49 protein-coding genes and 7 pseudogenes (1 of these 56 running past the window's edge) are annotated in these 57,671 nt (G+C 41.9%); 38 read left to right on the top strand and 18 right to left on the bottom strand.

The annotated features are described in order from the left end of the window. The 3 genes in view from ACEWB7_RS05010 to ACEWB7_RS05000 are tightly spaced (at most 58 nt apart) and all read left to right on the top strand, a layout consistent with a single transcriptional unit that may run on beyond the window. A protein-coding gene (locus tag ACEWB7_RS05010; RefSeq protein WP_411580475.1) for a UDP-N-acetylmuramoyl-tripeptide--D-alanyl-D-alanine ligase crosses the window boundary here: on the top strand, positions 1-767 show its 3' portion. It extends 637 nt beyond the left edge of the window; 767 of the gene's 1,404 nt are visible here — the last part of the coding sequence; its start codon lies off the left edge, out of view; it ends in the stop codon at positions 765-767. Continuing rightward, on the top strand, positions 768-1,886 hold the full coding sequence (mraY, locus tag ACEWB7_RS05005; protein WP_034702197.1) for a phospho-N-acetylmuramoyl-pentapeptide-transferase: 1,119 nt from the start codon (positions 768-770) through the stop codon (positions 1,884-1,886). A 58-nt stretch (positions 1,887-1,944) separates the two neighbouring features. Then, positions 1,945-2,748: a putative RNA methyltransferase gene (locus tag ACEWB7_RS05000; RefSeq protein WP_034702194.1), complete on the top strand. Its 804-nt coding sequence runs from the start codon at positions 1,945-1,947 to the stop codon at positions 2,746-2,748. A 58-nt stretch (positions 2,749-2,806) separates the two neighbouring features. On the opposite strand, the gene ponA is transcribed toward ACEWB7_RS05000, so the two are convergent. Then, the gene (gene ponA, locus ACEWB7_RS04995; protein ID WP_125278888.1) at positions 2,807-5,335 is read right to left on the bottom strand and encodes a penicillin-binding protein PBP1a; all 2,529 of its coding nucleotides are present in this window, start codon (positions 5,333-5,335) and stop codon (positions 2,807-2,809) included. A gap of 153 nt (positions 5,336-5,488) precedes the next feature. Between ponA and ACEWB7_RS04990 the strand changes: the two are divergent. The 14 genes and pseudogenes from ACEWB7_RS04990 to ACEWB7_RS04925 all read left to right on the top strand — a co-directional run bounded on the left by ACEWB7_RS04990 (position 5,489) and on the right by ACEWB7_RS04925 (position 22,440). Next, positions 5,489-6,546: pseudogene (locus tag ACEWB7_RS04990) on the top strand (pilus assembly protein PilM). Then, positions 6,546-7,184 (top strand): annotated as a pseudogene (locus tag ACEWB7_RS04985) (PilN domain-containing protein). The pseudogenes ACEWB7_RS04990 and ACEWB7_RS04985 overlap by 1 nt, the downstream one beginning before the upstream one ends. Further along, complete coding sequence (locus ACEWB7_RS04980) at positions 7,181-7,897, top strand: type 4a pilus biogenesis protein PilO (protein WP_034702183.1); 717 nt, start codon at positions 7,181-7,183, stop codon at positions 7,895-7,897. Before ACEWB7_RS04985 ends, ACEWB7_RS04980 begins: the two are co-directional and overlap by 4 nt. Next, complete coding sequence (locus ACEWB7_RS04975; RefSeq protein WP_034169727.1) at positions 7,897-8,424, top strand: pilus assembly protein PilP; 528 nt, start codon at positions 7,897-7,899, stop codon at positions 8,422-8,424. Before ACEWB7_RS04980 ends, ACEWB7_RS04975 begins: the two co-directional genes overlap by 1 nt. Positions 8,425-8,485: 61 nt before the next feature. Then, a pseudogene (gene pilQ, locus ACEWB7_RS04970) lies at positions 8,486-10,607 on the top strand (type IV pilus secretin PilQ). Between the two features lie 36 nt (positions 10,608-10,643). Next, entirely contained in the window at positions 10,644-11,180 is a 537-nt protein-coding gene (gene aroK, locus ACEWB7_RS04965) for a shikimate kinase AroK (protein WP_005233593.1), read from the top strand. Between the two features lie 28 nt (positions 11,181-11,208). Next, positions 11,209-12,288, top strand: coding sequence for a 3-dehydroquinate synthase (aroB, locus tag ACEWB7_RS04960; protein ID WP_166138593.1), 1,080 nt, complete (start codon positions 11,209-11,211; stop codon positions 12,286-12,288). Positions 12,289-12,299: 11 nt separating this feature from the next. After that, a complete protein-coding gene (locus ACEWB7_RS04955) occupies positions 12,300-13,151 on the top strand; it encodes a hypothetical protein (RefSeq protein ID WP_166138590.1) in 852 nt (283 codons plus the stop codon). 450 nt (positions 13,152-13,601) lie between these two features. Next, positions 13,602-18,077, top strand: a complete 4,476-nt coding sequence (gene gltB, locus ACEWB7_RS04950; RefSeq protein WP_262737950.1) for a glutamate synthase large subunit — start codon at positions 13,602-13,604, stop codon at positions 18,075-18,077. Between the two features lie 72 nt (positions 18,078-18,149). Beyond that, a complete protein-coding gene (locus ACEWB7_RS04945; RefSeq protein WP_034702172.1) occupies positions 18,150-19,571 on the top strand; it encodes an FAD-dependent oxidoreductase in 1,422 nt (473 codons plus the stop codon). Positions 19,572-19,841: 270 nt separating this feature from the next. After that, on the top strand, positions 19,842-20,435 hold the full coding sequence (locus ACEWB7_RS04940; protein ID WP_218945503.1) for a LemA family protein: 594 nt from the start codon (positions 19,842-19,844) through the stop codon (positions 20,433-20,435). A gap of 37 nt (positions 20,436-20,472) precedes the next feature. Further along, the gene (locus tag ACEWB7_RS04935) at positions 20,473-21,516 is read left to right on the top strand and encodes a TPM domain-containing protein (protein WP_166138587.1); all 1,044 of its coding nucleotides are present in this window, start codon (positions 20,473-20,475) and stop codon (positions 21,514-21,516) included. After that, positions 21,510-22,070 (top strand): TPM domain-containing protein, encoded by a 561-nt coding sequence (locus ACEWB7_RS04930; RefSeq protein WP_034702169.1) that lies wholly within the window; start codon positions 21,510-21,512, stop codon positions 22,068-22,070. The genes ACEWB7_RS04935 and ACEWB7_RS04930 overlap by 7 nt, the downstream gene beginning before the upstream one ends. A gap of 16 nt (positions 22,071-22,086) precedes the next feature. After that, a pseudogene (locus tag ACEWB7_RS04925) lies at positions 22,087-22,440 on the top strand (hypothetical protein). 36 nt (positions 22,441-22,476) lie between these two features. Here the strand turns inward: ACEWB7_RS04925 and ACEWB7_RS04920 are convergent. Then, on the bottom strand, positions 22,477-22,794 hold the full coding sequence (locus ACEWB7_RS04920; RefSeq protein ID WP_052026300.1) for a hypothetical protein: 318 nt from the start codon (positions 22,792-22,794) through the stop codon (positions 22,477-22,479). Between the two features lie 783 nt (positions 22,795-23,577). Here ACEWB7_RS04920 and ACEWB7_RS04915 point away from each other — a divergent pair. Further along, complete coding sequence (locus tag ACEWB7_RS04915) at positions 23,578-23,934, top strand: prepilin-type N-terminal cleavage/methylation domain-containing protein (protein WP_392390329.1); 357 nt, start codon at positions 23,578-23,580, stop codon at positions 23,932-23,934. 29 nt (positions 23,935-23,963) lie between these two features. Here ACEWB7_RS04915 and ACEWB7_RS04910 read toward each other — a convergent pair whose 3' ends face one another. The 4 genes and pseudogenes from ACEWB7_RS04910 to ACEWB7_RS04895 form a co-directional block, all read right to left on the bottom strand. After that, positions 23,964-24,320, bottom strand: coding sequence for a hypothetical protein (locus ACEWB7_RS04910; protein WP_262737948.1), 357 nt, complete (start codon positions 24,318-24,320; stop codon positions 23,964-23,966). 3 nt (positions 24,321-24,323) lie between these two features. Further along, a pseudogene (locus ACEWB7_RS04905) lies at positions 24,324-26,393 on the bottom strand (hypothetical protein). Next, complete coding sequence (locus tag ACEWB7_RS04900) at positions 26,390-28,327, bottom strand: hypothetical protein (RefSeq protein WP_262737947.1); 1,938 nt, start codon at positions 28,325-28,327, stop codon at positions 26,390-26,392. The pseudogene ACEWB7_RS04905 and the gene ACEWB7_RS04900 overlap by 4 nt, the downstream one beginning before the upstream one ends. Continuing rightward, positions 28,324-28,998 (bottom strand): annotated as a pseudogene (locus ACEWB7_RS04895) (site-specific integrase); the annotation flags it as partial. The gene ACEWB7_RS04900 and the pseudogene ACEWB7_RS04895, both read right to left, overlap by 4 nt. Positions 28,999-29,194: 196 nt before the next feature. Here ACEWB7_RS04895 and ACEWB7_RS04890 point away from each other — a divergent pair. From ACEWB7_RS04890 to ACEWB7_RS04880, 3 genes are all read left to right on the top strand, one after another. Continuing rightward, complete coding sequence (locus tag ACEWB7_RS04890; RefSeq protein ID WP_262737961.1) at positions 29,195-29,380, top strand: helix-turn-helix domain-containing protein; 186 nt, start codon at positions 29,195-29,197, stop codon at positions 29,378-29,380. 222 nt (positions 29,381-29,602) lie between these two features. Then, positions 29,603-29,959, top strand: a complete 357-nt coding sequence (locus ACEWB7_RS04885; RefSeq protein ID WP_166138018.1) for a helix-turn-helix transcriptional regulator — start codon at positions 29,603-29,605, stop codon at positions 29,957-29,959. 514 nt (positions 29,960-30,473) lie between these two features. After that, the gene (locus ACEWB7_RS04880) at positions 30,474-32,108 is read left to right on the top strand and encodes a PglL family O-oligosaccharyltransferase (RefSeq protein WP_262737946.1); all 1,635 of its coding nucleotides are present in this window, start codon (positions 30,474-30,476) and stop codon (positions 32,106-32,108) included. 54 nt (positions 32,109-32,162) lie between these two features. Here ACEWB7_RS04880 and bfr read toward each other — a convergent pair whose 3' ends face one another. From bfr to ACEWB7_RS04865, 3 genes are all read right to left on the bottom strand, one after another. Further along, positions 32,163-32,627 (bottom strand): bacterioferritin, encoded by a 465-nt coding sequence (bfr, locus tag ACEWB7_RS04875; protein WP_034705394.1) that lies wholly within the window; start codon positions 32,625-32,627, stop codon positions 32,163-32,165. Between the two features lie 226 nt (positions 32,628-32,853). Next, positions 32,854-33,048: a bacterioferritin-associated ferredoxin gene (locus ACEWB7_RS04870; protein WP_004787097.1), complete on the bottom strand. Its 195-nt coding sequence runs from the start codon at positions 33,046-33,048 to the stop codon at positions 32,854-32,856. A gap of 219 nt (positions 33,049-33,267) precedes the next feature. Beyond that, a complete protein-coding gene (locus ACEWB7_RS04865; protein WP_004787096.1) occupies positions 33,268-33,651 on the bottom strand; it encodes a RidA family protein in 384 nt (127 codons plus the stop codon). Between the two features lie 131 nt (positions 33,652-33,782). Here ACEWB7_RS04865 and ACEWB7_RS04860 point away from each other — a divergent pair, with 131 nt between their 5' ends. After that, positions 33,783-34,841, top strand: coding sequence for an RNA-guided endonuclease InsQ/TnpB family protein (locus ACEWB7_RS04860; protein ID WP_004787095.1), 1,059 nt, complete (start codon positions 33,783-33,785; stop codon positions 34,839-34,841). Between the two features lie 73 nt (positions 34,842-34,914). Here ACEWB7_RS04860 and ACEWB7_RS04855 read toward each other — a convergent pair whose 3' ends face one another. The 3 genes from ACEWB7_RS04855 to gmk all read right to left on the bottom strand — a co-directional run bounded on the left by ACEWB7_RS04855 (position 34,915) and on the right by gmk (position 38,220). Then, positions 34,915-37,020 (bottom strand): RelA/SpoT family protein, encoded by a 2,106-nt coding sequence (locus tag ACEWB7_RS04855; protein ID WP_034705391.1) that lies wholly within the window; start codon positions 37,018-37,020, stop codon positions 34,915-34,917. Positions 37,021-37,237: 217 nt separating this feature from the next. Continuing rightward, positions 37,238-37,519 carry a DNA-directed RNA polymerase subunit omega gene (rpoZ, locus tag ACEWB7_RS04850; RefSeq protein ID WP_004650579.1) on the bottom strand — a complete coding sequence of 94 codons (282 nt, stop codon included), beginning with the start codon at positions 37,517-37,519 and terminating at the stop codon, positions 37,238-37,240. Between the two features lie 77 nt (positions 37,520-37,596). Then, a complete protein-coding gene (gene gmk, locus ACEWB7_RS04845) occupies positions 37,597-38,220 on the bottom strand; it encodes a guanylate kinase (RefSeq protein WP_004787090.1) in 624 nt (207 codons plus the stop codon). A gap of 135 nt (positions 38,221-38,355) precedes the next feature. Here gmk and ispH point away from each other — a divergent pair, with 135 nt between their 5' ends. From ispH to rplS, 8 genes are all read left to right on the top strand, one after another. Then, positions 38,356-39,306, top strand: a complete 951-nt coding sequence (ispH, locus tag ACEWB7_RS04840; RefSeq protein WP_034705389.1) for a 4-hydroxy-3-methylbut-2-enyl diphosphate reductase — start codon at positions 38,356-38,358, stop codon at positions 39,304-39,306. A gap of 63 nt (positions 39,307-39,369) precedes the next feature. Next, on the top strand, positions 39,370-40,134 hold the full coding sequence (locus tag ACEWB7_RS04835) for a hypothetical protein (protein WP_034705386.1): 765 nt from the start codon (positions 39,370-39,372) through the stop codon (positions 40,132-40,134). Then, positions 40,134-40,541 carry a type IV pilin protein gene (locus ACEWB7_RS04830; protein WP_125279636.1) on the top strand — a complete coding sequence of 136 codons (408 nt, stop codon included), beginning with the start codon at positions 40,134-40,136 and terminating at the stop codon, positions 40,539-40,541. Before ACEWB7_RS04835 ends, ACEWB7_RS04830 begins: the two co-directional genes overlap by 1 nt. An 8-nt stretch (positions 40,542-40,549) precedes the next feature. Continuing rightward, positions 40,550-40,969, top strand: a complete 420-nt coding sequence (locus ACEWB7_RS04825) for a type IV pilin protein (RefSeq protein WP_166138009.1) — start codon at positions 40,550-40,552, stop codon at positions 40,967-40,969. Positions 40,970-41,107: 138 nt separating this feature from the next. Continuing rightward, a complete protein-coding gene (gene rpsP / locus ACEWB7_RS04820) occupies positions 41,108-41,365 on the top strand; it encodes a 30S ribosomal protein S16 (protein ID WP_004826436.1) in 258 nt (85 codons plus the stop codon). Between the two features lie 21 nt (positions 41,366-41,386). Continuing rightward, positions 41,387-41,935, top strand: a complete 549-nt coding sequence (gene rimM, locus ACEWB7_RS04815; RefSeq protein WP_004787070.1) for a ribosome maturation factor RimM — start codon at positions 41,387-41,389, stop codon at positions 41,933-41,935. A gap of 43 nt (positions 41,936-41,978) precedes the next feature. Further along, complete coding sequence (gene trmD, locus ACEWB7_RS04810) at positions 41,979-42,728, top strand: tRNA (guanosine(37)-N1)-methyltransferase TrmD (protein ID WP_034704491.1); 750 nt, start codon at positions 41,979-41,981, stop codon at positions 42,726-42,728. Between the two features lie 171 nt (positions 42,729-42,899). Then, a complete protein-coding gene (rplS, locus tag ACEWB7_RS04805; protein ID WP_004787066.1) occupies positions 42,900-43,271 on the top strand; it encodes a 50S ribosomal protein L19 in 372 nt (123 codons plus the stop codon). 523 nt (positions 43,272-43,794) lie between these two features. Here the strand turns inward: rplS and ACEWB7_RS04800 are convergent. From ACEWB7_RS04800 to ACEWB7_RS04790, 3 genes are all read right to left on the bottom strand, one after another. Continuing rightward, a complete protein-coding gene (locus ACEWB7_RS04800) occupies positions 43,795-44,763 on the bottom strand; it encodes a lipase family alpha/beta hydrolase (RefSeq protein ID WP_034704494.1) in 969 nt (322 codons plus the stop codon). Between the two features lie 169 nt (positions 44,764-44,932). After that, a complete protein-coding gene (locus ACEWB7_RS04795) occupies positions 44,933-45,943 on the bottom strand; it encodes an esterase/lipase family protein (protein ID WP_034704496.1) in 1,011 nt (336 codons plus the stop codon). Positions 45,944-46,448: 505 nt separating this feature from the next. After that, positions 46,449-47,477, bottom strand: coding sequence for a lipase secretion chaperone (locus tag ACEWB7_RS04790; protein ID WP_034704499.1), 1,029 nt, complete (start codon positions 47,475-47,477; stop codon positions 46,449-46,451). A 153-nt stretch (positions 47,478-47,630) separates the two neighbouring features. On the opposite strand from ACEWB7_RS04790, the gene truB reads away from it, so the two are divergent. The 3 genes from truB (at position 47,631) to ACEWB7_RS04775 (ending at position 49,914) form a co-directional block, all read left to right on the top strand. After that, on the top strand, positions 47,631-48,536 hold the full coding sequence (gene truB, locus ACEWB7_RS04785) for a tRNA pseudouridine(55) synthase TruB (protein WP_125279871.1): 906 nt from the start codon (positions 47,631-47,633) through the stop codon (positions 48,534-48,536). Positions 48,537-48,551: 15 nt separating this feature from the next. Next, positions 48,552-49,319, top strand: coding sequence for a sulfite exporter TauE/SafE family protein (locus ACEWB7_RS04780; RefSeq protein ID WP_166137997.1), 768 nt, complete (start codon positions 48,552-48,554; stop codon positions 49,317-49,319). Between the two features lie 127 nt (positions 49,320-49,446). Further along, on the top strand, positions 49,447-49,914 hold the full coding sequence (locus ACEWB7_RS04775; protein WP_262737944.1) for a hemerythrin domain-containing protein: 468 nt from the start codon (positions 49,447-49,449) through the stop codon (positions 49,912-49,914). Between the two features lie 72 nt (positions 49,915-49,986). On the opposite strand, the gene ACEWB7_RS04770 is transcribed toward ACEWB7_RS04775, so the two are convergent. Continuing rightward, the gene (locus tag ACEWB7_RS04770; protein ID WP_034704511.1) at positions 49,987-50,871 is read right to left on the bottom strand and encodes an EamA family transporter; all 885 of its coding nucleotides are present in this window, start codon (positions 50,869-50,871) and stop codon (positions 49,987-49,989) included. 332 nt (positions 50,872-51,203) lie between these two features. On the opposite strand from ACEWB7_RS04770, the gene ACEWB7_RS04765 reads away from it, so the two are divergent. Further along, complete coding sequence (locus ACEWB7_RS04765; RefSeq protein WP_411580472.1) at positions 51,204-52,334, top strand: hypothetical protein; 1,131 nt, start codon at positions 51,204-51,206, stop codon at positions 52,332-52,334. 45 nt (positions 52,335-52,379) lie between these two features. Here ACEWB7_RS04765 and ACEWB7_RS04760 read toward each other — a convergent pair whose 3' ends face one another. After that, positions 52,380-53,246, bottom strand: coding sequence for an EamA family transporter (locus ACEWB7_RS04760; RefSeq protein WP_262737942.1), 867 nt, complete (start codon positions 53,244-53,246; stop codon positions 52,380-52,382). 126 nt (positions 53,247-53,372) lie between these two features. Beyond that, positions 53,373-54,605 carry a phosphoglycerate dehydrogenase gene (gene serA / locus ACEWB7_RS04755; protein WP_005233651.1) on the bottom strand — a complete coding sequence of 411 codons (1,233 nt, stop codon included), beginning with the start codon at positions 54,603-54,605 and terminating at the stop codon, positions 53,373-53,375. 354 nt (positions 54,606-54,959) lie between these two features. On the opposite strand from serA, the gene ACEWB7_RS04750 reads away from it, so the two are divergent. The 4 genes and pseudogenes from ACEWB7_RS04750 to ACEWB7_RS04735 form a co-directional block, all read left to right on the top strand. Next, positions 54,960-56,369 carry an FAD-binding oxidoreductase gene (locus ACEWB7_RS04750; RefSeq protein ID WP_034704522.1) on the top strand — a complete coding sequence of 470 codons (1,410 nt, stop codon included), beginning with the start codon at positions 54,960-54,962 and terminating at the stop codon, positions 56,367-56,369. Between the two features lie 142 nt (positions 56,370-56,511). Beyond that, positions 56,512-56,889: a hypothetical protein gene (locus tag ACEWB7_RS04745; protein WP_004787040.1), complete on the top strand. Its 378-nt coding sequence runs from the start codon at positions 56,512-56,514 to the stop codon at positions 56,887-56,889. 79 nt (positions 56,890-56,968) lie between these two features. Beyond that, entirely contained in the window at positions 56,969-57,544 is a 576-nt protein-coding gene (locus ACEWB7_RS04740) for a hypothetical protein (protein ID WP_262737941.1), read from the top strand. Between the two features lie 42 nt (positions 57,545-57,586). Beyond that, positions 57,587-57,671: pseudogene (locus ACEWB7_RS04735) on the top strand (IS5/IS1182 family transposase); the annotation flags it as partial.

The following is a 57,671-nucleotide window of genomic DNA, read 5'->3' as shown; positions in this document are numbered from 1 at the left end:
GTCGCGCTAAATCTGAAATCTATTCACATATTTCTGAAACTTCGATTGTGCCTGCAGCGGATGATTATGCCGAGCAGATTCGTGCAGCCGTCAAAACCGAGAAGACTCTAAGTTTTGGTCAGGGCGGTGATGTCTATGCAACTGACGTAGAACTACATCCGCAATCTGCGACTTTCACGTTAAATACACCACAAGGCACTATAACTGTAAATCTGCCATTTGCTGGTGAACACAATGTGCAGAACGCAACTGCAGCAGTGGCTTTCTCTTTGGCGATTGGTATTAGTCTGGATGATATCGTGGCTGGCCTTGAACAGGCTGTTGGTGCCAAAGGTCGTTTGAACTTTATTCCGCACAAAGATTTTTTATTTATTGATGATACCTACAATGCCAATCCAAGCTCGATGCGTGCAGCGGCTGAAGTTTTAGCGCAGCAGCAGGGTATTCGAGTGATGGTGACCGGTGATATCGGTGAACTGGGTTCATCTACCGCGATCGAGCATTATAAACTTGGTCGGGATCTGGTATCGGTCAAAGGCATTAATTTTGTGGTGGCTGTGGGTGAATTTGCTCCAGCTGCACAAGAAGGTGCACGTAGTACGCAATATGGTAAGAAGATGCAGGCTTTCCTCAATCAGGAGCAGGCTTTACCATTTTTAATTGATTTGATTGAAACACATCATCCCCAGCCAATGTCTTTTCTATTTAAAGGGTCGCGTTTTGCCCATATGGAAACATTAATGGCTGCATTGATGGAGAAACTCTAAATGCTGTTATGGCTATTTGACCAGCTGGCGGGCTTTGATAGCACGTTTCAGGTGGTTCGTTATTTAACTTTACGTGCTTTGCTCAGCGTTTTGACTGCTATGACTATCGGTTTGGTCTTGGGTCCGATCATGATTCGCAAATTGCAGGCACTAAAATATGGTCAGGCAGTAAGTTCGTTTGCTCCTGAGAATCATGCCAAGAAAATGGGTACACCGACCATGGGTGGGGTATTAATCCTGCTCTCGATCGGGATCTCCACCTTACTGTGGGCGGACCTGACGAATCCTTATGTCTGGATTGTGCTCTCGGTAATGGTGATTTTCGGCGCCGTTGGCTGGGCGGATGACTGGATTAAAATCCGTTATAAAGACAATGCCGGTTTACCTGCACGCAAGAAATTCTTTTGGACGTCTGTAGGTTCAATCGGTGCTGGTATTGCACTGTATGTGATCGCACAGCAGCAACCGAATCCAGTTGTGACTGCCAACATGCTGGATGTGTTGATTCCATTCTTTAAGGATCACACCATTCCATTGTCCGTGATTCCGCTGGGAATTGGTTTCATTATTTTCACTTACTTCGTGATTAATGGCGCATCCAATGCCGTGAACCTGACCGATGGTCTGGATGGTCTGGCAATTATGCCAATTGTCCTGGTTGCAGCCGGTTTAGGGGTGTTTGCTTATCTGGCAGGCGATGTACGTTTCGCTAACTACTTACATATTCCTTATGTGAAATATTCTTCTGAACTGGTAGTCATCTGTGCTGCGATGATTGGTGCCGGTCTGGCATTCCTCTGGTATAACGCTCATCCAGCTCAAGTGTTTATGGGTGACGTGGGTGCATTATCTTTAGGTGCAATGCTGGGTACGATTGCCGTGATGGTACGTCAGGAAATCGTGTTTGCGATTATGGCAGGTGTATTCCTGGTGGAAGCAATTTCAGTCTTCCTGCAAATCGGTTCATTAAGAATGCGTAATAAACGCGTTTTCTTAATGGCACCGCTACACCACCATTATGAAAAGAAAGGTTGGCGTGAAACTCAAGTCGTCATCCGTTTCTGGATTATTACGATTATGCTAGTAGTTTTGGGCCTAATGACCTTAAAATTACGCTAAGAAATGCATTTGAAAAAGTCGGCGCATGCCGGCTTTTTTGTTTTGGAGAAATTAAAAAATGAACCTACTGATGTGTCCTGTTTGTCGTGAGCAGTTACGCTTAAATGAACGTACATGGCGCTGTGACAATCAGCATAGCTATGATGTAGCCAAGCAGGGTTATGTGAACCTGCATGTGGTGCAGCATAAACATAGTAAAAATCCAGGTGATACGCCTGAATCTGTGCAGGCACGCCGTGCATTTCTGAGTGCAGGTCACTATGCACCTCTGCAACAGGCTGTGGTTAAGAAAATCCGTGAGCTGCGGATTGAAAATCTGCTCGATATTGGTTGTGGCGAAGGCTATTACACCAATGCCATGCAGGCTGAAGTCATGCAATGTGTCGGCGTAGATATTGCCAAAAATGCAGTTCAGGTTGCAGCTAAACTGAATAAAGAAATTACCTGGGTGGTAGGGACAGGGGCAACCTTGCCGGTATTGGATCAATTCATTGATCTCTGTACCAGCTTATTTAGCCCGATTCCGAAACAGGAAATCTTGCGGGTATTAAAGCCAAAATCTTATTTGATGGTAGTGACGCCTGCACCACAACATTTGTACGCGATGCGTGAAGCCTTATTTGAGGAAGTGAAAGCACACGAGCCACAGAAATTTGTTGAGCAGTTGCAGGATGTATTTAATCTGGTAAGTGAACAGGTGATTGATGCGCCAATGACTTTGCCTCAAGCGGATTTAAAAAACCTGATTGCTATGACTCCCTATGCTTATAAAGCCAAACCTGAACGCCGTTTGGCACTTGAGCAGCAGGATCAATTCAATTTAATGGCCCAATTCCAGATTTATGTATTTCAGAAGAAGTAAATCGGTTATTTAGAAATAAAAAATCCCTCATTATTGAGGGATTTTTTATTGGTTCAGATTATTCAAGTTCTTCAATCAAGTTTTCCAAAGGATCCACCACCCGATTTGGTTGTAGTGGCTGGTCTCTTGGCGCCACTCTTTCATCATCCGGTATGTGGATTTCCTGATCAGGCAAATCTTCAAAATCATTGCTTTGTCGCTTAGGTGCTACAACCGGGGCAGGGCGATATAGAGGCGTCGCTAAAGGTGGAGAAGACGGATCATGCTGTTCCTGCTCACCTTGCACTACTTTATTACGGTTAATAGGTGCTTTAGCATTACGATCCAGGCGAACCCAAGCTTCTGGTGTACCTTTTAAGGCATTACCCATAAAGTCGGTCCAGATTGGTAAGGCTGCCACGCCACCGTATTCACGGCGACCTAAAGTTTTTGGCTGGTCGAAACCGACCCAGGCAACGGTGACCAGCTTGCCATTAAAACCTGCAAACCAGGCATCTTTGGCATCATTGGTGGTACCGGTTTTACCCCCAATATCGCTACGACCAATTCTTAAAGCAGCACGTCCCGTACCATGCTGAATCACATCACGCAGGATATTGGCCATATCATAAGCAGAACTAGATTTTAAAATACGTTCTGCCTGACGGTAATTACTGTCTTCAGCCGAGATTTTTGGTGTCTCTGGTTTTTGCGCTAGGGTCTTGTTATTGATTTCAATTGCTTCATCATCAGGAGTGAGTGCGCCTGTTGGTTGAGGACTTTCTTCCTGAGCATTAATACACGAGATGCAGGCATATTCAGGCTTAGCCTCAAAAATAGTCTTGCCATAGGCATCTTCGATACGCGTAATAAAATGTGGCTGAATCCGATAACCGCCATTGGCGAACGTAGCATAACCAGTGGCCATCTGGATTGGTAAAACCTGAGGCGTGCCTAGAGCAATGGTGTAGTTACGTGGAATCTGGTTATCCTGCAAGCCAAAATCCATAAATAACTGACGGGTACGTTCAATACCGACGGTTTGTAATAGACGAACTGAAACCGTGTTACGTGACAGATATAAAGCACGACGTAAAGGAATCATCCCTAAATAACGGCCATCCGAATTACGCGGACTCCATTTACCAATAGTAATCGGTGCATCATTGACCATGGTGTGTGGAGTCATACCACGTTCTAAAGCCAGAGCGTAAACGAAGGGTTTAATAGTTGAACCCGGCTGACGCCAGCCTTGAGTCGCACGGTTAAATTTGGATTGATAAAAATTATAACCACCCACAATGGCTTCAATCGCACCATTATTCGGGTTCAATGCAATTAATTGGCCCTGTACCTGAGGCGTTTGTACCAGTGCCCAGGAACTTTTATTCTCGTTAGGTCTTAAACGAACAATATCTTTAACTTTAACAATCTGTGAGGCTCTGCTTGGTGCAGCACCTACACTATCTGCACTACGATAAGGACGGGCCCAGGACATGCCTGACCAAGGCACAGTTACGGTTGTACCATCCTGCATCAATGCTTCAAAGCTATTATTATTGACCTTGGTCACTTCAGCAGGGTAAGTGTTGGCATAGACACGGAAATTTTGCAGGGGCTGATCATGAGCCTCAGCACCTCGCCAGCCATGACGACGATCATACGCCTCTAAACCATCCTGTACTGCCTGTTCAGCATAAGCCTGACGTTCACTGTGGATCGTCGTGTAGACTTTATAACCTGAATCTATCGCCTGTTCACCAAAATTTTCTACCAGTTCAGAGCGAACCATTTCACCGACGTAGGGGAATTTGTTACGCGTACTACGGTTAGGCATATCCAGGTTAATCGGTTCAGCAATGGCTTCCTGATATTGGCTTTGATTCAGATACCCCAATTGCAGCATGCGACCTAAAATCCAGTTACGGCGCTCTAATGCACGTTTAGGGTTGGCCACCGGATTATAACGAGAAGGTGCTTTAGGTAGGCCAGCAATCATTGCCATTTGCGCAATCGAAAGCTCATCTAAACTTTTGTTGTAATAGATTTTCGCTGCTGCCGCAATGCCGTAAGCATTTTTCCCCAAGAAAATTTTATTGACATATAAAGTCAGAATTTCTTCTTTACTTAAATTCTGTTCTATTTTACGTGCCAGGAAAATTTCAGTCAGCTTACGCTTTAAAGTACGTTCGGGACTTAAATAGTAGTTTTTGGCGACCTGCATGGTAATGGTCGAACCGCCAGTCTGTACATCAGAGCCGGTAATAGTTTCACTGACTGCACGTCCTAAGCCTTTAAAGCTGATCCCGCTGTGTTCGAAGAAACTAGAATCTTCTGCAGCGAGGAAGGCGTGAATAAATTCTTTCGGAATCTGTTCATAATTCACAGGAACAGAAAGCTTGCCACCATACTCTGCAATGAGCTCATTATCTGAGCTAAAAACTTGTAAAGGCTTTAATAAAGGTGCCTTTTTAAGCGTAGACATTTCAGGCAAAGATGGGGCAATATAGAGATACATGCCATAGAAACCCATCGGAATTGAGATCAAAATAATGATAATGATCAAAAAAAATGGATGAACAAGGCCTGAACAAGATAGCTTTTTCATAACAAGTAAGTTTTAATAAGAGCTAATGGCAAACTAATTACCGGTCAGTATATCCTTTAGATATACATATTGTTAGATGAGTTATTGTATCTGTATAAAATTATAGGCCGGCACAGTTTTTATTGGGGATAAAAAAATAATAGGAATTGTATTGTGCGCAGGTTATATCGTAAGCCAAATAAGGGTTAATAGGAGTCGATATTAGTTCGACTTCTGTTAAAGTTTTAGAGCTCTCTGTAAAGAACGGTCGGTACTGGGTAGAAAGTTATGCTTTAGTCCCATTACCAGAAAGTAGTGTCGTTGAAAAAAATATTTTAAATCCAGAAGCGGTGGGTGATGCGTTGGGGCGTGCGATTAATTTGGCCAATACCCAGTCCAGTCAGTCAGCCTTTGCGATTCCAACTTCTATGGTCATCACCAAGATCATCGAAATGGATGCCGATATGTCGGATGATGAACGTGAAATTCAGATTCGTGAAGATGCCGAACAATATATTCCTTTCCCACTTGATGAAGCCAGTCTGGACTTTGAAGTTCTGCCAGACCGTTTAACCAATCCGAACCGGGTCAATGTCCTGTTAGTAGCGACCCGAATCGAAAATGTTGAAGCGCGTTCTGAAGTACTGCAAATTGCCAACCTCAATCCAAAAATTGCAGATGTCGAAAGTTTTGCACTAGAAAATGCATTCAAGGTGTTTTCGGATACCTTGCCGATGGGGGTAAATACTGTCGGAATCTTGGATATTGGTCATAGTATGACGACCTTATCCGTAATGCAGAATAACAAGATCATTTATACTCGTGAGCAGGTTTTTGGTGGCAAACAGCTGACTCAGGAAATCCAGAACCGTTATGGATTGTCTTTTGAGGAAGCAGGGCGTGCTAAAAAAACCCGTGCCTTACCGGATGATTATGACATCGAAGTGCTGGAGCCTTTCCTAGATGCTGTAGTGCAACAGGCAGCGCGTTCATTACAGTTCTTCTTCTCTTCATCTCAGTTTAACGAGATTGACCATATTTTATTGGCAGGGGGGAATGCCAATATTCCAGGTCTGGCAAAACTATTACAGCAAAAACTCGGCTACCGGGTCACGATTGCCAATCCATTCCTGCAAATGGGCTTTTCTCCTCAAATTGATATTAAAAAAATTGAAAATGACGCGTCCTCACTCATGGTTGCATGTGGTTTGGCATTGAGGAGTTTTGATTAATGGCAAAGATTAACTTACTCCCTTGGCGCGATGAGCTAAGAATTAAAAGAAATAATGAATTTGTAGCGATTTGCGCAGGGGCACTTTTTCTAGGATTGGCAGCAGCAGGTTCAACCTGGTTCTACTATGATCAAAAACTTCAGGATCAGGAACAGGCCAACCAGCTGGTGGTCAGTACTAACCAGAATCTGGATGTACAGCTAAAAGCATTAGATGGTTTACAAGATCAGCGTAATGCAATTGTTGAACGTATGAAGCTGATTCAGGGTCTACAGACTCAACGGCCGATTGCAGTTCACCTGATTGATGAAATTGTACGGGTCACACCAAGCAATATGTACATTACAAAATTTCAGCGTACTGGTGATAAATTCACTATTGAAGGTAAGGCGGAAAGTCCGAATACAGTAGCTGAATTGCTACGTAATCTGGAAGCTTCTACCTGATATCGTAATGCATTTATGAATGCTTTCTTAGTCGCTGAAGAACCAAAAGATAAAGCGCCATCCTCGGTGATCCCACGAGTGGAAGAATCTTATGGCAGCTTTACGGTCACGGTTGATCTGGATCAAATCGCTGAGCCAACACTTAAAGAAGGACAAACACCAGCCACAACTACAGCGGAGGCATCATCATGAGTAATGACGGATTCGATGAATTAAGCCAAGACGTAGTGGCTGTTCCTAGAAAAAAAATGACAGTTGAGAAATTCTTTCAACAATTCAATACACTAGATCCAAATAATTATGGTAGCTGGCCATTATCAGTCAAAATTACCTGCTGGATCTTTATTGTTATTCTGGTTTTTATGCTGGGGTATTTCGGGTTTATTCGCGGCAAGATAGAAGCAATTTCACAAGCCAGTGCTCAAGAACAAAACCTGTTAAATGAATTCCGGGAAAAGGAATCCAAGCTGCGTAATTTACAGCAGTATCAGATTCAGTTACAGGAGATGGAAGCACGTTTTAATCAGCAATTGGAACAATTGCCGAAAGAAACTGAAATTCCAGGTCTGGTGGAAGATATTAACCTGAGTGGAGTGAACTCTGGACTGAAATTTAAGAATATTCGTCTTGAACCTGAAATCAAGCAGGAATTCTTTATTGAACAGCCAATCGCGATTGAAGCCACTGGGGATTATCATGCCTTTGGTTCTTTTGTGAGCAGTATTGCAGGGCTTTCGCGCATCGTTACACTGCATGATTTCACCATTACAGGAACTGAAAATAAAGAAAAGAAATCTGAAATTCCTGTTATTGATTATGTAGTGAAAGCGAAAACCTACCGTTATGTAGGCAATGCAGATGCTTCATCTACTTCAGCTACAACTGATACGCAGGGAGCTCAGTAATGAATATCATTAAAATTACTTCAGCTTTAACGCTCGGATTTTTATTGGTGGGCTGCGAATCAAGAATTGATGCAGTCAATCAGGAAATGGCCAATATTCGCAATCAACCGCCATTACCGATTGAGCCGGCACCAGATTTTATTCCGACAGAAATGTTTAATTATGCAGCTCATCAGCTGAAAAGTCCTTTTCTGCCGAGTTCTTTAGCGGCTGAATTGAAAATTATGGCAGGTAAGCGAGTTTATCCGAACTTGTCACGCCAATTACAGCCTTTAGAGAGTTATCCACTAGAGACCTTAAGCATGAAAGGCAGTATGCGGAATCAGGCGGGGCAGATTCTGGCTCTAATTCAAACGCCTGATGGGGAAATTGAACGGATACAACGTGGCAGCTATATGGGACTTAATCATGGTCGTGTAACGAGAATTACGCCGACACAGATTGACTTGATTGAGATTATTCCAGATGGCCGTGAGGGATATGTGGAACGACCACGAAGTCTGGTTTTGATTGGGCCAGCGCCATAAGTTTTAAGGAATAAAAATGAATAAGAGTATTAAAGAATTTATTTTTGGGGATGCTAATACAATGAATCATGTGTTTCGTCAGTTTTCTATGGGGGCTGTCGCGATTGCTGTGATGCAAGCAGCGAGTGCGCAAGTTTCAATGACCAATGTAGTGCCAATGCAAATTCCTGGACAGGGAACTGAAATCCGGGTGATGTTTAATGGCTTGCCACCTCAGCCTCAAGCTTATCAGCTTGAATCTCCATCACGCCTGATTCTGGATTTTAATGAGGCCCAACAAAATCTAAAACAGTCTAGTATTCCAGTCGCAACTGCTGAAGCCAGTTCAGTGGATGTTAGCTCAGATGCACAGCGTTCTCGACTGACGGTGAATCTCGCTAATGCAGGTGCATTTACGACGCGTGTGGAAGGCAATACCTTTATTTTAAAAATTAATTCTGCTACTCCAGTCGCTATTGCTCAGCCTGTACAACAACAGGTCGCTCAGGAGATTACTAATATTGGTTTCCAGCGGGGTGCGCAAGGTGAAGGACTGGTGGTAATTGATCTGGCAGGTCAGAACACACCAGTCGATGTACAGCAGCAGGGAACCAAAGTGATTGTGCGGACTCTGGGCTCCAAGATTCCGGCACATTTGACCCGTCGCTTAAATGTGAATGATTTTGCTACACCAGTTTCGAGTGTAGACGCAGTCAATCAGAATGGCTCAGGTGTAATTACTATTCAATCTGCGGAAAGCTATGAATATATGGCTTTTCAAACTGATAATAAGCTGACGATTAGTTTGAAGCGTCCAGAAGTTAAAGGGCCTTTACGTCCTAAATCAGTCGCTTATACAGGCAAGAAAATTTCCCTCGATTTCCAAGATATTGAAGTCCGTCGAGTTCTACAGTTATTAGCCGATTTTACCGATATCAATATGGTTGCTGCAGATAGCGTACAAGGTAATATTACCTTACGCCTCAAAGAAGTGCCTTGGGATCAGGCTTTAGATATTGTGTTAAAAACTAAAAATCTGGATAAACGCCGTAATGGTAATGTGATCTGGATTGCACCGGTGGCAGAACTAATTAAGGCCGAAGAAGAAGAAGCGAAAGCACTAGCACAGAGTGTTAAGCTTGCACCAATTCAAACTGAATATATGCAGCTCAGTTATGCAAAAGCAGCAGATATTGAAAAACTGATTACTCAAAATAAGAGTGCATCAGGATCAGGGAGCTCGAATAGCACAAGTAACGGTGATGATAGAGAAAGTTTACTAAGTTCACGTGGTTCTATCTCTATTGATGCTCGTACCAATACCATTATTGTGAATGATACCCAGCCTTTTATCGATAAAATCCGGAATATGGTGGATCTACTTGATGTACAAGTGAAACAGGTAATGGTTGAGGCACGTATCGTTCGTGCAACCACTGACTTTACTAAAGAAATGGGTGTGAAATGGGGAATCCTGTCTCAAGGGATTACCAATAATAATCACCTTCTTGTGGGGGGGGAGTGATACTACCCTATGGGATTTGAGAGATCCTCAAGAAAGTGATTTAGGCGGATTTACCTATGATATTCAACGCCCAGATAACCTAAATGTGGATTTAGGTGTCACTAGTCAAGGTGCAAGCCGTATTGCTTTTGGCTTAATTAGCCTTTCTGATTTTATGCTGGATCTTGAACTTTCTGCGCTACAGGCAGATGGTTATGGTGAAGTGATTTCTACGCCAAAAGTGCTCACTGCTGACAAACAAAAAGCAACCGTTGCCTCCGGTTCGCAAATTCCATATCAGTCTGCAGAAGGTGGTGGTGCTAATGCAGTGTCGACTACATCATTTATTGATGCAACTTTAAGTTTAGATGTAACACCAAGTATTACTCCAGATGGTAAGGTGCAGATGGAATTGAATATTACCAGTGACTCACCAGGAAACCCGACCCCAACTGGACAGTTAACTATTAATAAAAATCAGATCAATACTAATGTACTGGTTGATAATGGTGAAACAGTGGTATTGGGTGGTATTTTTGAGCAAGAAACTCGAAATGCGCAAACTAAAGTTCCGTTCTTGGGAGATCTGCCATATTTAGGTCGTTTATTTCGTAAAGATGTAAAATCAGATAACAAGCGTGAATTGCTGATTTTTGTTACACCTCGAATTGTTAATGACAGTGTTTCAAGAAATCATTAATATATTTTGAATTTAACAAAATGAATAGGTGACTCCTTGCCAAGCAAAGAGTTTGAAACCCTGCCAAATATCTATTTGGTAGGGCCGATGGGGGCCGGTAAAACAACAGTAGGACGACATTTAGCAGAACTGTTAGGACGAGAATTTCTGGACAGCGATCATGAAATTGAGCGGAAAACAGGGGCTACGATTCCCTGGATCTTCGAAAAAGAGGGTGAAAAGGGTTTTCGTCATCGTGAAACTGTTGTCATTGATGAGTTAACCTCACGTCCACAGCTGGTACTTGCGACTGGTGGTGGCGCAATTACTCAGGCTCCTAATCGGGATTATTTAAAGCAGCGAGGCATCGTTGTTTATCTTTATACTCCAGTTGAAATTCAGCTTCAGCGAACCTATCGCGACAAAAACCGCCCCTTGTTACAAGTCGAAAATCCTGAACAGAAACTCAGAGATCTGCTTGCAGTGCGGGATCCGTTATACCGGGAAGTCGCACATTACATTATTGAGACCAATCAGGGAGCTGCACGAGATTTGGCGCAGCGTATTCTGAATCTCATCCTTCCAAAAAAATAAGTTCAGTTGAAAAAGTGGTTATCCCCTCATGAAAACCTTATATGTCGAACTCGGTGAACGTCGTTACCCCATTTTTATTGGCAGTAACTTGAATCCTCAGGAATTGCTTGAGCCGTATATTCATGGCAAGCAGGTGATGATTGTCAGTAATGATACGGTGGCACCACTCTATCTGGATCGCTATAAGGCTGCATTAGAAAATTTGGGTAAAACTGTGGCGACCTGTATTCTGCCGGATGGTGAGAAATACAAAAATATTGAACATCTAAACCTAATTTTTGATGCATTGCTTGAGGCAGGCTTTAACCGCGACTGTACGGTTCTGGCACTCGGTGGTGGTGTTATTGGAGATATGGCCGGCTTTGCCTCTGCCTGTTTCCAGCGTGGTATCTATTTTATTCAGGTGCCAACAACGTTACTTTCTCAAGTGGATTCTAGTGTAGGAGGTAAAACCGGCATTAATCATCCACTGGGTAAAAACATGATTGGTGCTTTCCAGCAGCCACAAGTGGTGTTGGCAGATATGTCACAGCTGTCAACTTTACCAGATCGTGAGCTATCTGCCGGTTTGGCTGAAGTGATCAAATATGCCTTGCTCGGTGATGAAGAGTTTCTAGTCTGGCTAGAAGCCAATATGGAAGGTCTTATTGCCCGTGATGAGCAATTGCTGGCCGAAGCGGTTTATCGTTCATGTGCGCATAAAGCACGTATTGTAGCGAATGATGAAAAAGAGCAGGGTGAGCGTGCTTTACTTAATCTCGGTCATACATTTGGTCATGCGATTGAGTCTTATCTGGGCTACGGTGAATGGCTGCACGGAGAAGCGGTAGCAACCGGTATGGTGATGGCAGCAGATTTATCCCATCGCATGGGTTGGATTTCATTAGAAGACCTTGAGCGTACAAAAAAAATCATTTCTCGTGCGCAATTACCTATTGTTTGTCCTAAAATCCCACTTGACGATTTCTTGGCTTATATGGCTCACGACAAGAAAGTTTTAAATGGGCAGCTTCGTCTTGTATTATTGCAGCAACTTGGAAAAGCGGTCATTACTCGAGGCTTTGATGTCGAGTTGATGCAACAGGCGATTTTAGCTCATCAGGCATAGGTTTAATTTTTATGACAGCATTACGTACCCCTTGGCAAAAGATTCAGCATTATTTCTGGCTGGTCTGTGGCGTATGCTGTCTATTTGCTGCCTTGGTTTTTTGGGCTATCACTGATACAGATGAAGTTATAGAAGTCGAGAAGAAGCCGGAAACCGAAGTTGAATTACAGATTCAACCAGAAAAAGTGGCCTCGATGACCCATCTTGGTGCACTTTCTGATGAAGTTAAGCCTCTTGATCTCAGTACTCGAATTGTTGTCAATGTTAGTCATGAGCCTGAATTCCGTGGAACCAAATATATTGGTGAAGTAAAAAAACAGCATGCGATTGAGCTATTTCGTGTAGGTAATGAATCCATTCTAAAAACCTTCCTGAAAAAGCAGCAGGATCGTAAACCTTTTGTTTATTTAAGGCTTTCGGGTGAGAACCAGCCTGAACAATATGTATTGTTATATGGGCTGTATAAAACCGCAGCAGAAGCTCAACAGGCTTTATCAGCGCTCAATCTGAATCTGCCTAAATCCGTCCAGCCTAAAGTTGTGGCCATGCAACAATATGCCAGTCTGGTCAACAGTATGGGTTCGGAAGAACTGGCAAGTAACCAAAAACTTTATGAAATTCAGTTGAAAAATGTACCTTTACCGAAAGTCGATGAATCTGTACAGATCAGACCGAAAGTCCAACCTTCAGCACCTGTGGTCACCCCTAAAGAAAGTACCACGAGTACGACGATTGTTCGACGTGATCAGGAAGGTAATGTAGTGGATGTACAGAAATCTCAAAGTCATATCGAAGGAAGTCCACGCTCATCAAATGGCAATTCTCGACCTCAAGAAAACGAGATTAGTGATCCATTTAACTAGGCCGGTCTAAAATAGCGCACAGACACTTTATCTTTATTATAAATGTACGCTTTTGGTGCAAAAAATACGTACCATAAATAATCATAATTTTCCTTTTGTTTACTAAATCTTTGTCATTTGTGTTGTTTTGATTTTTGCTCCTTAAGTTGGCATGAAATTTGCTTTATTGGTGCATGAATTGAATTAATCTCCCTGTTTTGGCGCGAAAATGATTCGATGAATAGGCGTAATTGTCATCTTTGTTGCTTATTTTTATCTTATCCGTCAGCAAAATGAATGTTATTTTTCATGCATTCCGTCTGAAAAAGGATTATGTTGAAAAGATACTCAATGATATTTTGCTCTATAAAGCTGCTTAGCTTGTGGAGTAAATCAGACAGTCACGCACAGCAGAATTTAGATTGTTTAATAGCCTATCGGGCTTAGTGAAAAGAAGGGTACGCTATGCACATGCCATCGCCTAATAATGTAGCTCCCGCTCAAGGTTTATACCAACCGGATGAGTTTAAAGATAACTGTGGTTTCGGTTTGATCGCCCATATGCAGGGTGATGCCAGTCATGATCTGGTCAAGACTGCAATTCATAGTCTAAGTTGTATGACCCACCGTGGTGGTATTGCTGCTGATGGCAAGACCGGTGATGGTTGTGGTCTATTGCTGGCAATGCCTAAAGAATTCTTCCGTGAAGAGGCCAAACGCTTAAGCGACATTACCTTAAGTGAGATTTTTGCTGTGGGTACAGTATTCCTGAATCTGGATCCAGCATTAGCCGCACATGCAAAACAAGTTCTGACGAAAGAAATTGAAGAAGAAGGCTGTCGCGTTATCGCATGGCGTGTTGTACCGACGAATAATGATGCGCTCGGTGAGATTGCAATGCAGTCTCTGCCAGCTTTTGAGCAGATCATCGTAAACTGCCCAATCGGTGTAACTGAAGTTGAATTCAACCGTAAATTGTTCCTTGCACGTCGTCGTGCTGAACAGCAGTTAACTAGTGATCCATACTTCTATGTGACGACCTTATGCTCAACTGTAATCAGCTATAAAGGTCTAATGATGCCGGCAGCTATTGCTGACTTCTATACTGACCTGGCTGATGAGCGTCTGGCATCACATATCGTGGTTTTCCATCAACGTTTCTCTACCAATACGTTGCCACGCTGGCCACTGGCTCAGCCATTCCGTTACCTGGCGCACAATGGTGAAATTAACACTATTACTGCAAACCGTAACTGGGCAATGGCGCGTACGCCTAAATTTGAAAACCCGTTACTGCCAGGTCTGACTGAGCTGAATCCAATCGTAAACCGTACTGGTTCAGATTCATCTAGTTTGGATAACATGCTGGAAATTCTAGTGGGTGGTGGTATGGATCTGTTCCGTGCGCTACGTATGCTGGTTCCACCTGCTTGGCAGAACGTTGAAACTCTGGATGCTGATTTACGTGCATTCTATGAGTTCAACTCTAAACATATGGAAGCATGGGATGGCCCTGCTGGTTTAGTTATCCAAGACGGTCGTCATGCAATCTGTATGCTAGATCGTAACGGCTTGCGTCCGGCACGTTGGGTCATCACTAAAAATGGCTACATTACACTGGCTTCAGAAATCGGTGTATGGGGCTATGAACCTGAAGATGTCATTTCTAAAGGTCGTGTGGGTCCTGGCCAAATGCTGGTGATCGATACTTATACCGGTAAAGTATTAGATACTCAGGATGTGAATAATCACCTGAAACGTATGCGTCCGTACCGTGAATGGTTACGTGAAAATGCTGTACGTCTACAAGGTAGCCCTGAGCTGGAAGAATATCTATGTGAGCGTGGCTTGAAAGGTGACAACCTGAAAGCGGCACAGAAAATGTTCATGGTAACCTTCGAAGAACGTGACCAGTTGCTGCGTCCAATCGCTGAAAGCGGTCAGGAAGCTGTGGGTTCTATGGGTGATGATACCCCGATGGCGGTTCTGTCACGTCAGGTACGTCATGTATCAGACTATTTCCGTCAGCAGTTCGCACAGGTAACGAATCCGCCAATCGATCCATTACGTGAATCGATCGTGATGTCGCTGGAAACCTGTTTAGGTCGTGAACAAAACGTTTTCGAACAGGGTCCAGAACATGCAGACCGTCTGATTATTTCAAGTCCGGTCTTGTCTAATTCAAAAATGCATCAGATCCGTACGCTAGGTCGTACAGGTTATGAGATTGCGGATATTGATCTGAACTATGCTGAAACTGAAGGCTTAGAAGCTGCAATTGCTCGTATTTGCGAAGAATCAGCGCAAGCGATTCGTGACGGCAAAACTTTATTGGTACTTTCAGACAAGAAAATCCGTGAAGGTTTCTTGCCAGCCAATGCTGTGATGGTCACTGGTGCAGTACACCATCATCTAATCAATACTGGTCTGCGTACTGATGCGAATTTGATTGTTGAAACCGGTTTCGCCCGTGATCCACATCAATTTGCCGTTCTGCTTGGCTTTGGCGCGACAGCAATTTATCCATACCTAGCATATGACGTGATCAATGATCTGGTGGCTAAAGGTGAATTGCTAGGTGATCCGGTCTATGCGCAAAACAATTTCCGTAAGGGGATTGAAAAAGGCCTGCTGAAAGTCCTGTCTAAGATGGGTATTTCAACTGTGGCTTCTTACCGTGGCGGTCAGCTGTTTGAAGCAGTCGGTTTATCCAATGAAGTTGTGAATAAATGCTTCGTAGGTGTTCCGAGCCGTATTCAGGGTGCAACTTTTGTTGATCTTGAAAATGACCAGAAACAACTGGCAGATTTGGCATGGAAAAACCGTAAGCCAATCGATCAGGGCGGTATGCTGAAATTCGTCTTCGGCAAGGAATACCATGCGTTTAACCCGGACGTGATTAACTCACTGCATAAAGCAGTACGTTCTGGTAATTATGCTGACTTTAAAGAATATGCAGAACTGGTAAATAACCGTCCGATTGCAACCATCCGTGATTTATTCAAGCTGAAAACTGACAACTCAATTCCAGTGGATCAGGTTGAGTCTGTAGAAGATATCTTGCCTCGCTTTGACTCTGCGGGTATGTCTTTGGGTGCATTGTCTCCTGAAGCACACGAAGCCATTGCGATTGCCATGAACACCATCGGTGGTCGTTCAAACTCGGGTGAGGGCGGTGAAGATCCAGCGCGTTATGGCACGATTCGTAACTCAAAAATCAAACAGATTGCATCTGGTCGTTTTGGTGTAACCCCAGCGTACTTAACTTCAGCAGAAGTGTTGCAGATTAAAGTGGCTCAAGGCGCGAAACCGGGTGAAGGTGGCCAGTTGCCAGGTGGTAAAGTGAATGGCTTGATTGCCCGTTTACGTTATTCAGTTCCAGGTGTGACTCTGATTTCACCACCACCACACCATGATATCTATTCGATCGAAGATTTATCACAGTTGATCTTTGACTTGAAACAGGTCAATCCGCAAGCGATGGTATCGGTGAAACTGGTATCTGAACCGGGTGTAGGTACGATTGCAGCAGGTGTGGCAAAAGCTTATGCCGATTTTATTACCATTTCTGGTTATGACGGTGGTACAGCAGCATCTCCATTATCCTCGATTCACCATGCGGGTTCTCCATGGGAATTAGGTTTAAGTGAAGCGCATCAAGCACTTCGTGTAAACGACTTACGTGGCAAAGTACGCGTTCAAACTGATGGTGGTTTAAAAACTGGTCTTGACGTGGTAAAAGCAGCGATCTTGGGTGCAGAGAGCTTTGGCTTCGGTTCGACTCCAATGATTGCCTTAGGTTGTAAATACCTGCGTATCTGTCACTTGAATAACTGTGCGACCGGTGTTGCGACTCAGCAGGATCATCTGCGTCAAGAGCACTACATCGGCGAACCACAAATGCTGATCAACTTCTTCACTTTCATTGCTGAAGAAACACGTGAATGGTTGGCGGCACTTGGCGTATCTAGCCTGAAAGACCTGATTGGTCGTACCGACTTGCTGGAAATCCTGCCAGGTGAAACTGACAAACATGCTCACCTCGACCTGAGCAAACTGTTAGAGTCACATCCAGCAGCAGAAGGCAAAGCACAGTACTGTGAAGTACAGGGTAATGAACCATTCGATAAAGGTATTTTGGCTGAGAAAATGGTAGAGGAAATTCTGCCAGCAATCGAAGCAGGTACAGGCGGTGAATACAGCTTTACCGTAGGTAACTGTGACCGTTCGATTGGTGCACGTCTGTCAGGTGAAATTGCCAAACGTTATGGCAACCTGAGTATGGAAGCGCATCCGGTTAAAGTAAATCTGACTGGTACAGCGGGTCAGTCACTCGGTGTCTGGAATGCCGGTGGTCTGCATCTGAAACTGGAAGGTGATGCGAACGACTACGTGGGTAAAGGTATGGCAGGTGGCCGTATCTCGATTTTCCCGCCAAAAGGTTCTCCGTTCCAGACTCAAAATACTGCAATCATTGGTAATACCTGTCTGTATGGTGCGACTGGTGGTAAATTGTTTGCTGCAGGTACTGCAGGTGAGCGTTTTGCAGTTCGTAACTCTGGTGCCTTCGCCGTGATTGAGGGTGCAGGCGATCACTGCTGTGAATATATGACTGGCGGTATTGTGACTGTCCTAGGTAAAGTAGGTCATAACTTCGGTGCAGGTATGACCGGTGGTTTTGCTTATGTATTGGACCTGGACAATGATTTTGTAGATCATTACAACCATGAGTTGATTGAACTGAACCGTATCTCAACTGAAGCGATGGAAGAACATCAGACCTTTTTGCTTCGCATTTTAGATGAACATATTGCAGAAACAGGTAGTGCTTGGGCGTACAAGATCCGCCATGAGTTTGATTTCTATAGTCGTAAGTTCTGGCTGGTAAAACCAAAAGCAGCTAACTTGTTGACCTTGTTGAAAACAACTCAAGCTGATCCACAATAATTCCACTACTGCAGATATAGGCAGACCTAAGGTAATGCGAATAAAGCCTTGGGTCTACCCACGGAGAGAGAGATGGCAGAGCGCCTAAATAATGACTTTCAATTCCTGGATGTCGCACGCCAAGATCCAGAGAAAAAAGAGATTGACGTCCGCAAAGCAGAATTTGTGGAAATTTATAAACCTTTCACAACAGAAGTGGCTGCAAATCAGTCACATCGTTGTCTAGGTTGTGGTAACCCGTACTGTGAATGGAAATGTCCGGTTCATAACTACATCCCAAACTGGTTGAAGTTACTGGCAGAAGGCCGTATTTTCCAGGCAGCAGAATTGTGTCACCAGACCAATACTTTGCCAGAAGTCTGTGGTCGTGTTTGTCCTCAAGACCGTCTGTGTGAAGGTGCTTGTACCTTAAATGATGGTTTTGGTGCAGTCACCATTGGTAATGCTGAAAAATATATCAATGACACCGCTTTCGCTTTAGGCTGGCGTCCAGACATGTCTCATGTGAAATGGACTGACAAGAAAGTTGCTATCATTGGGGCGGGTCCTGCCGGTCTAGGCTGTGCTGATATTCTGGTACGTAATGGTGTGAAGCCAGTTGTATTTGATAAACGTCCTGAAATTGGTGGTCTGCTGACTTTCGGTATTCCAGAATTCAAGATGGAAAAAGACGTGATGAAACGCCGCCGTGAAATTTTCACGGGTATGGGTGTTGAATTCCGTCTGAATACTGAAATTGGTACCGATGTTACTATCGACCAGTTACTTGCTGACTATGACGCTGTCTTTATGGGTATGGGAACATACACTTATATGAAAGGTGGCTTTGCTGGTGAAGATCTGGATGGAGTGTATGATGCACTGGATTTCCTGATTGCTAACGTGAACCGTTGCCAGGGGTGGGAAAAAGATCCATCCGAATACATCAGCGTTGAAGGCAAAAAAGTGATTGTCTTGGGTGGTGGTGATACCGCGATGGACTGTAACCGTACTTCAATCCGTCAAGGTGCTGAGTCAGTAGTTTGTGCTTATCGTCGTGATGAAGCGAACATGCCGGGTTCACGTCGTGAAGTAAAAAATGCGCGTGAAGAAGGTGTGGAATTCCAGTTCAACCGTCAGCCTATCGAAATCGTGGGTGAAAATGGCAAAGTGACTGGCGTAAAAGTGGTAACGACTCAACTGGGCGAACCAGACAGCCGTGGCCGCCGTAGTCCGGAACCAATTCCAGGTTCAGAAGAAATTCTGTCTGCAGATGCAGTATTGCTGGCATTTGGTTTCCGTACCAGCCCAGCAGACTGGTTCACTGATGTAGAAATCAATCTGGATGGTTCGGGTCGCGTACTTGCAGCCGAGCAACAGCAATACAAATTCCAGACTTCGAATCCAAAAATCTTTGCTGGTGGCGACATGGTTCGTGGTTCTGATCTGGTTGTGACAGCGATCTGGGAAGGTCGTCAGGCTGCAGAAGGTATTCTGGATTATCTTGATATTTAATCTAATTTAATCCTCTATTTAAAAAACCCGCTACGGCGGGTTTTTTATTTTTTTTCATTTTACTAATTTATTCAGCTTAGTTCTAAGTAGTTATAATAAATATGGATTTAAACTTATCAATATATCCAATATTAATTCGTAGTTCTGAAGCAGAACAGAAGGAATAAAAACGATAAAAGTAAAAAATTATAAAAATTAACAAAAACTAGGAAAAATATGTTTAAAATCAAATTAATTAAATAAATATCAATAAAGAATTGAGGATAAAAGATGATCCCTGTATTAAAAAAATCTTTCATTGCTCTGATGTTAGCCAGTACCCTGACGCTTACAGGTTGTGGCTATAACACCTTACAAGTTAAGGATGAGGCGGTGACTGCGGCATGGTCTGAAGTACAAAACCAGTATCAGCGTCGTGCTGACTTGGTGCCAAATTTAGTGAATGTTGTCAAAGGCTATGCCGCACATGAAGAGCAGGTGTTAACTGAAGTGACTCAGGCACGTGCCAATGTGGCAGGCCTAAAAGTCGACCGTGAAGTGCTGGAAGACCCTGAACTGTTCCAGCGCTATCAGGAAGCTCAGGCACAAATGACCAGTGCCTTGTCACGTCTACTGGCAGTAACTGAAAATTATCCGGATTTAAAAGCCAATGAGCAGTTCCGCGATTTACAGGTACAACTTGAGGGTACTGAAAACCGTATTGCGGTAGCGCGTAACCGTTATATTACGACTGTACAAGATTTTAACTCTTATGCACGTCAGTTCCCGCAGGTGATGACGGCCAAAGTTATTGGGATGGATACCAAACCAAACTTTAGTGCAGAGCAGAGTGCGCAACAGGCGCCTAAGGTTTCATTTGAATAAGCCTGATCTTGGGTAATCTGCTAATAAGGTGGCTGCAATGATGCATATAAGCGCTGTAAAACTTTGTACAGGTATATTTCTCAGCCTCATTATGAGCCTGATGAATCCTGCCTGGAGTGAAACAGCAACAGCAACTGATACAGAAGAAGTGATTGTTGCACGTGAAATTTTGCAGCCTAAAACGAATACTACGGATCAAAATGTAGAATCTGCAGATACAGCACCGCAGCGCCAAATTGCCAATGATATGGCAGAAGGTCAGGTTCAGCGCGACTTGCCCAGCATGAATGAGCCGGTGATTGATCAGGCAAATTTATTAACGGCAGCAGAAAAACAACAACTTAGTCAACGAATCATCAATCTTTATCAGGCAGGTAAGGCTCAGATCGGCGTAGTGATTGTCCCTACTACTGGACAGGAAGATATTTTTGACTATTCCATGCGTGTGGCAGATCGTTGGCAACTGGGATCAAAAGAACATGATAATGGTCTGTTAATGACCATTGCAGTAAATGATCATCGTATCCAGATTTTAACTGGATATGGGTTAGAAGGTGTTCTGCCAGATATTGTGGCTGGACGAATTATTAATAACGAAATTACGCCTTTGTTTAAGCAGGGTCAGTATGCGCAAGGGATAGATGCCGGTCTGGCAGAAATCGAGCGTATTCTAAATCTAGATCCTGAGATTGCAGCTCAAGCAGCGGCTGAGCTTAAAGAACGTCAGGAACAGGCTTATAAAGCACAGCAAGCATCTCAAGCGACTTTTGGTTCGGTTATTTTTATTATCGTCGCTGGTGTTATTGGTTCCATGATCTTTGGCAGAAAGCTGAGTGCAGCCACTGCTGCAGTGGCTGGAACTGCAGCCGGGTTAGTCAATGGCATGGGATTGGTCGCTAGCCTATTAATTGGTGCTGGAGTTTTCTTTTTACTCGTGACCTCACTTGCTCAGTTGATCCTGCATGCCTTTATGGCAGGTGGAGGTCGTGGCGGTGGTAGTGGACGTGGTGGTTTTGGAGGCGGCGGCTTCGGTGGAGGCGGCGGTGGTTTTGGTGGGGGAGGAGCATCAGGCTCATGGTAACAACGACAGATACGACAGAAATTGTCACGCGGCCGAAGCTGGAAGAACATGCACAGCCGAGCTTTAAGCGCTGGCTCAAGCATTTCTTCTATATGCCGGCAACCAAGCGTTTTTTTTCCAAGCAGGATCAACATGCGATTGCACTAGCTGTTGAAGAAGCAGAGCATGGTCATGTCGGAGAAATTCAGGTCGTAATCGAGGGATGCTTATCTGCACGATCAGCCTATTATCAGGATACTTTGTGTAGAGCTCGACAACTCTTTGCCGAGCTCGGTGTCTGGGATACCGAATATAATAGTGGGGTATTGCTATATTTAAACTTGTGTGAGCATAAGGTTGAAATTGTGATTGATCGGGGAATTAAAAATACAACGATCCAGCAAGTTTGGGATGAAATTTGTCAAAATATTATTCAGCATTTAGTCCAGCAAAAATTTAAAGAAGGTGTAATTGAAGGAGTAAAGCAGATTGGACAGGTTCTAGATCAGTACTATGATCGTAAAATAGATGATTTAGAAAATGAATTAGGCAATAAACCGATTATTTTGGGGTGATTTTTTAACTAATTGAGTGTATTTTATTGAATATCATGCTGTCTTAGAGCGTTTAAAAGCCAACAAGTCCACTATCCTATCAAAAGGCTCTGACAATTAATAATGATACGTTTGCAATAGAAGCAGAACGTAAACGGGGTTCGATTAAAAAGAGCCGTCATGCTGCATTAATTGAGGCAATTGAGTAAGCTGCGAAGGAAGTAGGGCAAAACGCACTTTCGCCTGCGCAACAGATTGAACAAGCTAAAATTAAGGCTAAAGTGGTGAAAAGAAATTATGAGCAGCTTAAGGAAGATTATGAAAAAATACTTAAAAGTGTACTTTGTTATTATTGGAAAATTTTGAATTAAAACAAAAAACGCATCTCTAGAGATGCGTTTTAATCAATCATGATAAATAATTAACATTATGGAGAGACAGTTTCAGTTAGTTCACAACGTCCAGTATCTAAATTACAACTAACACCATCTTTATTACCATTCGTAATTTCAGCAGTAATAGCTGTAGCTGTAGGTGTGTTAATTTTACAAGTTGCTGAATTAGCAGGAGCATCAGGAGCAGTAGTACCTGCTGTACCATCTGGATCATTTTGCCAAATCATATATCTAGAAGTATATGCTTTAGTATCTGCTAAACATGCATTATCAACTGCTTTTCGAGTATAGTTTTGATAGGCTGGAATCGCAATTGCAGCCAAAATACCAATAATAGCGACCACAATCATCAGCTCGATTCATTCCATAAGTCACCTTATATGGACAGGCATCAAGTAATTGAATTATCTTGATTTACTTCATTATTCATTTTGTCCATATGGACATGCTTTTTGATAGACAAAATTTTGAGTTTTGTCCATATCAGAAAATGGCTTTTACTCAGTGCGATAGGATGAATTTTTATAAAAGCAGACTGGTCGTGAGATATTTTAAAATTTTGATAAGCTAAAAACCGAATAAAAAAATCCAAACTCATTTATAAGCTAACTTCTGTATTTCTTCCCTGTGCTTAAGGATTACACGTCTTGTATGATGCATTACAATACGACGAGTCGCTTCGTCATCACAAAATTGCATGGACAAAACTTTTATAGTTGGGCGAGGTATTTGTTCGGTTACTTTGAAGTCTTTTAGCCGTTTCATTCTATTACTCCCCTATATATGAAACATTCCGCATAGAAAAGCGCTTTTTCAATTTGTAATTGCTTCCTTACCCACATAAGCAATAATATAGTTGTCCACTTACTTAACTACGAATCATTTAGTTTTTACAGTGGAAAGCTACTGACGAGATGGCATCTCACAAAACCAACAAAACTGACATTTTTTGTCACTTAGTTACATAAATTTACTTATCACTTTTTTACATTTTTGAATCTACTAAACAAAGTATTGATTTCAAGCATAATAATTAGATAACATGCTTTGGCACACTTTGTGCAAACTATAAATTAGCTTACAAAGCTTATAAATAAATTAACAAAACATTTGTGGAGAATGTTATGAATACAATGCAGAAGGGCTTCACGCTCATCGAACTCATGATTGTGGTCGCTATTATTGGTATTCTTGCTGCGATTGCGATTCCTGCTTATTCAGACTATACAAAAAAATCTTCTCAAGCTGCATGTTTAGCTGAAACTAAAGGATATGCAAATAAGATTTTCTTAATTAAAAATGATGCTACAGGTGATGCTACAACTATTGACGCCGATAATTTCCCTGCGAAAGCATGTTCTGAAAATAACATTGCAGATGGAGCAGCTCCAGGTACAGTAACAGGTACTATTAAAAAGCCTGTTGATGATGATAAACCTAAAATTACTTGTACTTTAGGTGAAGTTATTTCATGTGAAGCTACAGAATAATTTCATAAAGATTACTAAAAAACGTATCTTTAAAGATGAGTTTTTTGTTTTAGTTCAAAGTTTTCCAGTAATATAGAATTAAACTTTTCCAGCAGTTTTTCATAATCTTCCCTAAGCTGCTCATAATCAGTTTTAACCGCTTTGGTCTTATTTTTAGCTTTTTCAACCTGCTGTGTAGGCGAAAGAATATTTTGCCCTACTTCCTGCGCAGCTAGCTCAATTGCTTCAACCAATGCAGCATGACGGCTCTTCTTGATCGAACCTCGTTTACGTCCAGCTTCAAGCGCTACCGTATCATTATTAATCGCTGAGCCTTTAGCTAAGACGATTGGTTTGTTGGCTTTTAGACGTTCTAAGGCAGCGTAATATTCATTGAGTGCACTCATGTTTTAAACCTCAATATTAATCGTTTGAATTTTTTGAATGGTCTTGTTTAAAGCCATAATATCGCTATCTATCTGCCCATACAGCAAACTGCCCTGTGCTTGTGTATCTCGGACTCGCTGTAGTCGTTGCACTGCTTTTTGCATCTTCTCTGCACTACCAGTATCAAAGACTGCATGGGCACAACTCAAACAACTGGTAATCGCGGTAAAAGAAATTTTTTCGCAAGAATCAGGATTGGTACAGGCACCAAAGAGGCTAGCTTTGTAGGCAATTTCACCCTTTTTCATCCGCTTAACCGTTTCATCCCGATCTGGAAAAACTTTTAATAACTGCTCACGGTCTTTTTGCAACTGTAAATAGGTTCCTGCACCGCCAAATAGCAGACTAGAACTATTGATTACACCTTCCTCAAATTGCGCATAAGAATGTACCAAACGCTGATATTCTAGTTCTTGAATAAACTCCTTTTGACTATCACTCACTAAAATATTCGGCACAAATATTGCATTATTACGATAATATAAAGTCATCGCTTCAGTTAAATGTTTATATTGAACCGACATGGCACCAAGCCCGATAATGCCTGAACGTGCGCCATAAACTGCAAGTGAACGTCTAAACTGATGGGTACAGATATTCCAGTATTCCCCAATTTGACAGTCTTTTTGACAGTCTTTTTCTTCTCGCCAATTACGAAAGCCATCAAAGGCTTCCAGTTCAGCTAAATCGCTTTCAATGATTCTCAGTCCATCACCCAGTGATACGCAAATACGGCCTAGATACTGATTAAAATTGGCTTGTGTTCGGGTCGGAGCACCTGAAAAATGGGACACAAAATCCGTTTCTTTTTTAATATTTAGATTATTTTTATTTCGATGCTTTTGCGAGTACAGCGTTGGAAAAAGTGGATATTCAGCAGGGTTCGACAAATCATAATGCGGGTTGAGCAAGGCATAAATTTCACCGATACTTTGCGCTGCATGTACCCCAATTTGAATATCTTCAAAACTAATCCAATAGGTAGACTTGTTACCGCCTCCATGTAATTTAGAGGTGTAGCCCATAATCACATGTACAAGATGCTCATTGCTTTGAACCGTTTGATAGCAGTCATAAGACAGTTGATTCACTTCATTGTCCCGCATCCCTGTAAACAGATGAATCCACAGCTTGGCCATGCCTTGAATCAACGTCATATAGCGAGTGAGATTGGCATGTTTACGAATCTGATTAGTTTCAAACAGTACCGTTAGACCAAGCAAATCTCGAGCATCCACAAAACTCACTGCATTTTTATAATCTTTAAACTCACGTGGCATACGCGCAAAAGCTTTATCTTGCTGAATACGCTGAAACCATTGCAGCAAAGCTGGTGTATTTTGTTTAAACTCGTTCAATTTATCCGCTAGAGCATTAATTAAGGCAATATAAAGCCGTGAAGGAACCACTTTGGTTTGTGGGCCTACTTTGCCTGACTGCAATCTGAGTTGAGCAGCCAACTTTGCTAAATGCTCAATTGGTTGATATGTACTAAACGCAGGAATGAGCAATGGGTACTGCTGCTGTAAGGCAAAACAATCAGTTAAAAATGCTTTGATTTAGAGTGCTTTTTGATAGCTCACACCAACATAGGCATCATTTACTTTTGACATATAAGCAATATCGCCAAATAACTGCTGTAATACACAGCCATTGCGGTATGCGATAGCAGCAAATTGGCGCAAAACAGTATGCCGCTGCTCAATACTTTTAATAATCGACTTGCCAGATTTTATATAAAGCAAAGCAAAACTGATTTTTTTCATTTCTGTCCGAATTTGGCAGAAGAGAAAGTCATCTTCACGGGAGTTCTCAAGCCAACTATCAAAATTCAAGCGACAGTGACACTTCGGTAAATACGGAGAAAGATCCCACACATTGTCTGAATAAACTGACAATATCTCACCGCTCTTCATTCGCGATAATACAAAAGTACTTGGGACAGTCAGCTGATTATTTTTTAGATTGTACTCATCAGGTAAGAACTGCTCAGCAACACCAAGAGCGTATAAATATGAATTAAATGAACTCATTCGACCCACCCCAAATCAATTAGTAATTCAAAATGATTCAGCCAATAGGCATCTAAATCACCACTTTCCACTTCATCTTGGATAGCGACAATTCGCTCACGCAGATCGACATACGCATTTGATAACTCTGTGAGTACTTCATCAATTCGATGTAAAACCACACCGAAGTGTGACTCCCATTTGATCAAATCCGTAGCTTTTTGCTTAACGTAGCCGAGCAAAATTTTCAGTGATAAAAGCTTATGAACATCTTCATCATCAGCGTGGACTGCATAGTGTTGGCAAAATAAACAGTGCTCAAATTGCTGACAGTTTGGGGTTGGAGCTTGTTCAGTAAAACCGACTGCTTTTTCAGGCTGTGGAACTACTGTAGTACATGCACCGACAGGTAAAGTTTGAACATCAACAGTCTTATCTAACGTTTGCACAGCAATACGTTCAACAGTTCGAGTTTGTGCTACTGCGACTTCTCGCAGCTCATTAAAAAACTTTGAAATTTGCTGGGCTGCATCTTTGAATGAAATACGTGCATAATTAGTTCTTGCCGTATCGAGTGAGTGACCCATTACTTCAGCTTCAAGCAGTAGATCACCATCGCTAAACTCAACAGTTTGACTGCTTTTATGCTTACGCCACTGCTGCGGAGTAATCCAAATTATTCTTGGGAAAATACGCTGAAAAAGTTTTTTCATTAATTGTAATCTGCTGTAGCTGACAGGTCGCAACTGTTGAATTTCGTTGCGTAATGGAAAAATGAAATCACATGCTTCATCTTGAATATACCATTCACGAAGTTCCAAAATTTTCCTAAACACTGGCTCAAATTTCACCCCAAATTCTGGGTATACTGTCTTACCTCCTGCACGGCTTTTTGTTCCCGAAAACCTTCGCCCTTGGGTACTTGGTAGGATTTCCATCGTATCGAGTTGTAACTGTTGAGCAGTGTCTAAATTTGCCCCAGTTTGTGCGATAAATAACAACATGCCAATGCAAAGACCATAGGAAGCGAGTCTTTCACGCTCGATGTGTCGTTTGTCTTTATTACGTTCTTCAAGGTTACGAATCGCTTGATTGCGATTCTCACGTAAACGCTTTCGATGCTCACTATCTTCTTCTAATTCAAAATCAGCCAGCATTTTAGAAAAAGCTGGAATAACCGGATATTTGACTAAATAACTCTGTATATCAAACTGGATATGCTGTTTTTCAATTTGATGATGAAAACCGGAATAAAAATAAAAGTTCTCTTCATCAGCCGATTTAAAATGCGCTGGAAAGCCTCCTTCTTGCACAACGATACGATGGATTTCAAGAAAGACATTCAACAAAGTTGCATAAGTTTTCTGATGATCTTCTTCCGCAATTGGCAAAACAGGAACATCATAACGCTGAGATTGGACTTGCATGGCTTGACTAACAATATCAATTTCATGACAATCAAATACATATGCGATTAATTTGGCTGCATTACGCTGATATTGCTTTGCTGTATGTGCAGCCAAACTTTCCTCTTCAGTATCAGCAATCAAAGTGCGATCAATTAAATATTTACTGTAACGACGATACGCATCGATCACACTGTCCTTATTGGATAAATCAAAATTCTTCTTTTGCTGATCAATCCAGTCCAAAAATACTTTGATGATGGAATAGAACAACCCTTTTGATAGGTCCGATCCATCCATTTGCAGTAGATAATCTGTAAAACATTTTAAAAAATAGCGTCTTTTTTCATCAAAAGAAGCAACAAGCTCATTGTCTGATATATCGGAAGAACATACTCTTTTAGCAAAAAAGAATATACCAATATCTAAAGTTCTAAAAGAAAATGAAGCTGTTTTATCTTTGAGCACGAGTATTAGATGCTCATGCTCAGTAACCTGCTTATGAATATCAGTGATATTTACAAACGATGGAGTACGAATAAAATTCATGACAAATCTCCTGCTAAATCCACAGAAGACATCACGTATTTCATTAAGCTTGATTCATACTCATGCTGAATTTTATTGCGCCACTGTAAACGAGATTTGTAATTCAAATATTGTAAAGTGGTGCTGATGTTGCGATGCCCCATGCGAGTTTGCACATACTCAACAGCGGTCATAGCAGAATGCCCATCTGGCAAATGCTGTAACTGACTTTCAAGCAAATTCATACCAAAACTGGCACGTAAGTCGTGGAATTTGAAACTTTGAAATTGTGGATCAATCAAGCGAATTTCGGGTAATAGCACGACTTTTAAATAGCAGCGTACCGCTTCACCTTCATAGAGTTTAAGTCTAGTCCCAAATGAGTCAGAAGCTTTGATCTGCTCGGTCAATTCCTGTTGCTCAGCTTTGCTGGTGTAGAAAGGTGTACCAAACTTAGTGAGAAATACATAATTTTCATCCGAGTCGCCATAGTTTGACTTCTGTCTACGCTGAAGCGCTTGCTCACTATTGATATAAACTTTCAGGTCTTGTGCTAACCAATTCGGGATTAGCAGCGTCATTGGTTTTTGAAATTTGGTATCAATGCCTGTACCCGCCCCAACTGGCAGGCGGATAAAACCCTGGCTATCAGGCTCACGACCAATTAAGTTTTTGATTCGTAAAGTACAAATTCCCATTCATGAATTTCATATTCGCTTAAAACTTTGGCAAATTGGTTAGCAAGCGGAAGATAGAACGTAAACATATTTAAAGTTTCACTGTTTTACAAAAAGAGGATTATAGTCCGTGGATGTATAGTCCTCAATTGTTGATATTTCTGTTTTTTGAGCAGTTAATCGTGAATGACAGAACTATCTAACTAAGGAAATTGGAAAATTATTACGTGCTACTAGATTAGAACAAGGAATTACACAAGAATTCTTAGCACTCCAGTGTGGGATTGATCGAAGTTATTTAGGTCGAATTGAACGAGGTGAAGTTAACTTAACAGTGGAAAAACTTTATGAAATTGCATCAGCATTAAATGTTAATGTAAAGGATTTATTACCTTAAAATATTGAAATTTATATTTTATTGTAATAAATTTTAAAATCTACAAAGCAATCTAATGTTTTAAAGGTGATTGTATTTATGTTTTATAATGATTAAATATTTGACCACCATAACTAAAAAAAGCACTTAATGATCATTTTTTTGATCATTATAAGCACAAATAAAAACAGGGTAAAATGAATTCAACTGGAAATTCTTAAGCCATATTGAAGCAATAGCACTATGAAATTTAATGCATATACAACGCCCAGTGCTATGGGTCGCGAATTAGGCGAACGTTTAAAACGGGCACGATTGAATTTAGACCTAACTCAAGAAGAAGTTGCGCAGTCAGCAGGTATTAGCCGCTACACAGTCAAAATCTGGGAACAGGGAGATGGAAAGGTACAGGATTTAATGGCACTGCTCATTGCGTTGGACTGTACTGAGCAATTGGACAATTTATTAGTCCCTCAAATAATTTCACCAATTCAATTATTTAAACTTAGAGGAAAAATTCGTAGAAGAGCCTCTGGTACAAATCATGATGCAATAACAAGCCAAAGAAATAAAATAACTAAAGAAGATCTAGATTGGTAATAAAAATGACAGCATTAATTTAATTCTACACTGTTCCTATTCAGTGATGAGATCATTGATTTTTTTCATTACGCTCAATTAATTGAGCTTACATGCCTAAAAAATGGAAGAAGTCCATATTAACTAACTTATGGATTCTTGATTTTATATGGACACTTATGGAGTATCGATCAATGTAAAGCCTTTTTGAGCGTTCATAACATTCTCCACAAATGTTTTGTTAATTTAGTTATAAGCTTTGTAAGCTAGTTTATAGTTTGCACAAAGTGTGCCAATACATGTTACTAAATTATTTCTTATGAAATCAATATATTGTTTAACGAATTAAAATTGTTAAAAACTCACAAGGTAAATTTATGTAATTAAGTGACAAAAAGTGTCATTTTTTTCTATTTGATGTTTATATTTGTGGTCGAAATTAAGTGAGTTCGAATTTTTCAGATATTCTGATCAAATTACAAAATTATCTGTTTTTTGTTTATCATGTGCCAGACTTCTACCGCCTGATATTTCCATGAAATTCACGCTTGCACTGATCGCAGCAATCCTCATCTCCCTTGCATGGCTCATGCCTGTACATTACCGCCCCTGGGTCACCTATACTGGTGAGCTATATGCCTTTTTTTCGCTATTTGGATTAGCTGCAATTTGCTTAAAAGATAAATTAAAAATACCCGCCATAACCTTACCTTTGTTGCTACTCGCCTGTGTCCCGCTTATACATTTGCTAGCAGGACAGGTCTTTTTCTTTAGCACCGCTATGATGGGTTTTATTTTTGTCTTTAGCTTTTGGCTCGCAAGTGTGTTGGGTTATCACCTTTCAACCGGAAACTATAACCGGGAAGAAACTTTTACCAATCTTAGCTATGTGTTTTTAGCTTCAGGAACGATTACAGGCTTAATTGCTGTATGTCAGTGGATGAATCTGGATTCAATATTACCAGGTGTGGTTAATATCAGTGGTACTCAACGTCCCTATGCCAACTTTGCCCAGCCGAATAATATGGCGACTTTTTTAGTTATGACATTGATGAGTTGCCTTTATCTGTATGAAAAGAAAAAAATCCAGACCAAGTGGCTATTTTCATGTGCGGCAATCATTGTCGTTGGCGTGGCTTTAAGCCAGTCACGTACAGCATGGGTTGCTGCGATCGCGATCATATTGTATCTAGCATTCTATCAATATAAAGGGATTATTCGCCTGAAATGGTATTACAGCACAGCATGGTTCATCTTTTTTATTTCCTGTATTGTCGCTTTTCCATTGCTAAGTCAATTGGCGACTCAGGTCATGGATGCCCAGGTGGTACAAAGTCGTGATGTGGTATCACGTGCAACCGGTGACATGTCACGACTCGCCATCTGGCAGCAAATGTTAGCTGCAATTCAGGCACAGCCATGGTTTGGATATGGCTGGTATCAGACCAGTGTTGCCTTTGTCTCGATCAGTGATACAGTGCAGGGTCCGGTCTGGATTCGCAGTGCACATAACTTAATTATTGATTTCTTGCTGTGGAATGGGCTGGTTATTGGTCTGCCTTTCTTAGCCTATTTCGGCTATTTGGGTTATCAAATGCAGCGATGGGTTAAGACCCCTGAGTCGGTCATTGGTATTTTAATGATTGGGACTTTTCTTACGCATGCCATGTTTGAGTTTCCACAGCATTATGCCTATTTCCTGTTGCCAGTAGGTTTTATTTTAGGTACTGTTCTAGCCCAAAATCCGAATATCAAAACCGTGACCTTACCCGCTATAGCAATGAAAATCATTTTTGGGTTTGGACTACTGTTATTGATCGTGATCTATCGGGATTATGATGTCGCTGTGCCAAAACTTGGTCAAAGTATTCGTTATGAGCAACAACCTGAGAAAATCACCAATCAACAGCCAATCTATTTATTAACAGAGTTTAATCATCGTATTGACTGGATTCGTCTTAATCCGTATAGCAAAGTATCCTCTGAACAGATTCAAGAGGGTGAGCAGATGGTATTAAGCTATCCAACTAAATATAATCTGATTAAATACGCCAAACTGCTAGCTTTTAATGGGTATAAAGATGAAGCCAGGCATCAGCTGCAACGTCTGAAGGTCATTCAAAAAACCGAACTCAGTTATGAGGAATTGATTCAGGATATGCCAAGATAAATTTCATATAAAAAAGCCAGCAATTGCTGGCTTTTTTATTGATTTATTCTAAGTTTAGAGCTGGCTTTGAATATAGTTTTCGATACCAATACTTTCAATCAGATCAAGCTGAGTTGTGGTCCAGTCCAGATATTCCTCTTCCTTTTCCAGAATTTCTCGCACCAAGTCACGAGTCACATAATCCATCTGTGTTTCTGCCAAAGCCACAGCCTGCTGAATGACTTCAATATTTTCTTTTACTTTACGTACATCACAATGCAGTACTTCTTGAGTATGCTGGCCAATATACAATTTGCCAAGATGTTGTAGGTTTGGTAAGCCTTCTAGAAATAAAATACGTTCAATAATTTTATCGGCATGCTTCATCTGGCGGATGGACTCTTTATATTCTGCCGAACCCAGTTTTTCAATGCCCCAGTCATTAAACATGCGTGAATGCAGGAAATACTGGTTAATTGCAGTTAGGTGGTGATACAACACCTGGTTCAGCTGATTAATTACATCACGATTGCCTTTCATCGTATCACTCCATATAGCCTGTTGACCCATTTATCGCTATGGGTTTTTGATTAACTTATCTTAAATCAATCGAGCGAGCAATGGCGAGTAATTTATTGAACTGCAAATGAAAATCGCAATCAAAAAGCTTCAGGTGAAATATAAAGCAATAAAAACCCGCCAGAGTCGGAGGCGGGGGAGGAGTAATGATACGAGACCATTGATTTTATAATTATCGTTATCCGCTTTAGGCAGCAACCGCTAGCCGTGCAGCAATCTGGGAAATTTCATCACTGATGATCATACGGGCTTCAGGAGCACAACGACCACAACACGTCCCTAGATCAAGCATTTCGCGTACATCACGGTAACTTTCGGCGCCATTTGCAATAGCATCTTTAATGTCTTGATCTGTAATGCCACGGCATAGACAAACGTACATAGGATACAACCACAGTGAATAAATAAGATAATAGATATTATTGATAATTGTTATCGTTTGTCAATAAAAATCATTTGAAAATGCTTTTTATAATGATTGATGATTTAGATAAAAAAATATCACTCAAGCAAAAATCCGATTATTGCTCGGGTTTTTGCTTGAGTGATTCATGATTGCAAACGAAATATAGAAGCTTAGGTGTTACATAAATTTTAAAAATTATTGCTGAATGATGACTACGCCATCCATCTCGACCAGAGCATCTTTCGGTAGGCTGGCAACACCGAGTGCTGCACGTGCTGGATAAGGCTGGGCAAAATATTCACCCATAATCTGATTCACCAGCTGGAAGTGCGATAAATCAGTCAGATAAATATTCAGTTTGGCGATGTCTGCCAGAGAGCCACCGGCCGCTTCGCAGACGGCTTTTAAATTATCGAATACACGGCGAATCTGTGCTTCAATGCCTTCAACCAGTTCCATGCTGTATGGATCTAAACCTATTTGACCAGATAGATACAGGGTATCGCCCACAAGAATGGCTTGCGAATAGGTGCCAATGGCAGCAGGGGCATTTTCAGTATGGATTACTTGGCGGAACATTAATTTCTCCTTTTATCAAATGGAGCGTAAAACTCTGTCCTTCAGGGCAGAGATATAAGCGATACGACATAAAATGTCATTGAATTTTTTAAAATCAACACCTTTAATTTAACATGATCTAAAATAAGCTCATGAAAACACTTAAATTACGCATAAAAGACAAACATTGCAAGGTGCTAGACCAATTAGCATCTGAGGTGAACTTTGTTTGGAATTATGTGAATGATTTGAGTTTCAAACACCTGAAAAGAACAGGTGACTTTTTCTCAGCATTTGATATGACTCAATACACAAAAGGAACTTCAAAATTGTGTGGTTTGCATAGTCAAACAGTGCAAGGGATAACAGAAGAATATGTTGATAAAAGAAGACAACACAAGAAAGCAAAGCTGAAATGGCGTGTGAGTAACAAGAAGTCAGCAAGACGTTCGCTTGGTTGGATACCATTTAAAAAAGTAGCGATTAAATATGCTGATGGATATGTGCAATACGGCAAGCAGAAATTTAAGCTATGGGATAGCTACGGCATAAGTAAATACAGCGTGAGAACAGGCTCATTCGTTGAGGATAGTCGTGGGCGCTGGTATGTGTGTCTTGTTGTGGACTCACCTAAACAAGACAAACCAACGGCAACTAAAGCGATTGGTATTGATCTTGGTCTAAAAGACGTTGCCACCTGCTCAGATGGTACTGTAATTTCAAATCCTAAGTTTTACCGTAATTACGAGCAGAAATTAGGGATTGCTCAAAGAGCAAGAAATAAAAAACGTGTACGTGCATTACACGCTAAAATTGCCAATTGTCGTAAAGACCATTTGCATAAAGCAAGCACTCTGCTTGTGAAAGAAAATGCACTGATTGTTGTAGGTGACTTAAGTGCGAGCAAACTTGTAAAAACCAAGATGGCGAAATCTGTTTTGGACACAGGATTTTCAGCACTGAAAACAATGCTCAAGTATAAATGCGAGAACGCAGGGGTATTGTTTGAGGAAGTCAGTGAGAAATTCACAACCCAAATCTGTTCGTGCTGCGGTGAAATCACCTCTAGCAGTCCCAAAGGTAGAACAGATTTGCGAATAAGAGTATGGGAATGTGAGTGTGGAAGTATAAATCATCGTGATTTAAATTCCGCTAAGAACATACTTGCGCTTGGGCATGAGCGTCTAGCGGTAGGAATCCGCTTGCTTTAGCTGGAGGATGTCAACATCAACATACATCATATTAGATCAATTCAACTGACAAAAGCATTATCGTTTTAAATGATTAACTGGCTTTAGAGGTTTCAGCAATATTGAGCGGTTGTTCTAAGCGGGTAATACGTGGAAAACCAAAATGCATGCGTAAATCACGAATAATCTTGGCAATCTGTTTACGGTTATGCACCACAATATTTACATAAGTTTTGCCATCATAATTACGCACCATCTCTACACCTGTATGGCCTTTACGACATTGATAAATCAGATCGGAAATCTGTTCATCGTCCATGGCCTGATCAATACAGAGATAGGCAGTAAAGCTGACATCATCCAGATCTTCAGTCGTCCATTGTAGAGGCATAATATTTTCAGGATGCATATGTTGTTCCTGCAATAAATTATGGCAACGGGCACGATGTACAATTAGGCCACGACGAGTCAGATGACCTTGAATTGGATCACCAAGTACCGGGTTGCAGCAATGTGCGTATTTAACATCTACACCTTCTGTACCCTGAATAAGACGACCTGAACTATTCGCATTTTGATGCTGGTCATGTGCAAATAAATGGTTAGCAACCAGTTGTGGTAATAAGTCACCTACAGCAATCTGTTCAAATAGTTGCTCTTTAGTGGGAACATGACGCCATTCCAGTACATTTTTCCAGTCAGCTTCGGTCAGATCGAGAATAGAACACTGGAAAAGTTTTAAGGCACGGTTGAGGGCCTGTTGACCCACAAGGCGCTGTTCATCAATGTCTTGATCGCGCAGGATATTCTGAATCGCGCGACGGGCTTTTTGGGTGTTAATAAAACTGAGCCAGTCCGGGTTTGGGGTTGCAAGAACATCAGTGATAACTTCAACGACCTGACCACTCAATAATGGCGTAGAAAGCGGTTTGGTTTCACCATTAATTTTAGCGCCAATAGCGTGGTTACCCAAGAACAGGCTGGCAGCATAGGCAAAATCAACTGCAGTCGCACCTTGCGGTAATTCATGCAGATGACCGTGAGGGGTATAAACCCAAATTTTTTCCTGATGCAAATAATCCAGTAATTCGCTGAACGTAGTTTTGGCGCATTCACCATCAACCAATACGTTCAGATTTTGCATGGATGCTTGAATGGCAGAGCGACAGGCTTGAGGGGCATTTTCACCAAGTACGACGCCAAAGCGTGCAGCTTTACGCATCAGTTCAGTTTGAATAGTTAGCGATAAAGTAGTCTTTTCGCCTTTTAAGCGCATGGTTAAAGACTGGTTGCCGCCTGGAAGGGGACGGCGAATATTGTCCTGATAATTTTGAACCGTAAAACTTTCAGTCAGGATATCGGCAAGGCGGTCACAATCGGCAATACTCTGTAAGATAATTTCAAATGCGTGGCTATGTGTAAGTTCCTGCAGATCAATATCATTTTTTACAAAATGGCGTAATAGCTCGATATTATTGTTTTTCTTTTTAACCCGGCCTTCAATGGCATATTGCTGTAGTAATTCGTTAAGTTTCTGTTCCCACTTGGCCTGATATTCACAGCGTTTAGGCTTGGTTTCTAAAAGGGCAGCCTGGACATCATTATACATATCCAGATCCAGATTCTGATAACAGAGATGTTCTAGATTATCTGCCATTTCGTTCATGCCGACCAAGCGTGCCATTGGAACGAAAATTTCAAAGGTTTCACGGGCAATACGAGCACGTTTATCCGGGCGTAATGCTTCCAACGTAGTCATGTTGTGATAGCGATCTGCCAGTTTCACAATAATGACACGTGGATCCTGTAAAGTCGCTTGCAGAATTTTACGGAAAGAGGCTGCTTTATTATATTCTTTATCACTGGAATGGCTGAGCTTGGTGACACCATCAACCAGCTCTGCAACCGTGCTGCCAAATTTTTCAGTAATGTCATTTTTATTGAAGTCGGTATCTTCAATGACATCATGCAGCAGCGCTGCCATTAAGGTTTCAGTATCCAGACGCATATGGGCCAGAATACAGCTCACCGCGATAGGGTGCAGAATATAAGGTTCACCACTTTTACGGGTAATGCCATCATGGGCAATATCGGCATAATCACAGGCCGCAAGCACACGTTCGACATCGCTTTCACTTAAGTACGCGTCGATGATGATTTTTAACTGTTGCTTAGCTTCACTGACCTGTGGGCCTGGCATAAAACACCTTTAAAACTGGATTTTTTAACAAATAAAACAGAAAAAGCTCGTATGAAATGTATAACATAAAGTGGGTCAGTTTTTTCATATCAACAAGTGAAAAATTTATACTGACTTTAGAGCTAACCCTTATGTTATAACCGTTCTGCGCAAAATATAAAAGTCACAGGACAAAAAAAGCCTAGTTTAAAACTAGGCTTTTCGGAATGGTTTATTCTTATTGGAAAGAAAAACCATCTAAATTTAGATTATTTGCAGAAAGAGCAAGGTCTAAACTTGAAGTTTGATAATCTTGATCACGTTGTTTCAAAATATCTTTTGATACATGACCTGCAGCGATTTCACGTAAAGCAACTACAGTCGGTTTGTCATTGTCCCATTCCACAGTTGGTTCAATGCCTTGACGTGCCAATTGACGCGCGCGTTTGCTTGCCACTAGTACAAGCTCAAAGCGGTTGTCTACATGGTCTAAACAATCTTCAACGGTTACGCGTGCCATAAGAATTCTCGTTTTGAATAGTAAATTTCAACAGACTGCACAGTATAAAATGCTTTGTCTGGAGACTCAAGTTTTAATCACTGTTCGCTTGGAGTAATTAGAGCCTGGATCAGTTTTTCATGGCGGGTCGCTTGCTGGGAAAGGACCAGTCGATTAGCAATAATCACAGATTCAAGATCATGCAATGCCTTATTAAAGTCATCATTGATAATGACATAATCAAAGTTGACGTACTGCTGCATGTCTTCGACTGCACAGCTAAGACGGTGTTCAATCACTTCAACAGAGTCTGTACCACGGTTGGAAAGACGCTGACGCAAATCGAACTGACTTGGCGGAAGAATGAAAATCTGTTTAGATTCAGGAAAAAGTCGACGAACTTGTTGTGCACCTTGCCAGTCAATTTCAAGTAGTACATCATGACCTTTAGCAAGTTGTTCTTTTACAGTCGCTTGTGCTGTGCCGTAATAATTACCAAAGACTTCGGCATATTCAATAAAACCACCTTCCTCGACCAGGTTTAAAAAGTCTTCTTTAGTCGAGAAATGATAATGTACGCCATCGAGTTCGCCAGGTCGTTGACCGCGTGTCGTATGAGAAACAGAAACATGAAGATTGTTGACGCGTTCAAGTAATGCTTTAACGAGGGATGTTTTGCCCGTTCCAGACGCTGCAGAAACGACAAACAAGAGACCCGACATGATATTTTTCCTGATATGATAAAATATCTTCTCTATTTTAGAGTAGACCGGCTTTAAACTAAATAGTTGTACGTCGATTGTTTTACATTTATTTGAATTGTAGCGCCATAAATTGAGTGAGTATTGAGGATTTCTATGGAAATTGTTTTAGCTAACCCGCGTGGTTTCTGTGCCGGTGTGGATCGTGCCATTGCGATCGTGAACCGTGCCCTAGAATGCTTTAATCCACCCATTTATGTGCGTCATGAAGTGGTCCACAATAAATTTGTGGTTGATGACTTACGTCAGCGTGGTGCAATCTTTGTCGATGAGCTAGATGAAGTTCCGGATGACAATATCGTGATTTTTAGTGCACATGGCGTGTCTAAAGCTGTACAGCAGGAAGCCGAACGCCGTGGTTTAAAAGTTTTTGATGCGACCTGTCCATTGGTCACTAAAGTACATATTGAAGTGACTAAATATGCCCGTGAGGGAGTGGAGGCGATTCTGATTGGTCATGAGGGGCACCCAGAAGTTGAAGGCACCATGGGGCAATATGATAAAAATAATGGTGGTGACATTTATCTGGTCGAAGATGAAGAGGATGTTGCAGCTTTAACTGTGCGTAATCCTGAAAAAGTCGCTTTTGTAACCCAAACGACTTTGTCGATTGACGATACAGCGAAAGTCATTGATGCGCTTCGCAAAAAATTTCCGAATATTCAAGGTCCACGCAAAGATGATATTTGCTATGCGACACAAAACCGTCAGGATGCAGTACGTGATTTAGCTGCACGTTGTGATGTCGTGCTGGTTGTAGGATCACCGAATTCATCGAATTCAAATCGCTTGCGCGAACTCGCGGAACGTATGGGTAAAGCGGCCTATCTGGTCGATAATGCAGATGAGCTCAAGCAGGAATGGTTTACCAATATTTCTAAAATTGGGGTAACTGCAGGTGCTTCCGCCCCGGAAATTTTAATTAAGCAGGTGATTCAGCGTTTACAGGATTGGGGCGCACAGGCACCACATGAGCTGGATGGGCGAGAAGAGAATATTACTTTCAGCTTACCGAAAGAGTTACGTATTCCTGTAACACAGGCTTAAATTGTTAACTATTTAACAATTTATTTTTTATTAAAAATTAAACAGATAGCTATAATATGAAAGTTGGGTTCAAGTGCCGCGAGTAGTAACCTAGTATATCAAGCAAACAAAATAGCAGACCTAAATACCACTGGTAAATCTCCAAGACGTTTCTATGAGGCTCCTACCTTTACCATTCATAAAGATGATAACGGTAAACGCTTTGCAATGGTGACCTTGGCTTCAGGTGATCGTAGTAGTCCATTAGACACGGGCACGTCTTATCCTCAAGATTATGTTGTTGCAATTAAAGATGATACTGTGACGTCTAGTCCAATAGGTACTCCTACATTAATTACCCTAGATTCGATGCACGATATAAGTGGTACTGGTAGCTTTAATAAAGGTACTCATAAAGGCTGGTTTTTTCCAATGCCTAAAGTAGGTAAAGATGCGAAGCATCAAGTAAGAGCAATGGAAGAAGGTATAGCATTAGACAATGATTTGTACTATTCACTTTTTAATCCTGATGAAAGTACTGCTAAAGATGGGGATGCAACAGAATGTACTGGCGGGATTGTAGGTAGTAGTTCAGCTTACAAATTTTGCCTGCCTTATGGTGATAAAACTTGTTTTGGAACGACTACATCCACCAACCCTGAGAAAATTGGAGATTTAGGTTCAGGTATTATAGGTTTAACATTTGGTACTGGTCGCTCAACAGCTACTAATAGAACCTTAATTTTTAATAAGGATATTGATCCTAAGCCACCAGAATATACGGTGTCTGACAAATTGATACCTAAACGATGGTTTGAATATTTACCATTTAATTCTGGTGGTGACTAATGATGAAAAGTATTAAAGGATTCACTTTAATAGAGCTCATGATCGTTGTTGTCATCTTGGCAATTGTGGCAGCTATAGCGCTGCCCAGCTATCAAGCTTATGTGCGTAAAGGTAATGAAAAGCTTGCATTACAACAAATTGCTGATCTGAGTCTTGAGCTTGAGAAAGAGAAGTCACGTAACTTTAGTTATGAAGGTATGAATGGAAAAAGTGTGACAGCAAATGCAGGAACAAAACATGTTTATACAACTACTGTCACTTCAGAGTTAAGAAAATGGTCAATAAAGTCTTGTATTAATCAGGCCTTAGATGATTCAAGTTTATATAAAAATTATGCATCGAATAGTCAGGGGGCAACATGTGAATGGTCTGATACTTCTTGTACAGTACCAGTTAATTGCCAATGAGGAGTCAAATGAAATCATATAAACAAGGTTTTACGCTCATTGAATTAATGATTGTTGTGATCATAATTGGTATTTTGGCTGCAATTGCTTATCCAAGCTATACGGGTTACCAAGAAAGAACCAAACGCGTTGAAGCTCAAAGTGTGATGTTAGATATTGCGCAACAGTTATCAGCATACAAAGTTGCACACGGAAGTTATAAAGATGCATCGACAGCAGCATTTATTACAACGAATGTACCCGATGACGTAAAGAATAATTATGCTCTAGGTTTAGTGCTTGCCAATAATGATCAGACATGGACACTCACAGCAACTCCGGTGCCTACTGGAAAATTACAAGGTACTGGTGCAATAACGTTAGATAGCACAGGCAAACAGTGCTGGGAGAAAACTTCCGGTGCATGTGAGCCATGGGACGGTAAATAAACCCAAAATTGTAGCCAACCAATTTTTGATCTTTCATTCAGAGCAAACTTCGCGTAAAATATTGCCCTCTATGAAAGGGGTTTGAAGTGTTCCGGTGGTCGGTACATGAATAATCCGTAAAAACTATAAGGTTCTATCATGGTTGTTATTCGTCTTGCACGCGGTGGTGCTAAAAAACGTCCGTTCTATCAAATCATTGTGACTGATAGCCGTAATGCACGTGACGGTCGTTTCATCGAACGTATCGGTTTCTTCAACCCTACAGCTCAAGGTAAAGCAGAAAAACTTCGTTTAGATGCTGACCGTTTTGCTCACTGGGTTTCTCAAGGTGCTCAACCTTCTGAACGTGTTGCTTCTCTAGCTGCTCAAGCTAAGAAAGCTGCAGCTGCTGCTTAATTTTAAGGTAGCAGGTAGCCCATGACACCAACACAGAATGTTCCCGAAGATCGTATTCAGATTGGACAGTTACGTTCAGCATATGGATTAAATGGGTGGCTCTGGGTTTATTCCAATACAGAACCTATGAGCAACATATTTGACTACCTTCCTTGGTACATTGAGACCAAAGCAGGATGGCAAATTGTCGATGTAAAACGTTGGAAACCGCATGGCAAGGGCTTGGTTGTTTCGTTGAAGGGTGTGAGTGATCGCACCGCAGCGGACGGTCTGGTTGGTGCTAATGTCTGGATCTCTAAATCGCAACTGCCTCAACCAGGCGTGGATGAGTATTACTGGTCTGATTTGAAAGGTCTAACTGTGTTAGGTCTGGATGAAGAAGAACAGGAAGTGAATCTCGGTCAAATCCATGAAATGTTTGAAACAGGTGCCAATGACGTGATGGTAGTTCGCGCTACTGCTGATAGCGTTGATGGCGAAGAGCGAATGATTCCATGGCATAAAGATGTGGTACAGCGGGTTGATCTCGAAGCTGGTCGTATCTACGTAAATTGGGGCGTAGATTATTAATCCTTAAAAAGGGTTAACACAGCAGGAAAATGAGGAGTCTGCGGTGTTCTTTGCAGTCATTACGCTTTTTCCTGAAATGTTTGAAGCGATTACAGCCTACGGTATTAGCGGGCGCGCAGCAAAACGTGATTTGATGCAAATTCATTGTATTAATCCACGAGAATTTGCTGAAGGGAACTATAAACGGGTGGATGAACGTCCATTTGGTGGTGGTCCCGGTATGGTGATGATGGCTGAGCCATTAGCGAAAGCAATTCATCGTGCCAAAGAGCTTGCAGCGCAAGCGGGTGCAGTTAACGTTCCTGTGGTGTATATGTCACCACAAGGAAAAACCTTAAATGAACCTGCGGTACAGGACTTCGTAAACTATGACGGATTGATTGTACTTTGTGGTCGTTACGAAGGTGTCGATGAACGTTTGATCCAGAAATATGTTGATCAGGAATGGTCGATTGGAGATTACGTATTATCGGGTGGCGAGCTCCCTGCGATGGTTTTATTGGACAGTATTATCCGGAGACTTCCGGGTGCAATGTCAGATGAACAATCACACGTGCAAGACTCATTTGTGGATGGCCTTCTAGACTGCCCACAATATACCAAGCCAGACCATTTTGAAGGGATGGATGTGCCAGATATTTTGAAATCGGGACATCATGCCAATATTGAGAAATGGCGGTTTTTGCAGCGATATCAGCGTACTTTGGAACGCCGACCTGAGTTGGTGGAAAAAGTTGAACTGACCAAGCAGCAAAAGAAATGGCTAAAAGATTTAAAAAGTGGCAACAACTAAACCTGTTGTCCAAATCTGTATTTAAGCAATGTTGTTTAAATACTTAAAATAGGCTCTTTATGCATTGAAGCGGTCAAGCATAAAGGGAAAGTCAATCGGGTGTATGCGATTCAGCCTCTATACCCAGCGATAATCAGACCTCTTCTGACTCGCACATATTGGAGATACCCCATGAGCGGTAAGCATCCTTTAGTACAAGCTGTTGAAAATGCTCAGCTTAAACAAGACATCCCAGCTTTTGCACCAGGTGACACAGTAGTTGTCCAAGTAAAAGTAAAAGAAGGCGACCGTGAACGTCTACAAGCGTTCGAAGGCGTTGTCATTGCTAAGAAAAACCGTGGTCTGAACTCTGCGTTCACAGTACGTAAAATTTCTAGCGGTGTTGGCGTTGAGCGTGTATTCCAAACTCACTCTCCAATCGTTGCTAAAATCGAAGTGAAACGTCGTGGTGACGTTCGTCGTGCTAAACTTTACTACCTACGTGAATTGTCTGGTAAAGCTGCACGTATTCGTGAAAAATTGCCAGCTCGTAAACAAGGTTAATTTTAGCCTTGCTTTTAAGCAAAAAAATGCGCCTTTGGGCGCATTTTTTATGCCTGATTTTTATTTGGATTTATTCGAAATGTTCCTGCAAAGGCAAGATCATGGCATCCAAAATATCCAAGAAAATTTTATGAATAAACATCAGGAATAATACAAAATATCCCCAAGACTGGAATCCTGCATTAAAAAGTTGAATGCAAATAAAACATTGTGTGATAGCCAGTAAAATACTGATCCATACATTTGCGATAATATGTCGATGACAAGAGGGACAATAATAAGGCTCATATTTTTTAAATTGAAAAGGATTAATCACTTTTCGTTTGCAACAGGGGCAGGTTCTTTTAAATCTGTTTTTGATTTCTATAGAAGGTATCTGCATTTATTTTATTTCACAGTTCTTTTTATATTTGATGAATATTTTATATGCAGTTTAATCATGATTAACAAGTAAATTTTAAGAAAAAATTTAGCGAAAAATAAGATGGAAAAAGCCTCTGGATGAGTAGAGGCTTGTGTAGCTCTATAAACCTTGCAGTTTTAAGCGGTTGGCATGCTGGCGATAAACATCGACTGGGTCTGGAGCAAAGACATTTTTTAACCCGAGTAACTGGTTCACTTCGTCCAGGTGGTTCCAGTTGTAGTTATCCCGAATGGTTTTACCGAATTTGGCACTACAGCGGGAGACCAGACCATCATTTTCCTTGCCGCCATCAATGAGCAGGGCTGTAACTTTGAGTGCTGAATCAGGATCGAGCGGGTTGGTAACTTGGCCTACACCTGTGAATGAATAGTTGTAGATACCTTTTTGTTGATATGCACCTTCACCACAGGTGGTAGTCGGCATACCAATGGGATATCTCTGATTAAAGTTCGCAGAGCCCAATGCCGTTAAACTGCTGCCACCCGCAAGTGAATCATGCGGATAAGAGTTTGGGTCCAGGCCTTGAGCCCAGGTAATGGCTTTAGAAACCAGATTTATTGTGCCGACCAGTGGCGCTTCAATAGCAGTCCCTTCAGCTTTTAGAATCAGGTCTGCAACCGGTGAACCTTTGTGCGGTGCACCTACTGTGGTTAATGAAGCCACCAGTTTAGGTTCTGAACCGGCCACATAACGAATTGTTGGGCCACCATGTGAGTGTCCGATCAGATTAACTTTATCTGCTCCGGTAATTGCGGCAATTTCCTTGACCTGCTCCAAAAGTTGTTCACCGCGAATTTCAGATGAGTTAAAAGGGGAGACTCGCGTTGCCCAAACATTCGCACCATTACGGGCCAGATCAGGTAAAATCTGATACCAATAGTCCAGTCCAAACTGGTCAGTGCCAACCCGAATGAAACCCGCCATGCCGTGTGAAAATACAATCGGATATTTGGTTTTGGCATATTGTGAACTGGCTTTCGCCGTCACCTGACTGGCCTGGGTAGAGGCATGAGCCGTAAAGCAGGCCGCTGCCATGAGCAGACCTGTCGTTAATACTCCATATTTCATCATTATTTCCTCATTCTTGTTGTTGTGTTAAGGCGATCCTCGCCATAATGTGGGGAATAGCCAGCTGAAAAGCTGACCCATTAAGCGTTTTGAGTGTTTTATTTCCCTATTTTTTTAAGTGAAAATAACGAAAAAGCCCTTATATCCGCAGATAGAAGGGCGATGAAAATTATAGATTCTGAAGTTTTAAACGATTGGCATGTTGACGGTACATCGCCACCGGATCCGGAGCAAACAGGCCTTTAAGACCAAACATCATATTGGCCAGATCGGTATGGTTCAGCTTGTACTGGTCATTAATCACCTTACCAATGAATGCACTACAACGGGCAACCATGCCATCGTTGTCTTTATTGCCGTAAGATAAAGGGCCAAGCTGCATCAGGATGGTATCGATATCCAGTGCATTGGTCGCTTGAGCCACACCGGTCCAAGAATAATAATAGATACCGTTACGGTCTTTTGATTTCAGGTTCTTATTACAGTTTTCTGTGGAGGCTAAGACACCATCCTGCACCATCTGTTTGGCCACGCTGGCATTAAAAGAGCTGGAGCCAATTTGGGTCAGGGATTTCATGGATGCATCGAAATCAATTTCCAGTTCAGGTTTGAACTGTCCCAGTGCGATCAGTGGCCCAATAATATAATCACCGAGAACATTAAAAGCAGTGCGGGTAAGAGTATTGTTCTGAATATCATCGGCCACTTTAGAGCCATGATAGGTGCCTGCAACCCCCGTAATGGATGCAATCTGCTGCGGTCGAGTCGCTGCCACATAGAGTACAGTCGGGCCACCATGGGAGTGACCGATGAGATTGATTTTTTCCTTCCCTGTAATTGCCAGCACTTCATCGACCTGATGAATGAGCTGTTCACCACGGTGGGTCGTGGTATTGGCAGGCGACAATTGGGCGGCAAACACGGTAGAGCCATTACGAGCCATATCCGGCAGAATCTGATACCAGTAATCTAAGCCAATGGTATCAGTACCTATGCGTTGCCAGCCTAGCCAGCCATGCACCATCAGAATAGGATATTTGGTTTTGGCATAGTCTGATTTGGCTTTTTCAGTGACCTGAACTGCACTTGCTGCCGCCTGGGTTTGTGTTGAAAAGCCAAAACCGAGGCCTGCTGCCAAGGAAAGCGCCAGCATCTGTGTTGTTTTAATAAAAGTACGCATAACCGTTCCTTTGTTCATTTTATTGTTATAAAAAGCAATCATTGCTCGGGAGTATTGATGCACGATAAATATTGAAGTTGGATGTCTCGATCGTGCAGACCTAATCTTCAATCACGCGCAAAAATTATTATTTTGAAGCAGAAGCATTTTTTCATGCTGATGAGCCAATTCCATGTCATTTCGGGCCATGCCCGATGAGCATTTATGAGTCCATAAATTTGCAATTTATATACGTATGTATTTTATTTTTAACTCCTTGAAATATAAGATTGATGAATGTTTAGGTTGAAATAGTTAGAAACAAATAACAATGTAAAAAAAAGTAATCAGCCCAAGAAAATCAAGGCTTTCAGAGGGAAATGGCTCTGTCAAACTCTCAAAATAGAGGGTCAGCGTTACTGTTTTTATATAAGAGATGGGACAAAAAAAAGGGAATAAGAGAAGATATTCGACGCCGTAGCAGTACTGTGTAGCTACGGCGTCAATGAGCAATTTTAGCTGAAAATTAATTGGCAAAGGGTAGGGTCCCACCCTGATCATGTACCTGTTCAAATGTACCTACACGAAGCCGTTCTTCAGGGCGCTGGAAATGTTTCTGACGCAACTGATCAACTGCCTGCTGTTTGGCATTTTCACTCAGGCCACTTTTTAGGATGTTATCGCGCTCGCCCAAGTAACGCGTCACACTGGATTTCCAATTCGCACGTTCATCATCAAGTTTTTCCAGACGTTGGGTTGCTTCAGGACCGACCAGATTCAGGCGCATCTGACGGATTTCTTCCGCAGAACCACCTCGGGCTTTAATATCAGCGGTGAGTTTACGCAGATCTTCCAGTTTATTCAGTTGCTCCAGATTTTCTTGCCAGTCCTGCGGTAACTGCGCAAACAGTTCTTTTAGCTTCTGGGCTTTTTCTGCTTCGCTGAGCTTTTTATCCGCCATGACTGCCATCCGGTCTAAGGTATATTCATGATAAGTATCTTCAGTGCCAAACAGTCCTTCAATTTCATAATCAGAGAAAAAGCGTTTACGCAGGTTCTGGGTGCTGGCATAGATACTGCGGTAGTAAGCTGGATCTTCTTGATCCAGACCTGCAGGTGGAGTCAGTTCTCCCAAACCTTGACGATACTGGATATAACGATCCCAAAGATCCAGAACTTGTGAGAGTGCAGGATCCTGATAATTTTGTTGAATATAGGCTTTAAAATCTCGCTGGATTTGTTCGAGGGTTTTTTCCCCATATTGGGTAATAAAATATTCAAAACAGTTACGGGTCTGTTCATTGACAATCAGGCGATTACTGGCATCCATCTGCATCTGGCAATTAATTTCCGTATCCTGCTGGCTTGGACTCGGGAATATATTATTTACGGGGCCATTGGCCAGTGCTGCTGCCTGTTGAGCGCTGCTTTCATTGGTGGATTGCGGGCCCGAGACACGTGCCTGTGCTTCATCCCTGGGCGCAAGCCATAGAATCAGGGTAATCAAGCACAAGATGATGAGCGCAATCACGATCCATAGTTTATATTTCTGCATATCCTATGCACCTTTATTTTAATTATCGGATTATTTTAAATTTTGCATTCGGCAGGATAGGAGATATTGCACCTTATATGCTGTAGAAAAGTTGTAAATAATTGGCAGGGGTTTTACCATTGCGCCAATTTATAAAATGTCTGACTTTTTGCCATGAAAGCTTCATCTCCTAAAATTCAGCGTCGTCATATCAGCGGTGTATTTCTATTAAATAAGCCTCTAGGCATCAGCTCGAATGCTGCATTGCAAAAAGTACGCTGGTTATATCGTGCGCAAAAAGCTGGACATACTGGTGCACTAGATCCCTTGGCATCCGGTCTTTTACCGATCTGTCTGGGTGAGGCGACCAAGTTTTCGCATTATCTGCTGGATTCAACCAAACGTTACCAGACCACAGTTTTTCTGGGACATAGCACTACGACAGGTGATGTCGAAGGAGAGATTCTGCTGGAAAAACCAGTCCCTAAACTGAATGAAGAGTTGATTCAGGAGACAATTGCCAAGTTTGTTGGTGAGATCCAGCAAGTGCCACCGATGTATTCGGCTCTGAAAAAAGAAGGTCGTCCGCTGTATGAGTTGGCACGTAAGGGTATTGAAATTGAACGTGAAGCACGTCCAATTACCATTTATGCAATTGAGCTTTTATCTTTTACTGAAAATAGCATTACGCTGGATGTAACTTGTTCCAAAGGCACTTATATCCGGGTACTCGGCGAAGATATTGCCAAAGCTCTCGGTACCTATGGTCATCTGACTTATCTGCACCGGATTCAAACCGGTCATTTTGATATTATTCCAAGCTATACCATTGAATATCTGGAAAGCTTGACTGAGGCAGAACGTGAAGCACTATTACTGCCAGCTTATGCACCGGTACAGCATTTCCCGCAGATTCAGGCACCGGAAGGCCGTGCAGAATATTTTAGCCGAGGTATGGAAAGTAATATCGATCATCCGGCAGAGCCACAGGTGTTGGTCTTTGATGGTGAGAAATGCTTAGGCCTGGCTGAAATCACGGATAAAAAACGTCTGGTACCTAAACGTGTTCTTAATCTCTAGGCGCGTTGAATAACAATGGACATCGAGATTATCCTCAGTCTGGTGCTTTTTGCCTTTATGGCCGGAGCGATTGACGCTGCCGTCGGTGGTGGCGGTCTGATCCAGATCCCGGCGATTATGAGCAGTCTGCCGCAGCTGCAACCTGCCACAGTATTTGGCACTAACAAGCTAGCCTCTATTTTCGGTACAGGCTCGGCAGCCTTTTCCTATCTTAGACAGGTCAAGCTGCCATGGGTTTTACTTGGTGTAATTGCGCTGTGCAGCTTTATTAGCTCATTTATTGGAGCAGCCAGTGTCACCTTGATTCCGGTGGATATTCTCAAGCCTTTTGTGCTGATCATGCTGATCGTGATTGCGATTTATACCTTCATGAAAAAGCAATTCGGACGGGTACATGTCGAGCAAAAGCTGAATAAAAAGATGCTGATACTGGCAGCACTAGGCAGCCTGGCCATCGGTTTTTATGACGGAATTTTTGGCCCGGGGACAGGCAGTTTCTTTATCTTTTTCTTTATCCGTTATCTGAGTGTGGATTTCTTGCATGCCTCAGCTTTATCGAAAATTGCCAATTTCACTACTAATCTCGCGGCACTGAGTTTCTTTATTCCTACAGGTCATGTGCTATTTCTGGTGGGTGCCATGATGGCAGCTGCGAATATTGGCGGTTCGCTGTTGGGTGTTAAGCTGGCCTTTAAATATGGCAGTGGTTTTATCCGGATTCTGTTTCTGATCCTGGTCAGTTTGCTGATTTGCCGTATGGCTTATCAGATGTTTTTAGCCTAAAGATAGATGTAAACTATTCTCAATATTAAAGTTTTTTATACAAATTCGCCTTATAAATATTCCTGACCATTTGCCGGTTTCACTCTATGCTGAAGCAAAGGCATGACAAAAACAGGAGAAAAATTACATGACCACCATTTTTGAAGCATTAAGGGAAAGTCATGAAATCCAGCGTGATCTGGCAGAAAAATTACTGCAAACTTCGGGGGATTCGCCAGAACGTCGTGAGTTGTTCAAGCAGCTGAAGAATGAACTGTTTGCGCATGAAACCGCAGAAGACCGTTACTTTTATATTCCCTTGATGATGACAGATCCCGGCCTGAACATTACCCGTCACGCCTTGGCAGAACATCATGAAATGGATGAAATGATTGAGGAACTGACTGAAACTGAATTTAGTAGCCCAGGCTGGATTGCAATTGCCAAGAAACTGTCAGATAAGGTACATCATCATTTGAAAGAAGAAGAGCATGCTTTCTTCCAGCAGGCCGGAAAAATTCTGGGAGATGAACAAAAACAGGCTTTAGCGGATCAGTACAAAACTGAATATCAGCGTTATAAAGAAATGAAAAAAGACATGCTGGTTAAAAGCTAATATTTAAATTTATTTAAATTCAAATTTTCATGACAAAAAAAGATGGCCAGAGTGCCATCTTTTTTTATTTATTCAGCTTTCTATTTTCCGGGTTTTATATTGCTGTCGTGCTTCCCGCATGGTCACGCCAACTGAAGCCAGCATAATACAAACCAGTGCGACGGTTTGAAGTAGCGTAATTTTTTCACCCAGCAAAATAAAACCTACCAGTGCCGCCAGAGCTGGAGACAGACTGGAAAGCGTACCATAACTGGTTTTATTCAAGTGCTGGAGCGCTTTTAAATCCAGCGCATAAGGAATGGCGGTTGCCAGCACTGCAATAGTAATGGCCTTGCCCCAATATTGAGTATCAATCAAAGCAGAGGTGTTGTTATATAGGCCGATTGGTAGTAAACACAGGGCTGAAATACTGATGGCAATCGTCAGTGCATGCATCCCGATATTTTGCTGTACCACGCGTTGCCCAAAATAGATATATAGGGCCCAGCAGAGGCCGGCCCCTAAGGCGCAGGCTGCACCAAACAGGTCAAAGTTACTGCTATTGGCTTCCCCCCATGGCACCATCAGCACAATACCTAAAATTGCCAGTAGCACCCAGACATAGTCCTTACGGTTCTGAATCGAAATTAAGGCCAGTCCTAGCGGGCCAATAAATTCCAGTCCGACTGCAATCCCTTGAGGAAGTTTCCCTAGCGACATATAGAACAGGATATTCATCACGCCCAGAGAAGCGCTATAGCAGAGCAGATCCTGCCATTTCAGGAAGTGTAAACGTCGAATAACTTTCCAGGAACGGAACATGATACAGACAATAATGGCGGCAAAGCAGAGTCTTAAAATAGTGACGGTGATCGGGTCAAGCACCAGGAAAAGTTGCTTGGCGAAGGATGCACTGATCTGGTATGAAATCATGGAGAGAACCATGTACAACACAGCAAGAAGTTGGACGTTTGGCATGGGAGAAACTACTTATACCAGAAGGGTATAATCGAGATACAGAAGAAAGCGGGATTATAGCAAACTGGTTAATTTTTGATGAGTAGGGCAGAAGAATATTTTGTGAATACGAAGCAGATTTTGGATCAGTGGATTTAAATTTTTGATTTTATCCCCCACCGAAAAAATTAAATTCAACGTTAATTGTTGATGAGATTGTGGTTACAAATTAATCAATTTTTAATTTGATCTTAATTTTATATTTATTAAAATGGCTTAGACCTCATGATTTGGGTCAACTTTAAAATAACAATGAAAAATAAAACGATCAAAAAATAATAAGGTAGATAATAATGAAATTAAGATTACTCTCTTGTGCTGTCTTGAGCCTTATGCTGACTGCATATGGTGGCTCTAATTCTGATAATAACGAGACAGTCGCAGGCCAACCAACCCCAACCAATCCTGGAACCCCGGATAATGGTGATGGAACATCAGATACGATTTCTGAATTCTATACCTATCAGTTCAACCTGCCGAATATTGATGCTTCAGATATGGAGTCGGAAAAGCTTCTATTGGCCAGTCATAAAAATAAAATCACTGACGGCATCTTGTATGCAGATGATAACCGGACTGTTGATACTGAATATGATCTTGATGAAGATATGACCTTCCCAATTTATGTCACAGAAAAAGGCGTATTCCCTGCAGATCGTGCCCGTACAGCATTAGGTTATAAACTGGAAAAAGTACTGGAAAATACTTCTGAACAATTTACCAGTCGTCCCGTCACTATTCCGGAAAATAACATCGGTAATCATCGACACCTGGAGTGGTACGACCTGTCAGGTAAAGCCTTAACTGAACGTACCAATATTGCTGTCGTGAAGATGTATGACGATACCGAGACCAGAGTTTTCTTTAATACTGATACCACGGATGCTGAACGTAAATATTACAATCAATTTGCTACCAATTTTGTCGGTTTACAGAAGGCGCGTACTTTCCCGAACGGATCTAAATGTTTCCGTATTCTGGCGGAACATCCTGAGGAAGAATTTATTGAATTTGATCCGGATATCAAAACTGGCTATCGTACACTGGCTGAATGGCAGACAGGCGAGTCTGTTCAAGAGATGGCGAAAACCATTTTAGATGGCACGATGGCTAACCTGAAATTTAAAAAAGCCGAATATAAAGACGATGCGCAGCAATATTATAAATACTTTGGGGCGATCGAATATCAGGGTGAAATTTATTCCAGTACTTTCTCGGAACATGGAGAGCATATTGATCATGCCGATTATATTGCTCAAGCAAGAAAAGCTGCCTTGGACAATTTAAGGGAAGAGGGTGCAACTCCTCTAATGCTCAAATGGACAGATTACCTGTATGACCATCTTGCTTCGGCATGTGATGGCTATAATGTGACAGCAGCTACAACATTAAATACAGCTATTAAGGATGCAACGCCACGCTAAAATTAAATAGGTCATTTAAAAAAGGCGCTTGAGCGCCTTTTTTATTTAGTGCTTTCTTCTTTGTGTCATCACCGTACAGCCAATCGACGCACTGATAATGGTGGCCAGTGCCAGCCATTGTGTCCACAATAAAGTTTCGCCTAAGAATACAAAACCGGAGAGTGCTGCAACCGCAGGTTCCAGGCTCATTAGAGTGCCAAAACTCAATGCGGTTAAATTACGCAGTGCAATCATTTCCAAAGTAAAGGGTAAGGCACTGGCAAGTGCAGCCAAAATAACAAAATACATGAGGCTGCTTGGCTCAAACACATGAGCAGGCATTCCCGCAAATAGGGCAATCGGCATCAGCACCAGCATGCCGACGAACATGCCCAGACACACGGTATGATTCCCTGATACACCCGAAGGTTTTTGTCCGGCCACGATATACAGTGCCCAGCAGGAACCTGCACATAAGGCAAACAGGATGCCCATCGGGTCAAGCGGTTGTGCAGCCTGATCAAAGGGAAACAACAGAACCAGCCCCAGAATGGCCAATCCTACCCAGATAAAATCAAATTTCTGCCGGGCATAAAACAGGGCAACACTTAAAGGGCCAATAAATTCAAAAGAGACTGCGATTCCAATCGGCAATCGATCAATTGCCAGATAAAACAGCATATTCATGCCAGCTAATGCCAAGCCATAGCTGATAATGGCTGGCCATCTGACCTGGCGGAAATTGATCTGCCAGACTTTAAAAATGAGTGCCAGAATCAATGCACCAAGAAGTAGGCGCATTGCAGAAACGGTCAGGATCGGGAACTGGCCAAACAGATATTTGGCAAAGGAGCCGCTGCTCTGCATGCTGATCATCGCGATCAGCAGAATCAGCGGCGCTTGCACCATAGGTGCAATTTTAAGATTTGGCATGACTAAATTTATTTCGATTTCTCGAAGAGCGGAAGAGCAGCATCAGCTGAGTAAGGCTTAAAAATAAAAACCTTTAAGCAATAAAAAAACCACAGCCCGAAGACTGTGGCTTTTTAAAAACCTGAATTAGAACAATACGCGAACGCGGATTGTACCTTCAAGGTTGTGTAAAGTATCGAGTGCTTCCTGAGATGCAGTTGCGTCTACATCCATCACCAGGTAACCCACATCGCCTTTGGTCATTAAAGTCTGACCAGAGATGTTGATGCCGTGTTCAGCAAACAGGTTGTTGATCTTAGACAGCACACCCGGAATGTTTTTGTGGATGTGAAGCAGACGGTGTTTGCCTTCAGTTAATGGAAGCGCGATTTCTGGGAAGTTCACCGCAGAAAGCGTCATACCTTTATCTGAATAAGCTACAAATTTCTCAGCAACTTCCAGACCGATGTTCGCCTGAGCTTCCATAGTAGAACCGCCCACGTGTGGAGTCAGGATCACATTTGGAATGTTACGTAATGGAGAAACAAATTCTTCACCGTTTGCTTTGGGCTCTTTAGGGAATACGTCAACCGCAGCACCTGCAAGGTGGCCAGATTTCAACGCTTCAGCCAGATCTTCGATCACAACACATGTACCACGTGCCGCATTGATGAAGATTGAACCTTCTTTCATTTGCGCGAATTGTTCTTTGGTCATGAAGTTACGTGTAGACGGAACATCAGGAACATGAATAGAAACAACATCAGCATTTGCAAGAAGTTCGCCCATTGTGCCGACCTGACGTGCATTACCTAATGGTAATTTAGTCACTGTGTCGAAATAGATTACTTTCATACCCAGGCTTTCAGCAAGGACAGAAAGTTGTGAACCAATTGAACCGTAACCAACGATACCTAAAGTCTTACCACGAGTTTCGAACGAACCTACAGCAGATTTGTTCCAGCCGCCTGCATGTGTATCTGTAGATTTTTCAGGTACACGGCGAAGCAGAAGAATCGCTTCAGCAAGTACAAGTTCAGCAACCGAACGTGTATTTGAATATGGTGCGTTGAATACCGGAATACCGCGACGCATTGCCGCATCCAGGTTCACCTGGTTGGTACCGATACAGAAACAACCTACCGCGATCAGTTTGTTCGCAGCTTCAAACACTTCTTCAGTGAGCTGAGTACGGGAACGGATACCAATGAAGTGTGCATCTTTAATCGCTTCTTTCAGTGCTTCACCCTCAAGCGCTGTTTTGCGATAGTCGATATTGGTATATCCAGCTGCATTCAATGTGTCGATTGCGTTCTGGTGAACGCCTTCTAACAATAGAAAACGGATTTTATCTTTAGGTAGAGATAGATGTTGGCTCATTACGGCTCCGCTACAAAGGCCAAATTTAGTCGCCGTATAATAGCACAGGAATGGGGCGGTTATACATTTCCTTGATGACTACAATATCAGCTATTTTTGCAAGTGATAGTAGTGAAAATGATAGAACTGGTTGAATTAAACTATCATTTTCAAAGGTATATTATCAAAATTGTCATTTTTTAAGGGAAAGCCCCAAAAATAGCTTATAATATTGCGCCATGCTGTTTAAGCTGCCAGTTTTGGTGCTTTAATCATCATGTTTCGCCTGCTTTGTATACAGGTTTTAATGCCTGAAAAATATACAAATAAACCGGCGAGGTCTCTCTTGTTTAATTCATGCTAGGTCTGCAAACGATGAATGCTCCAGTCGCTTTAACCCCAGAGTTATTGACCCAATTGACTGCAATTGTGGGTGAAAACCGTATTAAAACTGATGCGGACAGCCTCCAGAATTGGGGTCGTGATCATACCAAACACTTTGATCCAAACCCATCGGTCATCGTTTTCCCATCTTCAACTGAACAGGTTCAGGCAATTGTGAAGCTTGCCAATCAGTTCAATGTTGCAGTAACTCCATCAGGTGGTCGTACAGGTCTATCTGCAGGCGCTGTCGCTGCGAATGGCGAGATTGTGGTAAGCATGGACAAGATGAACCAGATTCTGGAATTCTTCCCGGCTGACCGTATGGTACGCGTACAGGCCGGTGTAGTGACTGAACAGCTGCAAAACTATGCTGAAGAACAGGGCATGTATTACCCGGTAGATTTTGCCTCTTCTGGTTCAAGCCAGATCGGTGGAAACATCGGGACCAATGCTGGCGGGATTAAAGTGATCAAATACGGCATGACCCGTAACTGGGTGCTTGGCCTGACTGTGGTGACTGGTAAAGGTGATGTACTGCGTCTAAACAAAGGCATGATCAAGAACGCGACTGGTTATGCGTTACAACACCTGTTCATCGGTGGTGAAGGTACTTTAGGTTTAGTCACTGAAGCAGAAATCAAACTTGAGCGTCAGCCACAAGACCTGCAAGTGCTGGTACTGGGCGTCCCTGATTTTGATGCGATCATGCCAGTGTTACATGCATTCCAGGCAAAAATCGACCTGACTGCATTCGAGTTCTTCGGTGAGCTAGCGATGCAAAAAGTATTGGCTAATGGTCATGTACAGCGCCCATTCGAAACTGAATGTCCATTCTATGTATTGCTTGAATTTGAAGCGCCGTTTGAGCCAATTATGGACAAGGCGATGGAAATCTTCGAGCACTGTATGGAACAGGGTTGGGTGCTGGATGGCGTGATGAGCCAAAGTCTTGAGCAAGTACACAGCTTATGGCGTCTGCGTGAAGACATTTCTGAGTCGATTGCTCCATTTATTCCGTACAAAAATGACATCTCTGTACTGATCACTCACGTACCGGCATTCATTAAAGAAATCGATGCGATCGTGAATGAAAACTACCCAGACTTCGAAATCTGCTGGTTTGGTCATATCGGTGACGGTAATCTGCACTTGAACATCCTGAAACCGGCTGACCTGACCAAAGATGAATTCTTTGCGAAATGCCAAGTCGTGAACAAGTACGTATTTGATACTGTGAAAAAATATGACGGTTCAATTTCTGCGGAACATGGTGTGGGTATGACCAAGAAACCTTATCTTGAATACACCCGTTCAGCTGAAGAAATCGAATACATGAAAGCCTTGAAAAAAGTGTTCGATCCAAATGGCATCATGAACCCAGGCAAACTATTCGATCTTTAATCAGAATAGATTTACAAAAGCGCATCGAAAGGTGCGCTTTTTTTATTGCTTTGTAACTGGACTTACAGAGTCTAAATAGCGTTAAGCTGAAAAGCCCGGCATGATAATTTCTGCATAATAAAGATAATCTGGGTTAAACAATATGTTACGGTTATTGGCGGTTACAATTTTAGGTCTGGGTGTGATGACATCAGGTTGTACAACCACCCAGAAAGTGATTGCAAAAGTGCAGTCTTCTTCAGATACACCTTTGGATCAGGTACTTAAAATGAGGCCTGACCTGCGTGAAGAACTGGCAACAGTCGAGATACGTCAGTTCTTTAATCGTGTTGAGTCACCGACGGTTGGACAGGTAAAAGTAACTGAAACAGGTTTGATGGATGATTCGGTCAGATCGATTCAAACCATTTATCATTTTAGGAAAGAAGAGAAAAACTGGAAAATGCACAATACTGAAAAGCTCTATCAGTGTGTACGCGGTTCAAATACCAAAACTTTCCAGAAAGCAGTCTGTCCATAATAATGTTTGATCTTTAAACAAAACTTCGTTAAAAGCGTATCTTATTGATGCGCTTTTTTGTTTTAGAAAAGGGAAGTTAATGGACTCAAATATATTAGCCGCCACAATTGGTGTTATTAGGGGATTTTTAGCTTCACTCTCACTATTCTACTTAAATAGGTTTTATACTAACTGCGATAAAATAAAATCAGAAAAAATCCTACGAGAAAAATTATTGTATCGTGAGAAAGATAATGAGCTAGAGGCAGATAAAATTTTTATTTTTTCTTTACCTGATCTGAAAAGAGAAGTCTATTTAAATTGTCATGTCAATTGGGATAGTGGTATCACGCTTAATATGATGAAAGGTAATGAAGATTTAATATGGTTCTTAAGATTCTGTTGGTTAAGTTTGGTAAGGTTTTTTCCTCAAGACCATTTTTCAGCAGAAGGGCATATTGATTATATTGATAAATTTATTACGGATAGGGCCAACTATCATTACTCTAGATTGGACTGTAGTGACCAATTAAAAAGTGGGAGTATTTCAAAAATAACTTTAGGATATTCGATAGCAAAAGATATTGATCAACTGATTATAGAGTTAGTAGAACAACTTCTTCCTTTTGAAGATTCTAGAAAAGAAAAATTGTTTCAAGACTGGAATACTATATAATAGACCTCTTGCGAAAGTAAAAACTGCCTCAATATAGATTTCATGAAATATCAGAAATTAAATCGTTTTTCAGATTCTGAATTCCAGCGCTTGGTTGGTGTACCTCGAGCAGTTTTTAGTGAAATGG

This window comes from Acinetobacter sp. NIOH-H-8 (genome assembly GCF_046635365.1).
In the GTDB taxonomy this organism is placed as follows: Bacteria; Pseudomonadota; Gammaproteobacteria; order Pseudomonadales; family Moraxellaceae; genus Acinetobacter.
The sequence above is the reverse complement of the archived record's forward strand: the minus strand, read 5'-3'. Positions and strand labels throughout refer to the sequence as shown.

Coding starts and splice junctions, on each gene's coding strand:
- mraY (WP_034702197.1), top strand. CDS start 768: ATGCTGTTATGGCTATTTGACCAGCTGGCGGGCTTTGATAGCACGTTT.
- ACEWB7_RS05000 (WP_034702194.1), top strand. CDS start 1,945: ATGAACCTACTGATGTGTCCTGTTTGTCGTGAGCAGTTACGCTTAAAT.
- ponA (WP_125278888.1), bottom strand. CDS start 5,335: ATGAAAAAGCTATCTTGTTCAGGCCTTGTTCATCCATTTTTTTTGATC.
- ACEWB7_RS04980 (WP_034702183.1), top strand. CDS start 7,181: ATGAGTAATGACGGATTCGATGAATTAAGCCAAGACGTAGTGGCTGTT.
- ACEWB7_RS04975 (WP_034169727.1), top strand. CDS start 7,897: ATGAATATCATTAAAATTACTTCAGCTTTAACGCTCGGATTTTTATTG.
- aroB (WP_166138593.1), top strand. CDS start 11,209: ATGAAAACCTTATATGTCGAACTCGGTGAACGTCGTTACCCCATTTTT.
- ACEWB7_RS04955 (WP_166138590.1), top strand. CDS start 12,300: ATGACAGCATTACGTACCCCTTGGCAAAAGATTCAGCATTATTTCTGG.
- gltB (WP_262737950.1), top strand. CDS start 13,602: ATGCCATCGCCTAATAATGTAGCTCCCGCTCAAGGTTTATACCAACCG.
- ACEWB7_RS04945 (WP_034702172.1), top strand. CDS start 18,150: ATGGCAGAGCGCCTAAATAATGACTTTCAATTCCTGGATGTCGCACGC.
- ACEWB7_RS04940 (WP_218945503.1), top strand. CDS start 19,842: ATGATCCCTGTATTAAAAAAATCTTTCATTGCTCTGATGTTAGCCAGT.
- ACEWB7_RS04935 (WP_166138587.1), top strand. CDS start 20,473: ATGATGCATATAAGCGCTGTAAAACTTTGTACAGGTATATTTCTCAGC.
- ACEWB7_RS04930 (WP_034702169.1), top strand. CDS start 21,510: ATGGTAACAACGACAGATACGACAGAAATTGTCACGCGGCCGAAGCTG.
- ACEWB7_RS04920 (WP_052026300.1), bottom strand. CDS start 22,794: ATGATTGTGGTCGCTATTATTGGTATTTTGGCTGCAATTGCGATTCCA.
- ACEWB7_RS04915 (WP_392390329.1), top strand. CDS start 23,578: ATGCAGAAGGGCTTCACGCTCATCGAACTCATGATTGTGGTCGCTATT.
- ACEWB7_RS04910 (WP_262737948.1), bottom strand. CDS start 24,320: ATGAGTGCACTCAATGAATATTACGCTGCCTTAGAACGTCTAAAAGCC.
- ACEWB7_RS04900 (WP_262737947.1), bottom strand. CDS start 28,327: ATGAATTTTATTCGTACTCCATCGTTTGTAAATATCACTGATATTCAT.
- ACEWB7_RS04885 (WP_166138018.1), top strand. CDS start 29,603: ATGAAATTTAATGCATATACAACGCCCAGTGCTATGGGTCGCGAATTA.
- ACEWB7_RS04880 (WP_262737946.1), top strand. CDS start 30,474: ATGAAATTCACGCTTGCACTGATCGCAGCAATCCTCATCTCCCTTGCA.
- bfr (WP_034705394.1), bottom strand. CDS start 32,627: ATGAAAGGCAATCGTGATGTAATTAATCAGCTGAACCAGGTGTTGTAT.
- ACEWB7_RS04870 (WP_004787097.1), bottom strand. CDS start 33,048: ATGTACGTTTGTCTATGCCGTGGCATTACAGATCAAGACATTAAAGAT.
- ACEWB7_RS04865 (WP_004787096.1), bottom strand. CDS start 33,651: ATGTTCCGCCAAGTAATCCATACTGAAAATGCCCCTGCTGCCATTGGC.
- ACEWB7_RS04860 (WP_004787095.1), top strand. CDS start 33,783: ATGAAAACACTTAAATTACGCATAAAAGACAAACATTGCAAGGTGCTA.
- ACEWB7_RS04855 (WP_034705391.1), bottom strand. CDS start 37,020: ATGCCAGGCCCACAGGTCAGTGAAGCTAAGCAACAGTTAAAAATCATC.
- rpoZ (WP_004650579.1), bottom strand. CDS start 37,519: ATGGCACGCGTAACCGTTGAAGATTGTTTAGACCATGTAGACAACCGC.
- gmk (WP_004787090.1), bottom strand. CDS start 38,220: ATGTCGGGTCTCTTGTTTGTCGTTTCTGCAGCGTCTGGAACGGGCAAA.
- ispH (WP_034705389.1), top strand. CDS start 38,356: ATGGAAATTGTTTTAGCTAACCCGCGTGGTTTCTGTGCCGGTGTGGAT.
- ACEWB7_RS04830 (WP_125279636.1), top strand. CDS start 40,134: ATGATGAAAAGTATTAAAGGATTCACTTTAATAGAGCTCATGATCGTT.
- ACEWB7_RS04825 (WP_166138009.1), top strand. CDS start 40,550: ATGAAATCATATAAACAAGGTTTTACGCTCATTGAATTAATGATTGTT.
- rpsP (WP_004826436.1), top strand. CDS start 41,108: ATGGTTGTTATTCGTCTTGCACGCGGTGGTGCTAAAAAACGTCCGTTC.
- rimM (WP_004787070.1), top strand. CDS start 41,387: ATGACACCAACACAGAATGTTCCCGAAGATCGTATTCAGATTGGACAG.
- rplS (WP_004787066.1), top strand. CDS start 42,900: ATGAGCGGTAAGCATCCTTTAGTACAAGCTGTTGAAAATGCTCAGCTT.
- ACEWB7_RS04800 (WP_034704494.1), bottom strand. CDS start 44,763: ATGAAATATGGAGTATTAACGACAGGTCTGCTCATGGCAGCGGCCTGC.
- ACEWB7_RS04795 (WP_034704496.1), bottom strand. CDS start 45,943: ATGCGTACTTTTATTAAAACAACACAGATGCTGGCGCTTTCCTTGGCA.
- ACEWB7_RS04790 (WP_034704499.1), bottom strand. CDS start 47,477: ATGCAGAAATATAAACTATGGATCGTGATTGCGCTCATCATCTTGTGC.
- truB (WP_125279871.1), top strand. CDS start 47,631: ATGAAAGCTTCATCTCCTAAAATTCAGCGTCGTCATATCAGCGGTGTA.
- ACEWB7_RS04780 (WP_166137997.1), top strand. CDS start 48,552: ATGGACATCGAGATTATCCTCAGTCTGGTGCTTTTTGCCTTTATGGCC.
- ACEWB7_RS04775 (WP_262737944.1), top strand. CDS start 49,447: ATGACCACCATTTTTGAAGCATTAAGGGAAAGTCATGAAATCCAGCGT.
- ACEWB7_RS04770 (WP_034704511.1), bottom strand. CDS start 50,871: ATGCCAAACGTCCAACTTCTTGCTGTGTTGTACATGGTTCTCTCCATG.
- ACEWB7_RS04765 (WP_411580472.1), top strand. CDS start 51,204: ATGAAATTAAGATTACTCTCTTGTGCTGTCTTGAGCCTTATGCTGACT.
- ACEWB7_RS04760 (WP_262737942.1), bottom strand. CDS start 53,246: ATGCCAAATCTTAAAATTGCACCTATGGTGCAAGCGCCGCTGATTCTG.
- serA (WP_005233651.1), bottom strand. CDS start 54,605: ATGAGCCAACATCTATCTCTACCTAAAGATAAAATCCGTTTTCTATTG.
- ACEWB7_RS04750 (WP_034704522.1), top strand. CDS start 54,960: ATGAATGCTCCAGTCGCTTTAACCCCAGAGTTATTGACCCAATTGACT.
- ACEWB7_RS04745 (WP_004787040.1), top strand. CDS start 56,512: ATGTTACGGTTATTGGCGGTTACAATTTTAGGTCTGGGTGTGATGACA.
- ACEWB7_RS04740 (WP_262737941.1), top strand. CDS start 56,969: ATGGACTCAAATATATTAGCCGCCACAATTGGTGTTATTAGGGGATTT.